The sequence below is a fragment of the Enterococcus sp. M-BR2 genome (assembly GCF_056612775.1).
The window spans coordinates 1,159,606-1,217,276 of the sequence record NZ_CM152743.1; the positions used below are offsets into that span (position 1 = coordinate 1,159,606).

At 37.6% G+C, this 57,671-nt stretch carries 48 protein-coding genes and 1 pseudogene (1 of these 49 running past the window's edge); 17 read left to right on the forward strand and 32 right to left on the reverse strand.

Annotated elements, in window-relative coordinates; all coding sequences use genetic code 11:
• From scpB to AC1F25_RS05695, 12 genes are all read right to left on the reverse strand, one after another.
• Positions 1-261, reverse strand: the start of a protein-coding gene (scpB, locus tag AC1F25_RS05640; protein ID WP_002309607.1) for an SMC-Scp complex subunit ScpB. Its footprint begins 315 nt before the window's first position; the window shows 261 of its 576 coding nt (coding positions 1-261); it begins with the start codon at positions 259-261; the stop codon falls past the left edge of the window.
• Complete coding sequence (locus AC1F25_RS05645; RefSeq protein ID WP_301178618.1) at positions 245-1,015, reverse strand: segregation/condensation protein A; 771 nt, start codon at positions 1,013-1,015, stop codon at positions 245-247. The genes scpB and AC1F25_RS05645 overlap by 17 nt, the downstream gene beginning before the upstream one ends.
• Positions 1,012-1,383: a GNAT family N-acetyltransferase gene (locus AC1F25_RS05650; RefSeq protein WP_002290158.1), complete on the reverse strand. Its 372-nt coding sequence runs from the start codon at positions 1,381-1,383 to the stop codon at positions 1,012-1,014. Before AC1F25_RS05650 ends, AC1F25_RS05645 begins: the two co-directional genes overlap by 4 nt.
• Before the next feature lie 18 nt (positions 1,384-1,401).
• Positions 1,402-2,289, reverse strand: a complete 888-nt coding sequence (gene xerD, locus AC1F25_RS05655; RefSeq protein ID WP_002309610.1) for a site-specific tyrosine recombinase XerD — start codon at positions 2,287-2,289, stop codon at positions 1,402-1,404.
• Positions 2,290-2,384: 95 nt separating this feature from the next.
• The gene (gene fur, locus AC1F25_RS05660) at positions 2,385-2,858 is read right to left on the reverse strand and encodes a ferric iron uptake transcriptional regulator (RefSeq protein ID WP_002290152.1); all 474 of its coding nucleotides are present in this window, start codon (positions 2,856-2,858) and stop codon (positions 2,385-2,387) included.
• 104 nt (positions 2,859-2,962) lie between these two features.
• Positions 2,963-3,826, reverse strand: coding sequence for a virulence factor B family protein (locus AC1F25_RS05665; protein WP_002290150.1), 864 nt, complete (start codon positions 3,824-3,826; stop codon positions 2,963-2,965).
• A gap of 282 nt (positions 3,827-4,108) precedes the next feature.
• On the reverse strand, positions 4,109-6,214 hold the full coding sequence (locus AC1F25_RS05670) for a cell division site-positioning protein MapZ family protein (RefSeq protein WP_479987283.1): 2,106 nt from the start codon (positions 6,212-6,214) through the stop codon (positions 4,109-4,111).
• Between the two features lie 216 nt (positions 6,215-6,430).
• The gene (rpoD, locus tag AC1F25_RS05675) at positions 6,431-7,540 is read right to left on the reverse strand and encodes an RNA polymerase sigma factor RpoD (protein ID WP_002290142.1); all 1,110 of its coding nucleotides are present in this window, start codon (positions 7,538-7,540) and stop codon (positions 6,431-6,433) included.
• Positions 7,541-7,563: 23 nt separating this feature from the next.
• Positions 7,564-9,405 (reverse strand): DNA primase, encoded by a 1,842-nt coding sequence (gene dnaG, locus AC1F25_RS05680; protein ID WP_002320677.1) that lies wholly within the window; start codon positions 9,403-9,405, stop codon positions 7,564-7,566.
• A 181-nt stretch (positions 9,406-9,586) separates the two neighbouring features.
• Positions 9,587-11,902, reverse strand: a complete 2,316-nt coding sequence (locus AC1F25_RS05685) for a cation-translocating P-type ATPase (protein ID WP_002344126.1) — start codon at positions 11,900-11,902, stop codon at positions 9,587-9,589.
• 187 nt (positions 11,903-12,089) lie between these two features.
• Positions 12,090-12,950: a DUF368 domain-containing protein gene (locus AC1F25_RS05690; protein ID WP_002309619.1), complete on the reverse strand. Its 861-nt coding sequence runs from the start codon at positions 12,948-12,950 to the stop codon at positions 12,090-12,092.
• 57 nt (positions 12,951-13,007) lie between these two features.
• Positions 13,008-13,640, reverse strand: a complete 633-nt coding sequence (locus tag AC1F25_RS05695) for a lysozyme family protein (RefSeq protein WP_002320675.1) — start codon at positions 13,638-13,640, stop codon at positions 13,008-13,010.
• Between the two features lie 165 nt (positions 13,641-13,805).
• Here AC1F25_RS05695 and AC1F25_RS05700 point away from each other — a divergent pair, with 165 nt between their 5' ends.
• Complete coding sequence (locus AC1F25_RS05700) at positions 13,806-14,567, forward strand: alpha/beta fold hydrolase (protein WP_002313891.1); 762 nt, start codon at positions 13,806-13,808, stop codon at positions 14,565-14,567.
• 25 nt (positions 14,568-14,592) lie between these two features.
• Positions 14,593-17,184, forward strand: a complete 2,592-nt coding sequence (mprF, locus tag AC1F25_RS05705; RefSeq protein WP_002313892.1) for a bifunctional lysylphosphatidylglycerol flippase/synthetase MprF — start codon at positions 14,593-14,595, stop codon at positions 17,182-17,184.
• A gap of 188 nt (positions 17,185-17,372) precedes the next feature.
• Here the strand turns inward: mprF and tuf are convergent, their stop codons facing one another.
• On the reverse strand, positions 17,373-18,560 hold the full coding sequence (tuf, locus tag AC1F25_RS05710; protein ID WP_002289463.1) for an elongation factor Tu: 1,188 nt from the start codon (positions 18,558-18,560) through the stop codon (positions 17,373-17,375).
• A gap of 367 nt (positions 18,561-18,927) precedes the next feature.
• On the opposite strand from tuf, the gene AC1F25_RS05715 reads away from it, so the two are divergent.
• Positions 18,928-19,284 carry a YxeA family protein gene (locus AC1F25_RS05715; protein WP_002309624.1) on the forward strand — a complete coding sequence of 119 codons (357 nt, stop codon included), beginning with the start codon at positions 18,928-18,930 and terminating at the stop codon, positions 19,282-19,284.
• Between the two features lie 196 nt (positions 19,285-19,480).
• Here AC1F25_RS05715 and AC1F25_RS05720 read toward each other — a convergent pair whose 3' ends face one another.
• On the reverse strand, positions 19,481-20,485 hold the full coding sequence (locus AC1F25_RS05720) for a nucleoid-associated protein (RefSeq protein ID WP_002290131.1): 1,005 nt from the start codon (positions 20,483-20,485) through the stop codon (positions 19,481-19,483).
• Positions 20,486-20,650: 165 nt separating this feature from the next.
• Between AC1F25_RS05720 and AC1F25_RS05725 the strand changes: the two genes are divergently transcribed.
• The 3 genes from AC1F25_RS05725 to AC1F25_RS05735 all read left to right on the forward strand — a co-directional run bounded on the left by AC1F25_RS05725 (position 20,651) and on the right by AC1F25_RS05735 (position 22,654).
• Entirely contained in the window at positions 20,651-21,502 is an 852-nt protein-coding gene (locus tag AC1F25_RS05725) for an aldo/keto reductase (protein ID WP_002309625.1), read from the forward strand.
• Between the two features lie 16 nt (positions 21,503-21,518).
• On the forward strand, positions 21,519-21,764 hold the full coding sequence (locus AC1F25_RS05730) for a hypothetical protein (RefSeq protein ID WP_002309626.1): 246 nt from the start codon (positions 21,519-21,521) through the stop codon (positions 21,762-21,764).
• A 185-nt stretch (positions 21,765-21,949) separates the two neighbouring features.
• Entirely contained in the window at positions 21,950-22,654 is a 705-nt protein-coding gene (locus AC1F25_RS05735; RefSeq protein ID WP_151668739.1) for a hypothetical protein, read from the forward strand.
• A 181-nt stretch (positions 22,655-22,835) separates the two neighbouring features.
• On the opposite strand, the gene AC1F25_RS05740 is transcribed toward AC1F25_RS05735, so the two are convergent.
• Together AC1F25_RS05740 and AC1F25_RS05745 are read right to left on the reverse strand one after the other, a co-directional pair.
• Entirely contained in the window at positions 22,836-24,203 is a 1,368-nt protein-coding gene (locus tag AC1F25_RS05740) for a phosphatidylinositol-specific phospholipase C domain-containing protein (protein WP_479994322.1), read from the reverse strand.
• Positions 24,204-24,362: 159 nt separating this feature from the next.
• Positions 24,363-26,804, reverse strand: a complete 2,442-nt coding sequence (locus AC1F25_RS05745) for a hydroxymethylglutaryl-CoA reductase, degradative (RefSeq protein WP_080491747.1) — start codon at positions 26,802-26,804, stop codon at positions 24,363-24,365.
• A gap of 184 nt (positions 26,805-26,988) precedes the next feature.
• Between AC1F25_RS05745 and AC1F25_RS05750 the strand changes: the two genes are divergently transcribed.
• Positions 26,989-28,143 (forward strand): hydroxymethylglutaryl-CoA synthase, encoded by a 1,155-nt coding sequence (locus AC1F25_RS05750; RefSeq protein ID WP_479994323.1) that lies wholly within the window; start codon positions 26,989-26,991, stop codon positions 28,141-28,143.
• Between the two features lie 22 nt (positions 28,144-28,165).
• On the opposite strand, the gene AC1F25_RS05755 is transcribed toward AC1F25_RS05750, so the two are convergent.
• A complete protein-coding gene (locus AC1F25_RS05755) occupies positions 28,166-28,918 on the reverse strand; it encodes a class I SAM-dependent methyltransferase (RefSeq protein WP_151668737.1) in 753 nt (250 codons plus the stop codon).
• 426 nt (positions 28,919-29,344) lie between these two features.
• Positions 29,345-32,011 carry a cation-translocating P-type ATPase gene (locus AC1F25_RS05760; RefSeq protein WP_002316153.1) on the reverse strand — a complete coding sequence of 889 codons (2,667 nt, stop codon included), beginning with the start codon at positions 32,009-32,011 and terminating at the stop codon, positions 29,345-29,347.
• 311 nt (positions 32,012-32,322) lie between these two features.
• On the opposite strand from AC1F25_RS05760, the gene cls reads away from it, so the two are divergent.
• Entirely contained in the window at positions 32,323-33,804 is a 1,482-nt protein-coding gene (cls, locus tag AC1F25_RS05765; RefSeq protein WP_002348259.1) for a cardiolipin synthase, read from the forward strand.
• Positions 33,805-34,008: 204 nt separating this feature from the next.
• Here cls and thiD read toward each other — a convergent pair whose 3' ends face one another.
• Positions 34,009-34,824: a bifunctional hydroxymethylpyrimidine kinase/phosphomethylpyrimidine kinase gene (thiD, locus tag AC1F25_RS05770; RefSeq protein WP_151668750.1), complete on the reverse strand. Its 816-nt coding sequence runs from the start codon at positions 34,822-34,824 to the stop codon at positions 34,009-34,011.
• A 294-nt stretch (positions 34,825-35,118) separates the two neighbouring features.
• On the opposite strand from thiD, the gene AC1F25_RS05775 reads away from it, so the two are divergent.
• Together AC1F25_RS05775 and AC1F25_RS05780 are read left to right on the forward strand one after the other, a co-directional pair.
• Positions 35,119-35,394 carry a hypothetical protein gene (locus AC1F25_RS05775; RefSeq protein ID WP_002309639.1) on the forward strand — a complete coding sequence of 92 codons (276 nt, stop codon included), beginning with the start codon at positions 35,119-35,121 and terminating at the stop codon, positions 35,392-35,394.
• 422 nt (positions 35,395-35,816) lie between these two features.
• Positions 35,817-36,272, forward strand: a complete 456-nt coding sequence (locus AC1F25_RS05780) for a Spx/MgsR family RNA polymerase-binding regulatory protein (RefSeq protein ID WP_479994324.1) — start codon at positions 35,817-35,819, stop codon at positions 36,270-36,272.
• A 160-nt stretch (positions 36,273-36,432) separates the two neighbouring features.
• Here the strand turns inward: AC1F25_RS05780 and AC1F25_RS05785 are convergent, their stop codons facing one another.
• The 4 genes from AC1F25_RS05785 to AC1F25_RS05800 all read right to left on the reverse strand — a co-directional run bounded on the left by AC1F25_RS05785 (position 36,433) and on the right by AC1F25_RS05800 (position 39,571).
• Positions 36,433-37,182, reverse strand: a complete 750-nt coding sequence (locus tag AC1F25_RS05785; RefSeq protein WP_479994325.1) for a permease prefix domain 1-containing protein — start codon at positions 37,180-37,182, stop codon at positions 36,433-36,435.
• On the reverse strand, positions 37,183-37,509 hold the full coding sequence (locus tag AC1F25_RS05790) for a PadR family transcriptional regulator (RefSeq protein ID WP_002291828.1): 327 nt from the start codon (positions 37,507-37,509) through the stop codon (positions 37,183-37,185). It abuts the gene before it with no gap.
• A 143-nt stretch (positions 37,510-37,652) separates the two neighbouring features.
• Positions 37,653-38,093 carry a universal stress protein gene (locus tag AC1F25_RS05795; RefSeq protein ID WP_002289467.1) on the reverse strand — a complete coding sequence of 147 codons (441 nt, stop codon included), beginning with the start codon at positions 38,091-38,093 and terminating at the stop codon, positions 37,653-37,655.
• Positions 38,094-38,173: 80 nt separating this feature from the next.
• The gene (locus tag AC1F25_RS05800) at positions 38,174-39,571 is read right to left on the reverse strand and encodes a glycoside hydrolase family 1 protein (RefSeq protein ID WP_002309643.1); all 1,398 of its coding nucleotides are present in this window, start codon (positions 39,569-39,571) and stop codon (positions 38,174-38,176) included.
• A gap of 152 nt (positions 39,572-39,723) precedes the next feature.
• Here AC1F25_RS05800 and celB point away from each other — a divergent pair, with 152 nt between their 5' ends.
• The 4 genes from celB (at position 39,724) to AC1F25_RS05820 (ending at position 43,946) form a co-directional block, all read left to right on the forward strand.
• On the forward strand, positions 39,724-40,995 hold the full coding sequence (gene celB, locus AC1F25_RS05805) for a PTS cellobiose transporter subunit IIC (protein WP_002309644.1): 1,272 nt from the start codon (positions 39,724-39,726) through the stop codon (positions 40,993-40,995).
• Positions 40,996-41,122: 127 nt separating this feature from the next.
• Positions 41,123-41,842 carry a GntR family transcriptional regulator gene (locus AC1F25_RS05810; protein ID WP_002309645.1) on the forward strand — a complete coding sequence of 240 codons (720 nt, stop codon included), beginning with the start codon at positions 41,123-41,125 and terminating at the stop codon, positions 41,840-41,842.
• Positions 41,843-42,313: 471 nt separating this feature from the next.
• Positions 42,314-43,288: a ring-cleaving dioxygenase gene (locus AC1F25_RS05815; protein WP_049142556.1), complete on the forward strand. Its 975-nt coding sequence runs from the start codon at positions 42,314-42,316 to the stop codon at positions 43,286-43,288.
• Positions 43,289-43,340: 52 nt separating this feature from the next.
• On the forward strand, positions 43,341-43,946 hold the full coding sequence (locus tag AC1F25_RS05820; protein ID WP_087062995.1) for an alpha/beta hydrolase: 606 nt from the start codon (positions 43,341-43,343) through the stop codon (positions 43,944-43,946).
• A 92-nt stretch (positions 43,947-44,038) separates the two neighbouring features.
• Here AC1F25_RS05820 and AC1F25_RS05825 read toward each other — a convergent pair whose 3' ends face one another.
• The 5 genes and pseudogenes from AC1F25_RS05825 to AC1F25_RS05845 all read right to left on the reverse strand — a co-directional run bounded on the left by AC1F25_RS05825 (position 44,039) and on the right by AC1F25_RS05845 (position 47,287).
• A complete protein-coding gene (locus AC1F25_RS05825; protein ID WP_002291817.1) occupies positions 44,039-44,791 on the reverse strand; it encodes a class II aldolase/adducin family protein in 753 nt (250 codons plus the stop codon).
• 13 nt (positions 44,792-44,804) lie between these two features.
• Positions 44,805-45,065, reverse strand: coding sequence for a hypothetical protein (locus AC1F25_RS05830; RefSeq protein ID WP_002309652.1), 261 nt, complete (start codon positions 45,063-45,065; stop codon positions 44,805-44,807).
• Between the two features lie 21 nt (positions 45,066-45,086).
• A pseudogene (locus tag AC1F25_RS05835) lies at positions 45,087-46,447 on the reverse strand (PTS galactitol transporter subunit IIC).
• 70 nt (positions 46,448-46,517) lie between these two features.
• A complete protein-coding gene (locus tag AC1F25_RS05840) occupies positions 46,518-46,817 on the reverse strand; it encodes a PTS sugar transporter subunit IIB (protein ID WP_002291814.1) in 300 nt (99 codons plus the stop codon).
• 11 nt (positions 46,818-46,828) lie between these two features.
• Positions 46,829-47,287: a PTS sugar transporter subunit IIA gene (locus tag AC1F25_RS05845; RefSeq protein WP_002309655.1), complete on the reverse strand. Its 459-nt coding sequence runs from the start codon at positions 47,285-47,287 to the stop codon at positions 46,829-46,831.
• A gap of 221 nt (positions 47,288-47,508) precedes the next feature.
• Here AC1F25_RS05845 and AC1F25_RS05850 point away from each other — a divergent pair, with 221 nt between their 5' ends.
• Both AC1F25_RS05850 and AC1F25_RS05855 read left to right on the forward strand, forming a co-directional pair.
• Positions 47,509-48,300: a DeoR/GlpR family DNA-binding transcription regulator gene (locus AC1F25_RS05850; RefSeq protein ID WP_002309656.1), complete on the forward strand. Its 792-nt coding sequence runs from the start codon at positions 47,509-47,511 to the stop codon at positions 48,298-48,300.
• A complete protein-coding gene (locus AC1F25_RS05855) occupies positions 48,266-49,219 on the forward strand; it encodes a 1-phosphofructokinase family hexose kinase (RefSeq protein ID WP_002309657.1) in 954 nt (317 codons plus the stop codon). Before AC1F25_RS05850 ends, AC1F25_RS05855 begins: the two co-directional genes overlap by 35 nt.
• Before the next feature lie 343 nt (positions 49,220-49,562).
• On the opposite strand, the gene AC1F25_RS05860 is transcribed toward AC1F25_RS05855, so the two are convergent.
• The 3 genes from AC1F25_RS05860 to AC1F25_RS05870 form a co-directional block, all read right to left on the reverse strand.
• Complete coding sequence (locus AC1F25_RS05860) at positions 49,563-50,585, reverse strand: LLM class flavin-dependent oxidoreductase (RefSeq protein ID WP_479994326.1); 1,023 nt, start codon at positions 50,583-50,585, stop codon at positions 49,563-49,565.
• 343 nt (positions 50,586-50,928) lie between these two features.
• Positions 50,929-52,488, reverse strand: coding sequence for a BglG family transcription antiterminator (locus AC1F25_RS05865; RefSeq protein WP_479994327.1), 1,560 nt, complete (start codon positions 52,486-52,488; stop codon positions 50,929-50,931).
• 522 nt (positions 52,489-53,010) lie between these two features.
• Entirely contained in the window at positions 53,011-53,364 is a 354-nt protein-coding gene (locus tag AC1F25_RS05870; protein WP_002309671.1) for a DUF7006 family protein, read from the reverse strand.
• A 434-nt stretch (positions 53,365-53,798) separates the two neighbouring features.
• Here AC1F25_RS05870 and AC1F25_RS05875 point away from each other — a divergent pair, with 434 nt between their 5' ends.
• Positions 53,799-55,016 (forward strand): IS110 family RNA-guided transposase, encoded by a 1,218-nt coding sequence (locus AC1F25_RS05875; protein ID WP_479994328.1) that lies wholly within the window; start codon positions 53,799-53,801, stop codon positions 55,014-55,016.
• 552 nt (positions 55,017-55,568) lie between these two features.
• Here AC1F25_RS05875 and AC1F25_RS05880 read toward each other — a convergent pair.
• Positions 55,569-57,194, reverse strand: a complete 1,626-nt coding sequence (locus AC1F25_RS05880; protein WP_479994329.1) for an acyltransferase family protein — start codon at positions 57,192-57,194, stop codon at positions 55,569-55,571.
• Positions 57,195-57,671: the final 477 nt, after the last annotated feature.

The following is a 57,671-nucleotide window of genomic DNA, read 5'->3' on the forward strand; positions in this document are numbered from 1 at the left end:
AGATAACGTGTTCGATGTTCCTTGCGCATATCGCTTGAGCAATGGCGCTAGCTCTTTTTTAGTCGTTAATACATAATGGCTTTCCGTTTCAAAAATATGCAAAGCTGAGTGCGGGTTTTGAGCGTAAGAGTCTCTTAATTCTTTCACTAAATTTGCGACTTCTGCTTCACTGAGATTCAACAGTCCGCTTAATTCTTCATTACTGATTCCTTCCTCGCCAACAATAAAAAGAAGGGCTTCAAGTTCACTTAATTTCGTCATGTTCGGTATCTCCTACTGCTAGATAAAGCATAATTGATTCATAGTTTTCTTTTTGTTGCGCAATAATCTGTCCTTTTTTCATCAACTCTAGCAAAGCCATAAAAGTAGTGACAACTTCACTTTTGGAAGGCGACTCAAAAAAAGAGTCGAAGGTACAGCCATGCGTGTTTCTTTTTATACGCTCTTCGATAAAGATCATTCGTTCTTCGATCGTTGTATCATCCGGCGTGATCGTTTTTTCCACTTTTTGAGAAAATTTCTTACGTTCCAAAATTTTCTGCATGGCACGGATCAAATCGATTTTTTTGACTTGTCCTCGCTTCAACGGCTTTTCAACATCCGCCAATCCATCGATGTTCATAGGGTCTTTTGTGTAATAAAGACTTCGTTCCTCTGCTTTTTCTGTTAATTTTTCAGCCGCATACTTATACTTACGGTATTCTAAAAGCTGAGTGACCAATTCTTCTCGAGGATCTTCTTCCCATAGTTCTTCATCATCTGTAACAAACTCTTGGATAGGGAGCAACGTCTTACTTTTGATTGCCATCAATGTAGCAGCCATCACTAGGTATTCTCCTGCAACAGCTAGCTCTAATGTTTTCATTGTATGGATATAATTCATATATTGCTCTGTGATCGTAGCAATTGGTATATCATATATATCGATTTCCATTTGCTGAATCAGATGAAGCAGCAGATCGAGAGGTCCCTCGAATACATCTAATTTAATATTGATCTCCGTCAACTCATTCACTCTTTCTTCTTTTTCTTTGCTAGCCACTTTCCAATATAAGGCTCTGTGATTTCAGTTGCACGGATGGAGACATCCGGATACTTTTCTTGTAATTCATCTAACATTTGGAAGCCCATATTCTCACCACGATAAGATGGATTCAAAGAAATGTCATGGATGATCAGCTGATCGTTCGTTGCCCAATAAACACCAATGATTCCTTGAATGTTGGTCGAACCTTCTGGCGTAAAGAAAAAAAGTTCATAATCATCTTCAGATTCGTACGTATCTATCTCCTTCAACAAAGAAGACTTACCTGTCAGCTTCTTATGGAAACTCAACAGTCCCATAGCAATTTTACGGTTTTCTTTTCGGTAATGTGTTAACATCTTCTCACCTTCCTATGACTAAGCCCTTGGAAAATGCTGCTTATAAACATCTGTCATCCTTTTTTTCGTGATATGTGTATAAATCTGTGTCGTAGAGATATCCGCGTGACCTAACAATTCTTGTACTGTCCGCAAATCTGCTCCGTTTTCTAGCAAGTGGGTGGCAAAGCTGTGCCGCAGCGTATGCGGCGTTACTTCTTTGTAAATCCCAGCCTCTCTTACTAGCTGTTTCAGATTTTTCCAGATTCCTTGCCGGGAAAGACCTTTTCCGTGATTATTGACAAATACATGCATTTCAGATGCGTCCTTTACAAGTAACGGACGTGCTTCGTCTAAGTAGCGTTCCAGCCATTGGATCGCATAATCACCTAAAGGAATAATCCGCTCTTTATCTCCTTTACCGACTGTCTGTACCAGCCCAAGAGAAAGATGAAGATCTCCCAATTTCAATCCAATCAATTCACTGACGCGCATCCCAGTAGCATACATGACTTCTAAGATTGCACGATCTCTTATCCCTAACGTTTTTGTCGTATCAGGTGCTTCAATCAGCTTTTCTACTTCTGCCAGCGTCAATGTACTTGGTAATTTCTGCGCTTTCTTTGGCGTATCGATATGCTGCATTGGATCATGATCCGTAACACGCTCTTGTCGTAAAAACTGATGGAATCTTCTGAGGCTTGAGATCATCCGCGTAACGGTTGCTGTCGCTTTTTTTTCTTCATGCAGTTTTTCCAGAAAACGGATGACTAAAAAACGATCGACATCTTGCCATGAAGCAACTTTCTGCTCTTCTAGAAAATGCAAGTATTGTTCCAAATCACGTTCATAGCTTTGACGTGTATTGGCGGATAATCCCCGTTCAATATTCAAGTAGTGGAGATAATCGTTGATTTGCTCTTTCATAATAATCCCCCTCATGCCTCTCTATCATATCAGATACCGCTTCATTCTGATAGTCTTTTTCCATAATCTGAGCAAAGAAAAAGCCGTCTAGACACTCAGACGGACTGGTTTCTTTTTTCTTTTTCATAACATTCCTGACAGATTCCATGGAACGTCAGCCGATGATCTTTTACTAAAAAATGATAACGTTCTTCTACTACTTGCTCCACTTCAAGTAAAAGATCCTCTTCTACTTCCTCGATCGTGCCGCAGTTCAAGCATAGTAAATGATGATGGAAATGTTTGGCGCCTTCTTTTCTCAAATCATAACGGGCTAATCCATCATTAAAACTTACTTTATCGACAATTTTTAATTCTGTCAAGATTTCAAGGGTTCTATAAACAGTAGCAAGTCCAATTTCTGGACTCTTTTTTTTCACTAAAAAGAAGATCTCTTCTGCAGACAAATGCTCTTTCTCATTCTCCAAAAGCACAAGCAGGGTAGCTTCTCTTTGCGGTGTCAGCTTGAACCCCGATTCATGTAGCTGCTGTTTTGTTTTTTTCATCGCCGAAATAGCATTCATGACCATTTACTCAACCCCAACAATTTATAATAATTACAATTTAGAAAAACAATAGCACTGTGTTAATTAAAATTATTATAAGCTAGTTAAGAAAAACATGCAAGGGATTCTCAATTAGATTTTTTGACTAATTTTGTCACACCATTTTCTTGTTTAATCAGTCCTTGTTTCAAAAGATTGCCTAATGCTCGCTTAAAAGCACCTTTGCTGATGCCGAAAGCTTTCATGATGTCTTCTGGATCTGATTTATCTGTAAAGTTGATTTGCTGATCTGCAGAACGTTCTAAAATGGTTAAAATCATTTGTGCATCATCTGATATTGCTTCATACGCTCTTGGTTTCAATGAAAGATTCAGTACACCATCTGGTCGGACACCGATCACACGCCCTTTTACCTGCTCGCCTAGTCGAGGTTCGTTATATCGTTCAGAAGGATGGATAAACCCAAGATAGAAATCTTCAGTCAAAACATATGTACCTGTTAATTTCAAACGGTAGGCTGTTCCTATCACATCTTTGTTTTTCATTTCTTCTGTTCCATACTTGCTTAAAGATTTGAATATTTTTTCGTCTGCTAAGCTCCCCCAAACACGGTCCTTTGCGTCAACTCTAAGGGAAATCATCAAACGATCTCCCTTTTTAGGCCACAGCTCTGTCATGGTCGGTAATTCATCAAGAGATACGACAAAGTCTTTATCTGGAAGACCGATATCGACAAATGCCCCTAAATCCTTTCGTGTAGCAGTAACGATTCCAAATGCATAGTGACCGATGCGACTTTTTGGAATTTGTGTAGTGATCCGGTTTTCATGTTTTTGATTTTGGTAGCCGAATCCTTCCACTGCCTCACCGATTTTGTGCTCGCCCTCTGATTTGCTTAAGCCAAAGGTTTGCCCATTTTTTTGGACAAAGTAATTTTTTTCATTTTCATCAATAATAATACCTGTAAATATAGTTGCTAATAAATCGTTCATTTTTTTCTCCCTCTATAGTGAAAGGTTTTCTTAATACATTTCTTTGCTATCATAACATAATGTTATCTACTTGAATAGCTGAGCCTTGCTTTGGAAAGGTGAAAAAAGGAGTATGACGACAGTTGTGTCATACTCCCCTTTTTCGAATAAACGATGTTCACCTGCCAACTCTTCGGTTTCAAGTCACACTATTCATCAAACATGAGAAGCTGTTTTTTGAAATTGTTCCTTGTGACTCAGAGTGAAACGGCAGGCTCACAACCTCTTTCGTTTTAGCTAAAACTAATTGCTCCCATTTCCTCCGAACCACCCAGTTTTACAGTTGATCGTTACGATATAAAATGGCAACGCACTTTCTCCAATGCCTTTCATCAATGCAGATTTTGTTGAAGTGGCATATAGATTGTAATAGCCTTCCCCATTTTCGATTCTGGCTTTTTCTAATCTGTATCCTCCTTCAACGATATATCCACGTTGGATACATGTAGCAATCACTTTGCTTTGGACACCTGGTGCCCACGTCCATGCTGGATTAGATGCATCGGCAATATCACTTGCTCTGGCAGATTTGATTGGCTGATTTGCTGAGTTTGAAGAGGACGGGGTCGAGGATGCCGCTTCTTGCTGTGCTGCTTGTGCGACCGCAGCTTGTTGAGCGGCTTGAGCGGCAGCTTGTTGAGCGGCTTGTTTTGCTTGTTCTTCAGCTGCTTTTTTCGCTTCTTCTGCTTTTTTCTTTTCCTCTTCTTCTTTTTTCTCTTTATCAGTGAGCATCTTATCTACTTGTTTCAACTGTTCATTCAACTGAGCAGATAGATCTGTATTTTTCACCTTTTCTACTGCTTCTTTTGCCGTCTTGTATTGGTCGCGTGTCGCTGAACCCACTACTTTTCCGTCTTTAAAGACTATAGCTGTTTTTTCTTTAGCTGTTTGCAATTCAGCATATTGATTTTTAGCTTCTGTTTGTGCTTGTTGAATCAATTTTCCAAAATCTGTGTTATCCGTTTCGATCGTTTGTATCTCTTTATCTGCTTTCAACTTGATGTCATCTGCTAGATGATCATCGACGATCACAGGAGCTACGAACCATTCATTCACTTTCTGGATATCTTGGATCTTAGATTGGATATCTTGATAAGTTGTTTCTAACTCTGAATATCCTTTTTCATTCTTAAGACTTGATAAATCATTTTTTAGTTTCGATAGATCTTGATGAATCATATCTGCACGAATAAATTGATGGTGATCATCTGTATAAAAGGCAGCAAGTTTCCCGTGAAGGTCTTCCATTTGTCGCTGTCTTTTTGCTTCTGCTGCTACTTCGGCTTCTACTTTTTGATGATGGTCATAATAAGCCCAGCCTCCCCCACCTAGTAGAAGAACTGCTGCTAAAGCGAGATAAGGCACTTTTTTTGATTTTTTCTTTTGTGTCTTATCTAGATCTTTTTTTTCTAGGTTTGATTCTTGAGGCGTTTTTACAGTATTTGGCACGATTGTTGTTGGTTCTGTTTCTGCTTCAATCAGCTCAGGCTGGTTCTCTTCTTTTTCTATTTTAGCTTCAAGAACAGTGCTATCTTCACTTGCAGATTGACTTTCAGCATCGGCTTCATTATTTATACTATCTGACTCTGTTGATTTCTTGTCTGCTTTTTCGAGCATTTCTTTTTTCTCTGCTTCCGGCAACCCATTCGATTTCTCGTCTTCTGATTGTTTTTCAGACAATGTTTCAGTTTTTTCCGGGACATCCGTTTTTAGATCATTCGTTTTTACTGATTCTTTACCTGCAGCGTTTACTCTACTAATGTCTTTTTCAGCGTCTTTTTCAGCGTCATGTTCTGGTTCTACTTTGTTTTCCTGTGCAATTTTTTCACTGATCATTTTGAGCAGCTCTTCCGCGTGCTCTTCCTTTGTATCTTCACGATGTGCTTTGATATAGGCGGATAGTATCGAATTTTCTTCCTCATTCTCGACGATTTCTTTTAGTTCAGCTACTCTTCTTTTTTGTTTTGATTCAAGGGTTTCCTCTTGATTCTTTCCTGATTTTTCCAAAGTCTCATGAACAGTCACTTTCTTCTGTTCCATTTTTTCTTTATTGGCTACTTTATCGTGAGTAGATGATACATCGTCTTCTGGTTCTGTTTTTTCGAATAATTCCATCACAGATTCGAGAGGTAGATCTTTCAATTCCGACCATTCGATTGGATCGTTTAATTCTGTATCAGGAAAGACTGCGTCTTCAGTTGATTTATCCTGCATAGTTTCATCTGCATTTATTTCTTCGATTGTTTCTTTTGTTTGCTGATCTTCTGCAGTTAGTTGATGACCGCAGTCTGGACAGATATTGTTCTCATCCATTTTTTTCGATCCGCAATTTGGACATTTTTTCATCACTTAGCGATCGGCTCCTTTACTAGGTTTACGCTACCATTTAATCTATCATATTCTATACGTCACGCCAATAGCTTATTTTTAGGATTTACTTAAAAATAATGAATAAATTTTTTCCCTATAGAAAAAAAAGCTTGAGACCGCGTAGTCCCAAGCTTTTTTTCTTTTAAAATAAACCAAACCATTTTACTGATTTCTCTTCTGATCAATAGTTCATGCTTATTCTAAGAAGTCTTTTAATTGTTTTGAACGAGAAGGATGGCGTAATTTTCTCAACGCTTTAGCCTCGATCTGACGAATACGTTCCCGAGTAACACCAAATACTTTTCCTACTTCTTCCAGTGTTCTCGTACGTCCATCGTCTAGGCCAAAACGTAAGCGAAGGACATTCTCTTCCCGATCAGTCAATGTATCTAGTACATCTTCCAATTGTTCTTTTAGTAGTTCATATGCTGCGTGTTCTGCTGGACTTGTTGCTTCTTGGTCTTCGATGAAATCACCTAAATGAGAATCATCTTCTTCACCGATTGGCGTTTCAAGAGAAACAGGTTCCTGCGCGATTTTCAAGATTTCGCGGACTTTTTCTGTCGGAAGGTCCATTTCTGCACCGATTTCTTCCGGCGTAGGTTCTCTTCCTAGGTCTTGCAACAATTGACGCTGGATACGAATCAATTTATTGATTGTTTCTACCATGTGAACTGGAATACGGATCGTACGTGCTTGGTCGGCGATTGCACGAGTAATTGCTTGACGAATCCACCATGTAGCATAAGTAGAAAACTTGAACCCTTTGCGATAGTCAAATTTTTCAACTGCCTTCATCAGCCCCATATTTCCTTCTTGGATCAAGTCAAGGAACTGCATGCCTCGCCCTACATAACGTTTAGCGATACTTACTACTAAACGAAGGTTTGCTTCTGCTAAACGCTGTTTTGCTTCTTGGTCGCCTTCTTCGATTTTCAATGCTAACGCTACTTCTTCTTCCGCAGTTAAAAGGGAGACACGGCCAATTTCTTTCAGATACATACGAACCGGGTCATTGATTTTTACACCGGTTGGCGCAGATAGATCTTCTGTTTTTGCCTGTTCAGCTTTTTTCTCAGCACTTTTCAAGCTGTGAATTGATGGATCACCATTTTCATCCACCACACTGATACCTGCGTCTTCAATCTTTTGGATCAATTTGTCCATTTCATCTGCATTCAAAGTGAATGGTGTAGCAAGCTGATTGGATAAATCATCATATACAACTTGTCGTTTGGGTTTGTTTTCTTTGATGAAAGCTGCTACTGCTGCTTCATACTTTTTTTTATCTGTTCCATTTGCCATAAAAGAAGGCCCCCCTTGAGTAGCTATTTGGCTTGTTTTAACTGTTTCGTTAAATTGATGATTTCGATCGTCAATTCAAGCTCAAGCTGTTTGTTCCCAGTACGTCTGGCTTCTTGCTGCATTTGTTTTTTTAATGTTATTTCATCAGCTAAGCCAGATTTGCTGATCACATCTAGCAAGTCTTGGATTTCCCGTGGCGAACTTTCTTCTGCCACCGGTAAATATTCGATCTCCACCACCAACCGCCTTAAATTTTCATCTTGCAAAAAGTCTAAAAACTCTGCAAGGTTGAATTCATAATGTTGTGAGACATATGCATCGAATAAAAAATAAACTTCTGCGTATGCGTCGTGGATAAACTGAAATTCTCGTTCTTTTAAAATATTGCGGACAGAAACTTCTTTAAATGCGCGGTACAACAGAATCTGCTCTGCCTTTTCTACCTGCGTCAACGGTCTCTTCTTCCGTGCAGTTTCTTGTCTCTTGGTCTGCGTATGCTGGTTTTCCTGAGGTTCTTGACGATTTTGCTGATTTGTTCTTCGGAGCTCACGCAATTGTTTTTGTATCGTCTCTCTGCTGACCCGAAACTCTGTGGACAGCTGCGATAAATACATATCTTGTTCAATTGGTGAAACGACTCGGCTAAGTTCAACTAATAATTCTTCAAGGTACTCGATTTTGTCTTTTTCATTTTCTAAATTTTTCCCTTGTTTCAAATAACGTGATTTAAAAGTAAAAACTGTTTCACGCCCATGAGCCACTAATTCTTGAAAAGATGCTTCCCCATACTTACGGAGATATTCATCAGGATCAAGCTTTTCTGGAACGACTACGACCGAAAGTCCTAAACGACTATTTTGCCGAAGCAATTCAATCCCTCGATTGGTTGCTTCAAAACCTGCGTTATCTCCGTCATAACAAAAAACCAGTTCTTTCGTCAGTTTTTCCATTTGCTGGATCTGTTGAGCTGTCAGACTTGTTCCCATGGAAGCTAATCCAGTTTTGATACCAGCCTGCCATGCAGCAATCACATCCATAAAACCTTCGAACAACAAGACTTCTCCATTTTTTCGGATATCGCTTCTTGCTTTATCAAGATTAAATAACACTTGTCTTTTATTGAACAATTCTGTTTCCGGACTGTTCAAATATTTGGGCTGATCTTTTTCCTGCCCTTTTTCAGGTGCAAGCCAGCGTCCTGAAAACCCGATTGTCTGGCCTTGAGGATTACGAAGGGGAAACATCACCCTTTGGTAAAAACGGTCCGACATACGGCCATCATCATGTGCGACAAACAATCCAGAACGTTCTAACAATTCATTTGAGAATGATTCATTCTTGAAGACTTGCTGAAGAAACGAGCGTTCATTAGGTGCAAAGCCGATATTGAATTCTTCAATCAATTCTAAAGACAACCCACGACTTTGCAAATATTCTAAGGCTGGCTGTCCCGCTTTTGTATGCAACAGCATGTGATGATAGATTTCCGCTGCTTTTTCATGAGCAGCAATCAATTTTCCTGTAGCAGATTCAGGATTTTGTACAGCTAACGTTCGCTGACGCCATTGATCTTCCAACGGAATCTGTTCGAAATCTGCTACTTTTATCACTGCTTCTGGAAAACTCAGTCCTTCTAGTTCTTGAAGAAAAGTAAACACGTTTCCGCCCTTACCGCAACCAAAGCAATGAAAGATCTGCTTGTCTTCTGCAACAGAGAAGGATGGTGTGCGTTCTTCATGAAAAGGACACAGCCCTAAGTAGTTTTTACCAGACTTTTTCAATTGGACATATTGTCCAATCACCTCAACGATATTCGTTTGACTGCGTACCGTTTCGATAACTTCTTGAGGAATCCGTTGAGCCATTTTTCCACCCCCTGCTTTATTGATATCTTTTCGTTTTAACAAAAGATATTTCAGGAGAATAACCGGTAAAAAATCGCACTAACTGAAATCAGTGCGATTTTAAAGGACACAATTATACATGTTTGATTGTATCATATTTCAATTCTTTTTCAAGTATAACACATTTCTATTTAATTAAGCATCAATTTGCTACTCTTTTCAGTAGCTGATTTTGAATATCAGCCTTCCAGTACAATAATCGAAGGACAATATTTACGATCATGAACATAACGAAGTATCCTATGGTTTCTCCTAAACCTAAGTTTACTTCCAAAATTCCGTGGAACAGCATCGCAGCTACATATATCCCTACGATTGTTGTTACTGCTAAGAATATTCGCAACGGGTTGAAAGGATAACAAGCTTTTACAACTGCCATGCAGCTGATTCCAATTAGCAAGTAATACATCAACGTAGTGGTTTCACTACTTCCCCACGCGAACGTTTTTCCAAGTAGATACACTGCTATGATATTCACTACTACAAGCAAGGCATTCGGCAAAGCGTTGATAAGTGCAGTAGGCAAGTAACGGTAAGTGATTTTGCGTTTATCTTGTTCAAATGATAAAAAGAAGGAAGGATACCCTTCAATCGCCAAATCAATCAGCGTAATCTGGATAGGGATAAATGGAAATCCAATAGCTGTAACGGCACAGATAATCGATAAAATAAAAGAATAAATCGTTTTGATGAAAAAGATACCGGAGACTTTCGTCACATTGTTGACTACTCGACGTCCTTCAAACAGGACTTCTGGCAATGTCGTAAAATCAGAGTCCAACAATACTAGATTAGCAATTTGACGTGTCGCTCCGTCACCTTCTGCCATGGCGATACTGCAATCTGCTTCTCTTAATGCCAAAACATCATTCACGCCGTCACCTGTCATCGCAACCGTTCTGCCGCTATCTTTTAATTCATTTACCAGTAACTTCTTTTGCTGAGGACTCACTCGACCAAAAACGGTATATTGATGCGCGGCTTCTCGCACGTCCGATTCTTCAGTAATCTGAGAAAGGTCGATATACGCATCATAATTCGGTAATCCTGCACGTCTAGCAATATTGGAGACAGTAAATGGATTATCTCCAGAGATTACTTTCAGGTCAACGCCTTCCTCATGAAGATAAGCTAGTGTTTCTGGCGCATTTTTTCGGATTGGATCATCGATTTCAAACAGAGCAACTGGCTCAACAAACGCGGGGGTTTCTTCGTTTAATTGCTGATTTGGAGCAATCCCCAACATAAGGACGCGATAGCCATTCGCTTGAGCTGTTTTTAGACTATCTGGCAGCCGCTCTTCTTCCACCAAGCGTTCAGGTGCTCCTACGTATACGACTCCTAATTCTGGAAACTCCATCGCACCCCATTTGCGATCAGAAGAAAATGCGACTTTGTTTGTTACATCATAACGATTAGAAAGCTCAAAATACTCTCTCATCGCCCGCATGGTGATGTTGTTATCACTGCTTTCTGCAAGATACGTTCCCATAATTTCTGGAATAGCTTTTTCATACAGCGGATGTAATGCTTCTACACGCTGGATACTCATTTTCCCTTCAGTAATGGTTCCTGTTTTATCCAAACATAATGTATCGACGTGAGCAAGTGTTTCAATGGAATACATGTCTTGAACAAGAATCCGTTTTTTTGCCAGTTTTGTTACACCTGTCGTTAACGCAATACTTATCAACAATACTAATCCCTTTGGAAGCATCCCTAACAAAGCTGCTGCAGAGGCAATAACTGAAATCTTGATAGAAGCATCGCGAATGAACAGTGCCTCCAAAAATAGTATGATCCCTAAAGGAATAATCACGAAACTAGTGAACTTGGATACTTTACGAATCGAATCTACAAGTTCAGAATGAATAGCTTTGTGGGTTTTTGCCTCGCTAGTCAAGCGGACAGCATAATTATCTGCCCCTACTCGGATGACTTCAGCCATGACAGAACCACTTGTCAAAAAGCTCCCAGAAAGCAATTCAGCTCCAGCTTCTTTGACAATCAAGTCAGATTCACCTGTCAAAAGAGCTTCATTTGCTTCTGCCCGTCCTGATATGACCTGCAAATCGGCTGGTATCTGTTCTCCAGCTCCGATCTTTACCAAATCTCCTAATACCAGCTCTTTAGTAGAAATCGATTGTTCTTTACCGTCCCGAATCACTAGTACTTCTGATTGGGAAACAATCGATAATTTTCGTACAAGATTTCTTGCATGTATTTCTTGATAAATTCCAATAACGATATTTACGATAATAATTGCTAAATACGCCATGTTGGAATAAGCACCTACAAATAACAGACAAATTCCGATACCAAAGTTCAGAAAATTGAATAACGTCAATATATTATCGCTGAATATTTGCTTTGTACTTTTTGATGCATCTTCCTGGTAGTCATTTTGCTGGCCAGAAGCCATTTTCTGAACTACTTCTTGCTGTGTAAGTCCATTCATTTTCTTTTTCTCCATTTTCCGCCAACTTTCAAAAATAATCACGTGTTTAAGTCTAGCGTGTTCCAAGATTAAAAACAACTTGTTTTTATAAAATTTATAGAAAAACACACGAATGATTCTTACGAAAAAGATGCTGACCTTTTTTGTATGAATCACCCGTGTGTTGTTTTTTATTATCGAACTATCTTTACTTATATTGTTCTTCCAAACGGCTCATCCACCATCCTAGTGCTGTACCAGCTACAAAAAGAACAGGACAAGCTAGCACTCCAGCGACTCCCAATCCCGCGTAATCAGTAGGGATGATCATAATCGTTGAAGCAAAAACGACGCCTAAAATAAAATGGAATAGCTTACTGTATGCCTTTGAGAAAATATAATCCATGATTTTTGACAGGCCAAGGACACAAAGAACCCCACCAATTCCAATCGGCAAGATGACTTCAAACCGAACTTCTTTAAATCCGTCAGCCATCGCTTTGTACAATCCCATATATACCAAAAAATTAGAAGGACTCAATCCTGGGACAATCATACCTAAACCAATCAATCCGCCGGCGATCAGCCAAGTCCCAAAATTCTGATCGACTTGTCCATCAAATAATCGAGCACCGTATAATAAAAACAAATAAGCCAGAACAAAAGTAACAACCATGATGATTACATCAGAAGTATCTCGTCCTTTTTTTCCTGCTTCTTTCCATAACGCAGGAACAGTTCCGACGATACACCCAACAAAAAACCACAATATTGTTGTTTCATACGCCCCTAATAAAAAACTGACTAAAAAAGAAAGTAAAAAGATGCCTGTCACTCCGCCTAGACCAACAGGCAGGAAAAACAAAACATTTTCTTTGAAATTTTTTGTGATATGGGCTAGAAAAGAAATCAGTCGCTCATACATGCCAAAAACAGCTGCTAATGCACCCCCGCTGACCCCCGGCAAGATAAATCCTGAACCGATAAACATTCCCTTCACAAACCGCAACATCCAATCTTTGGTTGTGTACCCCACTTTTTGATTTTCCATTTTTTGCCTTTTTTCCACTATTTGCGCACTCCTTCTTTCAGCTCATTTTATTATGTTTGGATATTTCCTACTCGTTTATTTAAAGACTTTTTCGTAAGTCTCTATTATTTTTTCATTCATTTTGACAATATCAGGATAAAACATATTACCTCCATTATGATAGAGATAGCCGCCGTTGTAAAGCAAGGACTGGATCCGCCAATAGCGGTACTGTTTTCCTTCTTCATTTCCTAAAAGTGGGCTCAACACATCTTTAGAATACGCTTCTGCTAGTTCTACTGTGTTTTCTCCGCCATGATTTTTTACATAGGCAATATAATCTTTCCCAAAATTATACGCTTGGACAGCAGTCCACAGGTCACATCCTTGTTTTTTTGCTTCCATTATCATCTCCGCCAAATATTTGACCCCTTGATCAATACTGTCAGCTGGATTATCAATGACATCGGCTTCTCCATGCAAACTCTCTGAACTCTGCATGAGATCTGTGCCTTTTCCTTTTGATTCGGTCAAGATTATTGCCTTGATCAATTTTTCGTATGCTTCCATATGATAATTTTTTGCAGCTGTCGTTATTTCTATTTGATAGCTTTCCACCCGTTTTACCGAGCGATAAGTTCTTCCTCCTAAAAACAACACCGCACCAATGACCGTTAGAATGATCATGTAAAAAAGAATACGGATAATAGATAATCGTTTTCGCTTCATTTCATCACCTAGTTATTTTGACATCTTTTTTATCTTACTATTTCTTTATCTTCTTGGCTATTTCTTCCTTAAATTCTGTGTACACCTTAAGAAAAAATGAATTTTCCTGTGTTTTTTATCATCTTACGAAAATGATCGTTGTTTTTCAGTAAAAACAATTGCCCAATGACTGTTATAATCGTTATACTTTACACAGTAGGTGATTATGTGAAAAAAGAAAAGAAATATGCAAAAATGTCAGACGGGAGCAAAATTTATTATGAAAAGAGTGGTCAAGGCTTCCCACTCTTTTTACTGCATGGCAATGATGGCAGCGGCCGCTTTTTTTCAGAACAGGTTCCCGTACTTGAACGCTACTATACCGTTTATCTAGTAGACAGCAGAGGACATGGCCGTTCAACAAATGAAGCATCTATATTGAATTTTCATTTGATGGCTGAGGATCTGAATACGATTATGTTGCTAGAAAAAATCAATCAGGCAGATTTTCTTGGATTTAGTGATGGCGCAAATTTGGCATTGGTATTTGCTAGCAGCTTTCCTCAAAAAGTTCATCGACTGATTTTAAATTCTGGAAACACGCTAGTTAAAGGTGTTCGTTTTTCTGCCAGAGTCATCAGCAATTTTCATTATGCATGGGTATGGTTGCTCTCTTTATTTCGCCCAAGCCTTCGCAAAAATCTGTTAGTTATTAAACTATTGCTACATGATATCGGCCTTACAGAAAATGATTTAAAAAAAATCAACTCCCCAACATTAATTATTGTAGGAAAAAAAGATGTAATCAAGCTGAAACATTCTCTGTATATAGCTAAAACTATACCAAAAGCTTCTTTTGTACTTGTAAAAGAACAAGGACATGAATTAGCTAGAAAAGATCCTGAACGCTTCAACCGAGAAGTTCTTCAATTTCTTTCTGAAACATAATTATTAGGAATAGAAGGTGATTTATTTGTTAAAAACTACCATACAATGGCTGAAAAACCATCTAGGACTGTTCAAAACAATCTTTTTGATTTCTGTCATTGTCATTATTGTCGGTGAATTGATGTCCATCGGTAAAACTCTATCTATCCAGCAATTAGGAGAAACGTTTGCCACTATACCTATTTGGAAAAGCGGACTTATGCTGTTGATTGGTCTTGTCTCTGTGTTACCTATGATTGGTTATGATATTATTTTGAATCGGATGCTTGAACAAAAGCAGAATCCTCGTTACTTGTTTGAGACAAGCTGGCTGATCAATACAATCAACAATATTGCCGGTTTCGGCGGGTTTGTTAGTGTGGGGCTTCGCTCTGAACTATATGGACAAAAGAAAGAGAGCAGAAACGTGATCCAAGCATTATCGAAAGTTTTCTTGTTTTTGATGGCTGGACTTTCTATTTACAGTCTGCTTTCTTTTTTACTTGTAGTCTTCACACCAGTCGCTCCTTTCTTGAAGCAATATTGGATATGGCTGATTGGCGGTGGTCTGTATTTTCCTGTTGTCTTTTTATTCACTACTTTCAAAAAGAAAGGATTCCTTGGTGGTACCTCACTTAAAACGCAAGGACAGCTCTTGCTTGTTTCATTATTGGAATGGTCTGGTGTCCTGTTCAGTTTCCTTTCTGTTGGTTACCTAATGGAAATCCGAATCGATCTGTGGCAAACGATTCCGTTATTCATTGCTGCTTCAGTGATAGGGATCGTGTCTATGATTCCTGGCGAGATCGGCAGTTTCGATGTGATGATGATTATCGGATTATCTGCTATTGGTGTGCCAAGAGAAACAGTCGTTGTGTGGATCTTGCTTTATCGTCTGTTCTACTACATCATTCCGTTTTTGATTGGAATCGTCTTTTTCTTCAAAAATATCGGTTCCACTTTTGATCAGCGTTATTCAGGTATCCCTAAGCAGTTAGCAACAGAAATCGCGCATAAAATCGTGGTTGTACTTTTATACTTTTCTGGAATCATGTTGGTACTTTCTGCCACTATTCCGCAAGCTTTTACAGAGTTTCGCTGGCTTCATAGTTTGAACCCATTGAAATTCCACTTTATTATCCAGTTTCCTAGTATATTATTAGGATTTCTTTTGATTGTTATGGGGAGAGGGATCGCTGCACGCGTAAAACGAGCCTATCTGCCTACAATTTTCTTGATCGCACTCGCTTTATTTTATGTTTTATTAAGCGATTTTAGCTTCACACCGGTGATTTTCTTGTCTATTCTGTTTCTGATCATTCTTGCGTCCAAAAACGAACTGTTTCGGGAACAACTCATCTATTCGTGGGAATGGCGTACGATCGACGGAATCATTATCGGTGCATTGACATTGCTTTATATTGTTATTGGTGTATACAATCTGCCTGATTTTCCACATCGGCGTCACCATTTTATTTCCTTTTTCTTATTCCCTTCTGAAAAGATTTGGTTTTCAGGGTTGTTGGCCATTATCGCCGTTAGTTTCATGATCGTTCTATTTGTCCATTTTCTTCAAGGAGAAAAGAAACAGATTGGCGAAGCCTTTAATGAAGAAAAGGCACTGAAGATCCTCACAACTTATGGAGGAAACTCCGACAGTCAATTGATCTTCTTAAAAGACAAGCGGATGTTTGTCTACGAAAAAGACGGTGAACCAACTGTGCTTCTCCAATTCGCTTGCTTCAATAATAAATGCGTCGTAATGGGCGATCCTTCTGGTAAGAAAGAAGATTTTCCAGAAGCAATTGAAGCTTTCATCGAAGAGACAGACCGATTATGTTATTTACCTGTTTTCTACGAAACAAGCGAAGAGATCGTTATGATTTTGCATGAATTCGGCTATGACTTCATTAAAATGGGGGAAGAAGCTTATGTAGACCTGAATAGTTTTACAACATCAGGGAAAAAAATGAAGGGCACTCGGGCTGTCTTGAACCGAATTGAACGAGAAGGATTTACATTTGATGTCTTACAACCGCCATTTTCTGCTGAGCAAATGAGTATTTTCAAAAATATTTCTGATAATTGGTTGGGTTCACGAAAAGAAAAAGGTTTTTCTTTAGGCTTTTTCTCTGAAGATTATTTACAAAGAGCGCCTATTGCTGTAGTCAAAAATACTCAAGAAGAAATTGTCGCTTTTGCGACGATCATGCCTACTTACACGAACAACAAAGTAGGAACGATCGATTTGATGCGATATGATCCCAAAAAAGCACCTTCCGGCAGTATGGATTTCTTGTTCCTGCATTTGTTTGCTTATATGAAAGAAGAACATATCCAATGGTTCAATTTAGGGATGGCCCCTCTTTCAAATGTTGGTACTTCCAGAAAGAGTTTTTTACAGGAAAGAATTGCTTACTTGGTTTACGAGTTTGGCTCTCATTTTTATTCTTTCCATGGATTAAGAGAATACAAAAGCAAGTACGCTACGAACTGGGTCTCACGCTACACCCTATATTCGCGAGATAGCTGGATTGCATACGTTATGATTGCCTTGCTGATTATTGATAATGCGCCAGTTGAGCAGACACAAGGTCGAATAAGTGGTTTGAAAAAATGGATACGAAGAAAGTACTAAAAACTGCGTATTGTAAGGAAACACTCACAGTATAAATAAAAGAGACTGAACCAAAGCGTGAGGTACGGCTCCTACCCTCTCTTATTGTACAATTGTAGAACAAAAAAAGCGGTCAAAACAGGATTTCTGTTTTGACCGCTTTTTCATTTTAAACATTTTTCATTGCCAAAATATTCGAGTCGCGTTTCTTATGCTTCGATTTCTGTAACGATACCTGAACCTACTGTACGGCCACCTTCACGAATCGAGAAGGTCGTTCCGTTTTCAACAGCGATTGGGTGGATCAAGTCAACATCAATCGTCACATTGTCACCAGGCATGACCATTTCTGTATCTTCTGGTAACGTGATTGTTCCAGTAACGTCAGTTGTACGGAAGTAGAATTGTGGGCGGTAGTTGTTAAAGAATGGTGTATGACGTCCACCTTCTTCTTTGGTCAACACGTACACTTCAGCTTTGAATTTTGTATGTGGAGTAATGGAACCTGGTTTAGCAAGTACTTGTCCACGTTCGATATCGTCCCGTTGGATACCACGTAACAGTACGCCGACGTTATCTCCAGCTTCCCCGTAATCTAACGTTTTACGGAACATTTCTACACCTGTGACAACTGCTTTTTGTGTTTCAGGTTTGATCCCTACGATCTCTACTTCATCACCGACACGAACAGCACCGCGGTCAATACGACCTGAGGCAACAGTTCCTCGTCCTGTAATGGAGAAAACATCTTCCACTGGTAATAGTAATGGTTTATCTGTATCACGTTCTGGCGTTGGGATATATTCATCCACTGTATCCATCAGTTCCATAATAGCAGCTTCAGCATCGGGATCGCCTTGCAATGCTTTTAATGCGGAACCTTTGATCACAGGAGTGTCATCGCCTGGGAAACCATATTCGCTCAATAACTCGCGAACTTCCATTTCTACCAAATCAATCAATTCTTCATCATCGACTAAATCTACTTTGTTCAAGAAAACAATTAGGTATTTTACACCAACTTGACGTGACAACAAAATGTGTTCACGTGTTTGAGGCATCGGACCATCAGTTGCAGAAACGACTAAGATGGCACCATCCATTTGGGCTGCCCCTGTAATCATGTTTTTCACATAGTCCGCGTGTCCTGGTGCATCGATATGCGCATAGTGGCGTTTTTCTGTTTCATATTCTACGTGTGCGGTATTGATCGTAATTCCACGTTCACGTTCTTCTGGAGCTGCATCAATACTAGCATAGTCTTGAGGATTTGCTAGGCCTTTTTTGCCTAATACTGTAGTGATCGCAGCAGTTAAAGTAGTTTTCCCATGGTCAACGTGTCCAATTGTACCAATGTTAACGTGTGGTTTACTTCTGTCGTAATGTTCTTTTGCCATAATTTACAAACCTCCTAAATAATATAGATCACTGAAGGATTTCAGCTCTCACTTTTTTATTATAGTCTTTTTTTGAATAAATCAAAAAGAATACGTCCGGCTTACTTTTTGTAAGATTCGAACTAAGCTTATTATACGTCAAAATTGGTCAAAGTCAACTAAGAGCACTCGCCTATCTTACACACGAAAAAAGTACCTTTTATAAATAAAAAATTGTGTTTTTTGAGAAAAGCTTCAAGCTAGTCCTTACCTTTCTTTTGAAGCAATAAGAACAAAATGAGGAAAAGTTTAAAATTCAGCTGTCGCCAACAACTTTCAATAGACGAAATCTTCTATTTCGTTAATAATAAGAGGAGAGGTGAAGTACATGAAAAAATTAATTGGCGTACTTGTCGTTTTAGGCATCTTTCTCGGCGGAAGTTTTGCAGCTTATCATTATTTTTACGGCGGTGAAGCCTATTATACAAAAATCACGACGAATGGCGAAATATCAGCTATCCAAGCAGATAACGGAGAGAAATTCACGACTTATACCTACAAGCAAGCGGCTTATAATAAAGATGGAGAAAAAAAACAAGTGACGCTTCGCGAAAAAAGAGAACATCCATTAAAGATGAATGCGTATCTTAAACTCAAAGTCAATCCTCGTAAAGGTGTATTAAGCTGGGAAGAAATAAAAGCTTCTGAAGTTCCTAAAAATGCGGCAGAAAAAATCGATCAATAATCGATGGTCTTAAAATTTTATTAGATAAAAAGAGGATGGGACAGAAGCGTTTATACGTTTTTAGAGCGTGAGACAAAAGTGTTCTTTACTTTTGTCTCACGCTCTTTTTTTGTTATATTCGTCTTTTCAGATCCTTCTCATGGACCATTCATTCAACTAAACATCGGTAGTTGAACATCTAATGTTCCAGTCACTTTTATAAACGATTTAATACTTCATCCACATTTTTGATCATCACAGATATCGTACCATCTGGATTATTCACAAATTCAATCAAATCTGGGTTGCGATACACATCGACTGGTACAATCAGTTCGATTCCGTTTGATAGTTTAAATTTTTGTTTTCCAAATTTTTTCTCAGAAATTTCTTGTACTTCTTTTACAGGAGGTGCTTCTGGGACAAACCCTTGTTCCTGTACTTCTTCTTTAAAAGCCAGTTTTGCCGTAATGTTTTCCTTGAAGACTTTTTCTGCGATCATCTCATGATCCAACCGTCCTTTTTCTTCTATCGTGTCATAGACAGCTTCTTTTAAATCAGCCATGATATCAAATTCTTCTGTCTCGAATTTTTTTCCAAGATGCTTGGCTACTTTTTGGATCACTTTTACATTTTCTTCTAAAGAAGGTGCAGGAACACTTTCGATCACTCTTCCAGAAAAATAAAGCTCTTTTTTACCGGAAAACTCATATTTTTTTTCAATCAATTCATAGGTCCAATCGGACAAGTTCACCGCGAAGGCTTCATCTGCTTTTTGTGTTTTCGCGCCTAGTATTGCTCGGTTCAAAATCAAACGGTTGTCAATTCCTACTTCGTCTGCTTCAACAAAATGCGTATAAGCCTCACGATAATTGACTTTCAATAAAGATAAGTACATCACTGTATCTAATTCATACAAAACGACAAATACATCTGCACTTGGCGCCTCTTCACTTTCTTGGTAAATATCGAACCATCGCTGAACGATTGCTTCACTTGCTTCCACAAAATTTTCTTGAGCGATTTTAAGTGATTCAACGATCATGCTTTCTTCTGCCAATTGTCCAGTTTTCGTTTGGGCAGAAGAGATTTTTTGGATTTTCTTTTGAAGAAAATCACGAATATATTCTTTTGTCAGATCCAGCTCTTTTTGCGAAAAGACCGGCGAACCCGTCTCTCTGTCAATAATATGCAGGATTGCTTTTTTTAAATAGATATCCATTTCCTCATTCCCTTCTGTCTTAGTTTACGGAAAAAAAATCAAAAATACCAGAATCAAAATCATTTTCTTTTAAACAAAAATTTCAATAGTAGAAACAAAATGGATTCTTTTTTTTGGAAAATGCGCTAAACTTATAGATGAACGAATAAAAAAGGAGCTGAAAGTATGAATTCATTAACAAGCACGTATCGTCTATCAAATGGTTACGAAATTCCAGTAGTAGGATTCGGCACATGGCAAACACCTGATGGGGATGTCGCTGTTTCCTCTGTTAAAGAAGCACTGGCTGCAGGTTATCGCCATATCGATACTGCCCAAGGATACAAGAATGAAGAAAGTGTCGGCCAAGCGATTAAGGAAAGTGGCATTCCTAGAAAAGAGATCTTCCTAACAACAAAATTATGGAATGCCAATCACAGTTATGAACTTGTGATGTCTTCTTTTGAAGAATCATTAAAGAAACTTCAAACAGATTATGTAGATCTGTTCTTGATTCACTGGCCAAATCCAGTTGCTTTTCGTGATAATTGGGAACAAGCAAACGCAGATACATGGCGTGCATTTGAAGAACTGTATGAAGCAGGTAAAATCAAAGCAATCGGTGTGAGCAATTTCTTGCCCCACCATCTAGATACACTTGCTAAAACAGCAAAAATCATGCCAATGGTCAATCAGGTTTTCCTTGCACCGGGTGAATTGCAGCCAGATGTAGTTGAGTATGCAAAAAAACATGAGATGATCCTTGAAGCATATAGCCCATTAGGCACTGGTAAAATCTTCGATGTCCCTGAAATGAAACAAATCGCTGAAGCGCATGACAAGACGATCGCACAAGTCGCTTTACGTTGGTCGTTGCAACACGGATTCCTTCCTCTTCCTAAATCTGTCACACCAAGCAGAATCAAAGAAAATACTGAACTGTTTGATTTTGAATTGACAGAAGAAGAAATGAAACAAATTGATCAGTTAGATGGTGTAGTTGGCAAGGCAAAAGACCCAGATACTACCCAATTCTAAGACGAAAGGTGATTTTATGGATCCAATCGAACGCTTGAATTCTCTCTCGGAAGACGTCATTCAGACTTTTCATTCCGATTTTGTCTTTTTGATCGATGCAGAGAAGATCCAACATTTCCCTGCAAGAAACTGGACACATGATCAAATCATCGAAGAGCTGAAAAAACGGTTCAATCATTCACTAATGGTCACAACTTGGCACGAACATGAAGTCATTTATTCACCTGAGTTACCTATTTTTGCCTTGATACCGAAAAAATAAAAAGATTGGAACAGGTTATCTATCCACATAACCTGTTCCATTTTTTTATTTTTCTTTCAAAAAATGGAAAAATAAGCAAATTTTTCTGTTGTAATTTGCGTATACGCAAGTTTTTTTGCATTACTCCTTTTCATTTGGCTTTTTTTTTCTTATAATCGAAAGGGTATGAGCGAAGGAGAGAACATATGAAGAAAAAACAGAAACAAAAATTATTAAATCAATTCCGTCCTTCATTGGATGGTGTAAGAGGACAGTTATTCCGTTCTCTAGAAAATGAAAGCTTGAGACGTTATGGTTTGCCATTACAAGTCATGCTTGATCCCAAAAACCGTCAAATCTTAACGATCGGATTAGCTGGAAAAACAAATGAAGATACACGAATCAATGTGCCTATCGATGATAATTTCAATACTGTATTAAAGCGGATCCGTTCAGGAGAAAACGGTATTTTCGAACGATTCCGTGACAATCTTCTTATTGAGATCGTATCTTACTGGAATGATCAACGTTTGAAAAACGATGAACCAACTGCACAAGCCGTTGCAACACCAGTGACAGAAGAAACAGTCAGTGTGCCAGAAGAAAAAGTGGAAGAACCAAAAGCGGACACAACTGAAAATACACGCTCAACTGATACGAATGCCGCTTTAAGTTTTGCTGATTTTTCAAAAGCTGTTGCTGAGTATCCTAAATTTTACACAGAACAAAATGAACAAGAAGTAGTTATTTATGAAAAAAATGCTGATGAACCTCGTAAGTTAGCAACTATTTCTATGACTGCTGAAAATGAATTTGCCATCGAAAAAGCACTTGAACGAAAATACAAAGTCAAATTGGCTTTGATTCCTTTAATTGAACAATTTGCAGCGACAGCGATTGCGGAAAGATAGAAACATTCAACTGTAGAAACTGTTGAAGTTAATCCGTTGGTTGAATAAGAAACCGCTTGGTAGGTTAAACAAATGCCAAGCGGTTTCTTTATAGTCATATAGTATTTTTTATTATTTCGTTCCGTTGAATAAATAACTAATGATCAACAATTAATGAATTCGCTATGATTGATTTTCTTTATCAATCTTCTCTATGGATCACAAATCGTTGTCTTTGTATATGAGCGACTGGCGCAGTAATCAATTCTTGATTATTGTTGTATACGCCATCTCTTACTTCTAGTATTCGGTTACTATGAGCATTTTGCAAATAATACACATCTCCTAGCATATGCTCTAGCCCAGACGATAACAATCGCCATCTTGCACGATTTTGTATACTTGGCTGGTTCGTTACATCTATACCAAAAGAACTATTTTCTGCTAACACATGATCCCTGTTACGTTGACTTCGCAATATGTATGCTTTACTCGCAACATCATAATCTAAGTACCACTTTTGATTTCTACTCCCAGCGTTATGGTAAATGATTCCTCTGTTATTTCCTTGATTCCAATCCACAACTTTTGAGGTATCTGCTTCACATTGGATAGAAGTGATATATCCATCGTATTTCCCTTTGCTTTCACGGTCTTTCAATAAACGATGATTGATATCGATGATGGAATTAACGAGCCACTCACTTGGATAGTCGATAGGTACGATTCCCGTATGTTTGATATTTCTATTTATTATCCGGTAAAAAGAAAAATGATTGATTACATCTGCGTATCCCCATACACCATTCCAAAATCCATTTGCACTTAGATAATTGATATATTTGACACCATTTATTCCTCTGCTTTGGTGTGCCTTGTCGAATTGTTGCTCGACGGCCCACCGTTTATCATTTGGATTCACTGGATTCCAATAGTCTTGTATATCAAAACTTGACGGATAAGGGATTCCGACATTATTTCCCAAGAAATTACAAAAAATGACGATTTTTCCTCGTGTCTCTCTAAGAGTCGGATTAGCATTTCCATAATAAAAGTAATCTCTCCAACGACTATCTTGTAAATATCTTGTATTAAGAATATGGTTGAATGTATGGTCATTTACACTACTGTATTCTTGTTTCAATCTCATATAGACTACTTCTCCAGGATTGTCACGAAGAAAGGCCACTGTTTTATTAAGTACATCACCGAAATTCTGGTTTAGATAGTACCTGTCGTGATGCATCGTAAAAGCACCATCAATAGCACGCGCACGTATATCTAAAAAACGTATTCCATTGTCAAGCTGCTTGCGGATATCGATACTTTGTTTCTTTACGTATCCACTTGCTATACCTGAGAACGTTCCTGTTGCTGAATTATGGGTCCCTGGAATAGATAATTCTGAAAGACGTACATTATCATTTAATTCACTCATCCAATACCGATTATATGTACGTGCCGACCAATCTCCACCATTTATATGTGCATAAGACATTGGTGTTTTATATCCTAGTAAAAATAAACCGAAACAAATACACAATAGTACAGTAAATTTTTTCTTATTCATAAGTTCTCCATTCTTTTCTATTTTGTGCGCACACCTAATTATAGCTAGAAATATATTTTAACAATGAACACATTTTTCTCGTAAAAGAAAAAAAGACAAGATCTACAGTAACTAAAATAACTGCAAATCTTGCTTTATTCCTCTAAAGATATTGTTCTTTTATTTTTCCCGGATTTTTTCCAATAGTTGTATAGCTGTCTGCTGATTCATCTTTTCTGCTTCACGTAATTTTTGCGCAACTTGCTCGATTTCCTCACCAACTGCCCCAATTGAGATCGCTAATGAACGAGCTTGAAGCCCCATGTGTCCTTTTTGGATTCCTTCTGTAACTAATGCTCGCAAAGCAGCAAGATTTTGAGCTAACCCTACAGCAGCCATTACTTGTGCTAGTTCCTTGGCTGAATCAACATCTAGCATAGCTAAGGATACTTTAGCTTTTGGCAAGATATTAGAAGCTCCGCCTACTGTGGCCACAGCCAAAGGTACCGTTAACTTCCCAACTAGTTTATTTTCTTTAATCTGCCAGTCTGTTAATCCTTGGTATAATCCGTTTCTTGCCGCATAGGCATGGATCGAAGCACTTACCGCACGTGTATCATTTCCTGTAGCTGCTACTACAGCTTCTATACCATTCATGATTCCTTTATTATGCGTCGCTGCACGATAAGGATCCAGCTTCGCATACTCCCCTGCTTGTTGGATTTTTTTAGCGATTTGTTCACCAATTTCTTTGCTTCTCCCTAAGCGTTCAAAGGGAATTTCACAACAGGCAGAAGCCAACGATTCTGTAGCAAAATTACTTAAAATACTGAATAGAATCTCTTCCTCAGGGAACCATCCCCGTAATTTGTCTGCTACACTCTCAAGAATCGAGTTGATCATGTTGGCACCCATTGCATCTTTTACATCCACTAAAAAATCAATAGATAGGTAGGCATGGAAACTTCCCATAAATTCCCGTGTAGAGATATCTTGAACACCGCCCCCGCGTTTCACGATGGAAGGATAGCTTTCATTTGCACAAAGAATCAGTTCTTCTTTTCGATGATTCACTGCATCGATCACTGCTTGATACTCCGATTTTCCTGATAGAACGATTTGTCCACGCATCAACCGTTGAGGTGTTTCTGCACAGATATCTCCACAGATTTTTGCGCCATTGCTTGCAGCTGCAATAACAGATGGTTCTTCTGTAGCCATCGGGATCCATTTTTTCTTGCCATTGATTTGGAAATTTTGTGCAATGCCCATTGGGATCTCCACTTCGCTCACTTGGTTTTCAATCATGTGATCTGAGAGCTCTTCAGAAAGTGTTTGTTCCTCAAAAATCAGTGCATTTTCCTGTGTCAATACACCTTTTTCGACTAATTGACTGCGCCGTTCAGATGGCGTGAGCTGATAGAACTTTTTTTTTTGCAAATCCTCACGTGTTTGCTCCGTATTCGCTTCTAACAAGACTGCCAAGCCTAAACCTCCACCAATACATAATGAAGCAACACCGTATCTCTTCTGCTCACGAAGCAATCCGTAAGCTAACGTGGTCAAAATCCGTGCACCGCTTGCCCCAATTGGATGTCCTAATGCGATTGCTCCTCCATAGATATTGACCTTTTCTTCATCTAACTGTAGTTCTCTATTGACCACAATAGATGAAGCCGCAAATGCTTCATTGATTTCAAAAAGATCGATCATTGGTAAAGCTATTCCTGCTTTATCTGTCAATTTTTGAATGGCTGTGATTGGAGCGATTCCCATGATGCTTGGATCAATACCAACTTCCGCTACTTCTTTGATGGTTGCCAAATAAGGCAGATTATTATTCTCTGCGTATTCTTTGGATGCAAGGATCACCACTGAGGCACCGTCATTCAATGGAGAAGCATTGCCTGCTGTTACTGTTCCTTCTTCCGAGAATACTGTACGTAATGTACCCAATTTTTCCAATGTACTATTTCCACGAACTGCTTCATCCTCAGATAACACGTCTTCAGCAGAAATCTTGACCGGAATGATCTCCTCAGAAAATACGCCAGCTTCAACAGCTTGAGCTGCTTTCAACTGGGATGCCAAGGCATAACGATCCTGCTCTTCTCTGCTCACAGAAAATTGAGTTGCCACATTCTCTGCGGTTAATCCCATATGTGTATTTGAAAATGCGTCAGTCAATCCGTCATTGACCATACTGGAAATTGGTTCGCCATATTCATTTGTTTCTGACTGATAGGGTTTCAGCATAGGTGCTTGTGACATACTCTCTGTTCCGCCGGCTACCACAAGCTCTGCTTCACCTAATTGGATCAGCTGGCGTGCTAAAATCACTGCTTTCATACCAGATCCACAAACTTCATTGATTGTCATTGCAGGGACATCCACTGGGATACCGCTGTTCAAAGCAATTTGTCTAGCAACATTTTGACCATTACCAGCCTGCAGGACATTTCCAAATATTACTTGATCTATTTTATCTTTTTTCAGTTTTGTTTTATCTAATAATTCTTTGGTCACAAGTGTGCCTAATTCAACTGCAGTAAATGAACTTAAACTTCCGCGATACTTTCCTATTGGCGTTCTTGCAGCATCTATCATTACGACTTCTTTCAAGTAAGCCACCTCCTACAAAAATATACCATTCTTTGCTATAAAAACAAATAGCTCTTGTTCCAGTTGTTTTTTTATAAGATTAAATTTTAACAATCCTTAAATATTCGCTTTTTTATATTTCTTTTAATCTTTTTATGATACTTTAGTAAAGTAAGTTTTTTATCATGAGTAAAGAGGTGTTGAAATGAAAATAGGGATTGATCGTCTTTCCTTTTTTATTCCTAATTTATATTTAGATATGACAGATTTAGCAGAAAGCCGTGGAGATGACCCTGCAAAATATCATATCGGTATTGGTCAAGACCAAATGGCAGTCAATCGTGCGAATGAAGATATCATTACACTAGGGGCAAATGCTGCCAGCAAGATCGTGACAGAAAAAGACCGTGAGCGAATCGACATGGTCATCGTCGGAACAGAATCCGGAATTGACCATTCAAAAGCGAGTGCGGTAATTATCCACCATTTACTAAAAATCCAATCTTTTGCTCGTTCTTTTGAAGTAAAAGAAGCTTGCTACGGTGGCACCGCAGCTTTGCACATGGCAAAAGAATATGTCAAAAATCATCCAGAACGAAAAGTACTAGTCATAGCAAGTGATATTGCTCGTTACGGCTTGGCAAGCGGGGGTGAAGTGACGCAAGGTGTCGGTGCTGTTGCGATGATGATCACTCAAAATCCGCGTATTTTATCGATCGAAGACGACAGCGTATTTCTGACAGAAGATATCTATGATTTCTGGCGTCCAGATTACAGTGAATTTCCTGTTGTCGATGGACCTTTGTCTAATTCTACGTATATTGAATCGTTCCAAAAAGTTTGGAATCGACATAAAGAATTATCGGGTCGAGGACTCGAAGATTATCAAGCGATTGCTTTCCATATCCCATATACTAAGATGGGAAAAAAAGCATTGCAAAGCGTATTAGACCAAACAGATGAAGGAAATCAAGAACGGCTACTGGCTCGCTATGAAGAAAGCATTCGTTACAGCCGACGAATCGGTAATCTTTACACTGGTTCATTATACCTTGGACTAACTTCTCTACTGGAAAATTCGAAATCATTGCAGCCAGGAGACCGCATTGGTTTATTCAGCTACGGTTCTGGTGCAGTAAGTGAATTTTTTACAGGTTATCTGGAGGAAAACTATCAAGAATATCTCTTCGCACAATCTCATCAAGAGATGCTGGATTCTCGAAAACGAATCTCTGTTGACGAATATGAAATGATTTTCAGCGAATTGCTTCCTGAACATGGAGAAAGCGCAGAATATACATCAGACGTACCTTTCTCGATTACAAAAATTGAAAATGATATTCGTTATTACAAAATATAATAAACGCATAAAAAAGATCCCTTCACGAAATGTGGGGGAATTTTTTTTTGTCATTGGACCAGAGAAGCAATCGATAGGTCAACCTAGTCGTACTGATGATTTCTTGTTTTTCACTGAATAGTTTGCGAATATATCTAGTCACAACAGGATCTTTTGCGTAATCTTCATAGTACATCTTCATCCACTCTTCAGTAATTGATTCCTGTGCAAAATAAGTAAAATCGTTTTTCTTTACTTTGATTCCTTTATCAATTAAATATGATTCAAATTGATCCATGATAAATGGGGTTGTATTAGGATCTTCTTCTATCATTCCTAGTTGCTTTTCGATAGGATAAAAAACATCATCGATTGATTCCACTACTCTCATTATCACGCACCATTTGCTTGCCTTTTTCATCAGTTTTTCTAATTGATTGGGATGTGTCAAAGCTGGGTTCGCTGCTGTAAAAACCACTTCATATGTCTCACTGGATTGGATAAATTCTTCTAATGATCGTTTGATAAAGGAAACATTTGACAAGTCAATTTTCTCTGCTTCTTTTTTTGCATTTGCTAGCATTCCTGAAGAAAAATCGATCAAATCGTAGTGATTAACTTCTTTTGCTAAAGAAATAAATCTGCCAGATCCTCCGGCAACATCTGCTACTATTTCAGCAGGCAGGACTTTCTCCGACTTCAGATATTCTCTTACATCTTCTTCAATAGTTGTTTGTGATTCTTGCTGGATTTCATAATATTCTTCCGCAAAATCATCCCATTCTTTTTCATTCATTTGAATCCCTCTTACTTTTTGATTTTTGTTAGATTTTTTCACTTTTCGGAATAAATTATTCTCCTCTTTCATCTATTATATCTCTTTTGATGAATAAAAAAATGTTTTACTTTCCGTCTATTATAAATAAAAAAGGACTGTGACAAACGTCGTGTCACAGTCCCTTATTCCGAATAAACGGTGTTCAAAAGCTTGCATCTGCGGTAATAATCTCAACCAAACGTAAAACATGAGGAGCTATTTTTATTTGTCTGTTCTTATTACTTGATGCAGGACAGCTTTTTCACAACCTCTGATACACGGTGTTCCTGAAGTAACTTCTTCAGAAATAAGCCGAAATGCCACAAAAATTTGAGAAGCAATTTTCGTACATTCCTTCTTATTTCTTGAAGCTGACCACTTCTGTCACTACCTCCTTGATTCGTTTTATTTATTTCCTTGTACTCGTACAATGATCAATTTCGTGATTTCCATCAAGATGATTGTCACAAGAGCGATTCCCATACATGTAAAGACTTCTGTCAATCCAAATGCTGATGGGATAGAGAAGACTTCTTTCAGTCCTGGGATCATTGTTAAGCAGTAAAGCGCGCTACATACAACTACAGCTAGTAAGACACTTCTGTTAGAGAAGAACCCTGCTTGGATAGCTGTTTGTGTATTTGAACGTGCTGGGAATGTTTGCAGTGTCCGACACCAAATCAATGTTGAAAATGACATAGCTACACCGAATTCAGGTGAATGCTGCATGCCAAGCCATTGAGCGAAGATAACAGCAATCCCAATCAGTACACCACGATACGTTACAGAAATCAATGTTTTGTCCGTAAAGATTCCTGAATTTGGATCTCTTGGCGGACGGTTCATCGTAGCGGGTTCTGCTTTTTCTGTACCTAATGCAATCGCTGGCAGTGAGTCATTGACTAAATTGATGAACAGCAGTTGTAATGCTGTAAATGGATTGGACCAGTCAGCAACTAAGGCAAAGATGATTGCAATGATCGCACCTAAGTTTCCGGCAAATAGATAAGAAATAGCTTTCTTGATATTATCAAACACGTTACGTCCTACTTCTACTGCGCTGACAATAGAAGCAAAGTTATCATCCGTCAATACCATCGCTGCTGCATCTTTTGCCACATCTGTACCAGTTCCCATAGCAATCCCGATGTCTGCTTGTTTCAATGCTGGTGCATCATTTACGCCATCACCTGTCATAGCGGAGATATGACCTTTATTTTGCCAAGCACGAACGATACGGATTTTATTTTCAGGAGAAACACGTGCATAAACGGTCACTTTTTCTAAAACTTCGTTTAGTTGATCTTCTGTTAATTCATCTAATTCCGTTCCAGTCAGAGCTAAGTTTCCTTCTTCAAAAATCCCGATTTGTTTTGCGATAGCAACAGCTGTTGTTTTGTGGTCACCAGTGATCATGATCGTTTTGATTCCTGCACTTCTTGCTTCTGTCACCGCTTGAGTGACTTCAGCACGTGGAGGATCGATCATAGCAAGCAAACCAACCAGGATCAAATCATCTTCATCTTCAAATGATAAATCAAAATTATCAAGTGGACGGTAAGCAAAAGCTAGTACACGTAATGCGCGTGTTGAAAAAGCTTCATTTTGCTCTTGGAATTTTTTCATCAATTCATCCGTCATCGGAACAACTTCGCCATTCAGTAATACTTTTTTACTGCGTTGGAAGACGATATCTGGTCCACCTTTGACAAATAAGTAATTTTCGTTATCGATCGTGTGTCCAGTAGACATCAATTTTCGATCTGAGTCAAAAGGAAGTTCTGCTTGTCTTGGGTAGTTGTTTCGAATTTCCTGATAAGGCTGGTTTAGTTTTTCACTAAAATCGATAAACGCTACTTCCGTGGGATCGCCCAATTTAGTACCGTCTTCACTGATCGATGCATCATTCGCTAAGACACTGATTTCAATCAAACGGCGTTCGTCAGCTGTCCACTTTGAAGGATCGTTTGTGAAATCTCCAGTATCGCCATTCCCTAAAAAGTAGTCAACAACTGTCATTTTGTTTTGTGTCAATGTACCAGTTTTATCTGTACAGATGATACTTGTCGAGCCAAGTGTCTCAACTGCTGGAAGTTTTCGGATAATGGCATGACGTTTCGCCATTTTATTCGTTCCCAAAGATAACACGATTGTTACAATAGACTGTAATGCTTCTGGAATAGCAGCTACGGCTACGGCTACGGCAAACATCACTGCACTCACGATATCTGCAGTCATATCTCCTGTACCTTCTCCAAGATAAATACGGAACAATTGGATACCTAAAATCAATAGAGATAATGCCAAAATAGCCAGACTTAGTTTTTTACTGAATTTATCCAGACCTCGTTGTAACGGAGTGACTTGCTCAGTTGTTGATTCCAAAAGACCAGCAACTTGTCCGATTTCCGTATTGTTCCCAGTTGAAGTCACTAAGAATTTACCGCGTCCGTAAGTTACGATTGTTCCACTGAATACCATATTCGTACGATCACCGATTGGAACAGTACTTGTGATATCCATTACTTCTTTTTCTGCGGAAGTCGACTCTCCTGTCAGCATGCCTTCATCTACTTTTAATGAACCTGCATCCAGTAATCGTCCATCAGCAGGTACATAATCGCCTGCGTCTAACAACACGATATCCCCTACGACAAGTTCGTTTGCCGGAATCGTTTTTTCTTTACCGTCACGAATCACTCGAGCATCAGGTGCTGAAAGATTTTTCAATGCCTCTAAAGAACTTTCTGCTTTTTTTGTTTGGACAACACTGATGATAGAATTCAACATCAACACTGCAAAAATAACTAAGAATTCGATGTAGTCTCCCATGACCATCTGAATAAGTGCGACAATCAGCAATACGATAACCATTGCATCTTTGAAGGTTTCTAAGAACAATTTCCAAGTTGGCTTCTTCGGCTTTTCTTTTAGCTGGTTCAAGCCATCTCTTTCTAATTTTTCCTTCGCTTGCGTGGTGCTCAATCCATCGGTTGAGCTCTGCGTTTGCTGCATCAACGAATCGATCGTTTCTTTATAGACCGCTTGTTGTGCTTGTTCCTTGTTTTCCAAATTTCATCCCCCATTTTTTGATCTCGGTCCTAGTCCTGTCTGAAAAAAAAGAGACCTAAGACAAATGCGCATTTGTCTTAGGTCTCACCATTTCATACAATACCAGAAAACCATTTGGTTAACTTACTGTTGATATTATCGCAACAAAATGTTGCCGGTTACTCCCCTAAGGAGATATTCAACTGTACTAATATCCTACCTTATTAAGCTACAAAAAGCAACTACTTTAGCCCGATTTACCTACATTTTCATGAAAAGAGTGAAAAGTATATTCACCTTGGTAGGCTTCTTTCTTCTATCATGCTATACTAATGTTATTGTATGTAAGGAGGAACATTTTTGTGGTATCTAGTATTATATCCGCCCTTTATCTATTGAATGCACTTATTGCTTTAGTGGCGATCTTGATTAAACCCCGAGATGTAGCAGCTATTTGGGCATGGCTCTTAGTATTGTTTGCCCTTCCTGGGGTGGGTTTTGTATTATATTTATTTTTCGGACGTGGATTAACGGATAAGAAAAAATTCTATCTCCGACAAAGTGACTTGAAAGAATTAGAAAACTTTCAGTCTTTTAGAGGAGATACCATTGAACATTACGATCCTGACATGGGCGACAAAGACAAACAACAATTTGTCGACTTCTTCTCTTCATTAAATCGTATGCCGCTGACAAGAATGAATTCTGTCACTCTTCTCACAGACGGACAAAAGAAATTAGATTCACTGCTTCAAGATCTAAAAAAAGCCAAACATTCGATCCATATCGAATATTACGCATTTGTGACAGATAATATCGGTCAGCAAGTCTTACGCGTTTTAGAAGAAAAAGCCGCAGAAGGCGTAGAAGTTCGTATATTATATGATGCATTTGGCTCCCATGGCACAAAAGCAAAAGATTTCAATCGTCTAATCAAAAATGGTGGACATGTCCATACATTTGTTACCTCGCAAAAAGCATTGCTTCGTTTCCGATTGAATTACCATGATCACCGAAAAATCGTTGTGATCGATGGAAAGATCAGTTACACCGGTGGTTTCAATATTGCCAATCAATATGTAAATACGACAAAAAAATTCGGTTATTGGCGTGATACGCATATACGAATTTTCGGTGCTGCTTCTTCTTTGCTTCAACTTCGTTTTTTAACAGACTGGAACGTTTCAGTGTCTGAAGAAAAAAAGGTCGGCTATCATTTGAATTATTTCTTTAAAAAAGCCGATCGAGATGAATCCAAACTTGCTGATACGTCCATCCAGCTTGTCTCAAGCGGACCAAATAACGAACGAGAACAAATCAAGCTTTCGTTTATCAAATTGATTACTTCTGCTAAAAAACGTGTTTGGATACAGACACCTTACCTCGTTCCTGATGAAAGTGTCATTGCTGCTTTGAAAATCGCAACTGCTTCTGGTGTCGATGTGAAAATCATGATCCCCAATAAACCGGATCATCCTTTTATTTATCGAGCAACACAATATTATGCTCGTCAGCTCATCAAGGAAAATGTACAGATCCTTGTCTATGAGAATGGCTTCCTCCATGCAAAAACATTAATAATGGATGATGAAATCTGCATGGTAGGTTCAGCAAATCAAGATATTCGTAGCTACCGATTGAATTTTGAAACAAGTGCTGTCATTTACGATCCTGAGTTTTTAGAAGAGCTTGCTACTCAGTTCAAAGAAGATGAGACACATTGTTCACCAATGACAACTGAAACAGTGAAGGAAATGTCTAACTGGCTGTTATTCAAACAACAAATTTCTCGATTGTTTTCTCCAATCTTATAATTTTTCCATTCAAGTAGAGAAAAATATACTAAGGTTAAAGGGACTGTGACAAAAATCTTGTCACAGTCCCTTCTTCCGAATAAACGGTGTTCAAAAGCCAGTTTCTCGGTATTAAGCCAAATTTATGCAAAAATGTAGAAAGCCATTTTCACAAAATTTTTCTTAATACTCGAAACTAAGCGACTTTTTCACAACCTCTTTTTTTTACTCTAATTCACCGGCTGCCCAATGATTGATTGGTCCATATTTATGCCCTACGTTTATTTCTTCACGAATCGCACGGTTTACATAGTCTTTTGCCAATCGGATTGCTTGTTCTACTGTTTTTCCTTTAGCTAATTCGGCTGCAATACATGCAGATAACGAATCGCCAGTTCCATTGATCCGGTCAGTAGAATAAAATGGCGCATTCAGCCAAAATGATTTTCCTGATTCAAGCAATACGTAGTCGTTGACTGTTTCTTGCTGCGCATCTTTTGCATGATGTCCTTTGATCATGACGTTTTTCGCACCCATATCTTGCAGTTCTTTTGCTGCTTGTACAAAATCTTCTTCAGTTGCTAATGTCCGTCCAGTCAGCTTTTCTGCTTCGTAAAAATTAGGTGTCAGTACTTCTGCCAAAGGGACAAGTTTTTCTTTCAAGCTTTGTAAAGCAGATTCTTCTAGTAAAAGATTTCCATGTTTCGTTACGATCACGGGATCCACGACTAATGGACCAAAATCATATTTTTGATAATTTTTTACAACTGTCTCAATCAAATTTGAATCTGCTAGCATACCTGTTTTAGCTGCACGTATTTGAAAGTCCTCTGCAATCAGTTCAAATTCTTTATCGATAAAATCGGTTGGCAAGGTCACACTTGCTCCGATTCCGTAAGAATTTCCTGCAACACATGCGGTCATGACAGAAACACCGTAAACACTTCTTGTAAAGAATGTATGCATATCTGCTTGCATCCCTGCGCTTCCATCGCTATCTGATCCTGCGATCGTCATTGCTTGTACATACTGTTCTTCCATCAAATCAATCCCTCCATTTTTATAAAAAAATTTTTTCATGATGCTGTTACTGTTTCTATCATATGTTTTTCAAAGTATCCCTCAGTAAATATACCACTACCTTTTCTTGGTAATCAAATTTATTTGAAAAAACATTTGTAATAAATCAGAAAATAGTTGTCATTTATTTGGACTAGTTATTCTAATAACAAATACCCGCTATTCGATTTATATATATTTCAGTATCCTTCTTGTTTTCATATAACCAATGGCGCTATGGTTTCCATATGATAAAAAATAAAGTCAGGTGAAAAAATGAAACTTGAGGATAAAAAAGTCATTTTGAAGAAAATCAAACGTCTCCCAGACCAAATAGAAAACTATACGATCTGTTCTTTCAAAAAAGACAGGAGTATAAAAGCTTATACGCAAAACACAGAAAAAGGAATAATCTATTTCCTACATGAAGAAGGTTACGATACCCAAACCTTTATGTTTACTGAAAAAAAAGAATTTCATAAACAGATGAAAAAACTGATTGAAAAAGAATTTCCAAGAAGTCATAAACTCTATGTGAATCAGCAATTTTAACTTTTAACTATACGCTCTTAACTAAATAGGTTCTGTAATAAAATAAAACTTTATAACAACTATAACAAAACAGAATGCAAAACAACAGTTCTATAAGTTATAATCATAGTTGTTAGATGATTCATCTAGTAAAAACACCAGATTTCAAATTTCACACAATTGAAACTAGATCAATCATCAACCTTCTTCAAATTGTTAGAACCCTTTCCCGAGGAGCTGCAGCATAAGCAAGAAAAACAAACAGGAAGCCAAATGGCTGAGACATTCCTTCTATTAGTCTAGTTGTTTCTCGTCGCAAATTTAAGACTTTAGAAAGTTATTTCTATTGATGTTTGGGTTGTTTCACGCTTGTGCTCAGCTCCTTACCTATTATTTATCTCAACAGATCGAACAAATTAATGGAAAATTTAAGGAGTTTTGTTATGCTTACGATCTATTCTTCTCGTACACATAGTTACCATCTGATGGCAAATTGGCTGAAAGACCATCAAATGCCTTACAGAGAACGAATTTTCACGCCTAAACAGCCTTTAACCAGAAAAGAAATCTTTTATTTATTATCATTAACAGAAAACGGATTTGACGATCTATTAGCTAAACGCTCGATTGATTATAAAAATTTAAAAGATCAAATCGACCAATGTACGACCTCAGAACTTGTCGATTTAATCGTCTCACATTTTACTTTGTTGCAACGTCCTATCATTACTGACGGAAAAAAATTATTAGTCGCGTTCAATGAAGATAGTATGCGTCTTTTTATCCCTGTTCAATGGCGCAGAAGCCAGCTCAAATCTGTCTATAACGATTTCACGTGGGTAAGCGATTTAGACAATTCTATGGAGTTAGATGATGAATTTTTAAATTATTCTATATAAAAATGACTGTGACAAAAAAGTGTCACAGTCATTTTTTCGAATAACTAGTGTTCCAGAAGTAGCTTCTACGAAAAATAAGCCAAAATTTCTTGAAGCTAATTCTTGTAGCTAACTACTTCTGTCACAACCTCTGACTCACGGTGTTCAAATTTGCGCACACTTACCACGAATAAGTGCTTTGAGTGAACTGACGATAAGAATGACGGACAAGACTGCCATAAATAATCAAAAAGACACCCGTTCCTACGGTAACAAAAAATCCAGAGGCACCGATACTACCATCCATATACCACAAAATCGAAGCAAAAAGTGGGAAAAGTGAAAAAATACATAATCCGATTCCTGCAATCAACGAGAAGCCAAAACTTCGCTGATACGCTTCTTCTTTTTCTTTTGCTTCTGCTAATACTTTTTCAGGTATTTTTCTATTATACAAAAAGTGATTTAAGCGGGTGATTTTCATACCAGAAGCGATGAAAAAACCGACAGCTAATGCTATACCGAAAATCAGACAAGAAACACCCATGAATGCATAGCCTGTTGAACAAAAGAACAGAAATCCTGCAAAGGATAAACAAGTGAATAGGACACCTGACGCTACTTGAAGACCTGATGCTCTGTATTCTTTCCAGTAGTTTTCCGCTTCACTTAAATAAATCAAAGCTGAATTTGATTCTGTCTCGGGACTTGGATTTTCTTTTTTGACATCTAATTCTTCTAATAATTCATCGATTGAACCAAATGTCGAGATGACTGTACCAATGGCCTCTTGTTCATTTTTCCCTTCTCCCATTAATTCATGATAATGATCTTCCATATTTGCCAACAGATCAGCTTTCAGCTTTTCTATCTCGGTACTTCGGGGTACTCCGATAAAAAGACTTTCTAAATAATTACGGATTGTATCCATTTACTTTCCCTCCAAAAATTGATCGACCACGTCTTTCGTCGTCAGCCACTCTTGCTTTTTTTCTTCTAAAAGATTACGTCCTATTTCAGTGATTTTATAATAGGTCCGTTTTTTCCCATGGGTCACTTCACCAGGGTACGAAACAATCAATTGATTCTTTTCTAAACGGGCAAAAACGGAGTAAAGTGTCGTCTCTTTGATTACATAGGAATCATTTGTCCTCTCACGGATCGTTTTAGAAATTTCGTATCCATAAGAATCGTTTTTGTTAAGGATCGATAAAATAATCGCATCATTGTATCCGCGTATTCCATCACTTGAAATCATGTTCTTTCCTCCATATTACTCCATCTGTCGTTGTAATCAGCATAGCATGATTACTTCATCAGGTAAAGTAATTTTTTGCAAAAAATAAAAAGGAACAGAAAGCAAAAGAAGCGTTATGCTTTTTTGCTTTCTGTTCCCTTAATTTATTTTACAACCATGACGTTACATGATGCGTGGTTGACTACATAGGAAGTAGTGGAGCCTACTAGTGCACGTTCTACCGCATTCAGACCTGTCGCCCCCATGACAATCAGATCGATTGGTTCTTTCGATTCATGGAAATTAGCGATCAGTGTCTTTGGATAACCGTAAAGAACATATGTCTCGATATCTGTCAGGCCTTTTTCGATTGCCAAGTTTCGATGTTCTTTCATCTGATTTTCCGCAACCTCATCCAATTCTTCCTGCAGGCTTGTTGTAACAAATGCAAAATCACCAAAGTAATTGCCTGTTACTTCATTGACATACAGGATGTGCAACGTTGCTTGATTTCGTTTGGCAATCGTGATTGCCTCAAGAAATGCTTTTTCTGCCTTTTCAGAACCATCAATTGCTACTAAAATATTGCGATAAGTGTCTACCATTGTAAACGCCTCCTTCACTGTTAGTGTAGCACGATTACAGTGTTAGGACAAACATTTTGTGAACGTTTTATCAAAAAATATCAGGCATCAAATCCGTTTTTTTCAGAGACCTTTTTAAACCAGCGACCTGATTTTTTAATCGTGCGTTTGCCGTCTTGTTCCAAGTCAACAGCGATAAAGCCATAGCGATTTTTGTAAGCATTTGTCCATGACCAGTTGTCCATACATGTCCACATGTGGTAACCCACACAATTCGTTCCTTCTTGGATTGCTTGATGGACATATTTCAAATGATCCGTCACAAATTCGATCCGATAATCATCTTCAATCATGCCTTCGCTGTTAACAAAACGTTCTTCTCCTTCGACTCCCATCCCATTTTCAGAAATATAGCATTTGATATTACCATAGTTTTCTCTTGTATTCGTTAAAATATCATAGATGCCTTTTTCGTAAATTTCCCATCCACGATATGGATTCATTTTTTTATTGGGCATGTCGTAATTATCAAAATAATCATCTGGCATGGGGCTTTGTTCGTGATTGATCGGTGTTTCTTTTGCTTTGATCCGACGAGGCTGATAATAATTGATTCCTAACAGGTCAATTGTGTTTTCTCTGATGAGTTCTAAGTCTCCTTCATGAATGTCAGGTATTATCCCCAATGTTTTGACAATCTCGATCAACTCTTGTGGAAACTCGCCTTTCACTGCAGGGTCAAGGAATGATCGGTTGAAGAATGCGTCAGCGATCTTCGCCGCTTTTACATCTTCTGGGTTCGTTTCATCTCTCGGATAACTTGGTGTCAGATTCAAGATGATTCCGATCTCACCATCATGACAACCTTCATGGTAGGCTTTGATTGCCTTTGCACTTGCTAAATTCTCATGATAGCCTACTTGGACCGCTTCTTTCATATTGATATGATTTGGATAGTGGAATTGATACAAGTAGCCTCCTTCTACAGGCACGATTGGCTCGTTATGAGTAAACCATTTTTTGACTAGGTCTCCAAACAATTCAAAACACGCGGCTGCATAAGAAACATAAGCGTCAACCGTTTCTCTTGATAACCATCCGCCTTTTTCTTGCAAGGACAGTGGCATATCAAAATGGTAAAGATTTACAAAAGGCTCGATACCATTGTTCAGCAATTCAGTAAAATAATCTCGATAAAAAGAAACAGCTTTTTGATTGATTTCACCTGTCCCTTCTGGAATCAAACGACTCCATTGGATAGATGTACGAAATGTGTTATGGCCAGTTTCTTTCATTAACTGAACATCTTCTTTGTATTTTGTGTAAACTTGCGAAGTTTTTTCAGGTCCTACTTGATTAAAGAATTTTTCAGGCTCTAATGTATACCAATGATCCCAAATATTTTCTCCTTTCCCGTCATTACTTACTCTTCCTTCTGTTTGCGGTCCGCTAGCAGCAGAACCCCACCAAAAATTTTCTGGAAATGTGTAGGTTTTCATTTTGTACTTCCTCTCTTTTCTTCTTGATATCGTAATCATAACGAACCTAAAAAAATAAATCAATACTTTTTATAAAAATGACTAGACATTTAAAATATTCGGCGTTATACTTTGTATGTAATCGATTGCAAATAAATTTGAGGTGAATAAAAATGAACGGTTTTATGGACAAGCTTTCTGAGAAAATCATGCCCTTAGCTAATTTATTAGGGCAAAATCGTTACCTTACAGTTTTACGGGATGCGTTTATGCTTTCCTTTCCTTTAACAATGTTCGGTTCGATTGTTGTCGTTATCAATAACTTGCCTTTTTTCAGTGACGCAACAAAGGGAACTTTATCGAACTTATTCGGTAATGGGCAAAATGCAACAATGAGCATCATGTCGGTTTTTGTTACTTTTGGTATCGGCTATTATTTATCAAAATCTTATGACGTTGAAGGTATTTTCGGTGGTGCCGTGTCTTTTGCCAGCTTCTTGATTCTTACGCCTTTTGCAATGAAAACCGTTGGTGGTGAAGATGTAACTGGTGTTCTTTCACTTGATCGTCTTGGCGCAAAAGGAATGTTCATTGGAATGATCGCTGCTTTCTTGGCTGGAGAAATCTACTGCAGAATCACGAAACGCGGTTGGCAGATCAAAATGCCTGATGGAGTTCCACCTGCAGTAACAAAATCATTTGCCGCTTTGATCCCTGCTGTAGTCACACTAACTGTTTTCTTAGTAATCAACGCTGTGATGACTGGTATTTTCAATGCTAACTTACATGATGTCGTTTATGAAGTGATCCAAAAACCATTAACTGGTTTGGGAAGTAGTTTACCTGCAACATTGATTGCTTTGTTCTTTGTCCAATTCTTATGGTTCTTCGGACTTCACGGGCAAATCATCGTCAACTCTGTAATGGACCCGATTTGGAATACACTGATGCTTGATAACTTAGAAGCTTATCAACATGGAAAAGAATTACCGCACATCATCACAAAACCATTCATGGAAACCTTCACTGTTGGTATTGGTGGCTCTGGAATGACTTTAGCTGTCGTTTTATTGATGGCCTTTGTTCTTAAAAAGAAACAGTATCGTGATGTTGGTCGATTAGCTTTAGCACCTGGTATTTTCAATGTAAATGAACCAGCGATTTTTGGTCTACCAATCGTATTGAATGCAACAATCCTTATTCCTTGGGTCGTAGCGCCTCTAATCGTAACGACGTTCAATTATTTGGTAATGGCTGCTGGACTTGTCCCTGCACCAACTGGCGTCTCAGTTCCATGGACTGTGCCAATCATTGCAAGCGGTGTCTTAGCAACAAATTCATGGCTTGGTGGTATGCTGCAAGTCATCGACTTTATCATCGTTGCCTTTATCTGGTACCCGTTCTTGAAAGTATTAGATAAACAACCAGATTTAGATATTGCTTAATGGATCATTAAGGGGATGTGACAAGAAACTTGTCATATCCTCTTTTTTCGAATAAACAATGTTCCAGATGCTACTTCGAGTTGTCGGAAGCATAATCTTTCGTTATACTCTAGAAGAGGTGAATAACGTGCCAAAATACGAAGAAATCGCAAATATTTTAAGGGAACGAATCCGTTCAAAAGAGTATCCTCCCGATAGTTTTTTGCCTAATCAAGTGGACTTGGTAAAAGAATTTGGTGCGAGCCGGATGACAATCAAAAAAGCCATCAATATCTTAGCGATGGAAGGACTTGTCTATTCGCAGCGAGGATCAGGAACGAAAATTTTGAATCATCCATTCATGCAAAAAGACACATCGCCCGCTAACGAGTATGAAGGTTTGAGCCTCCAAATGAAACGCAGAAATCGTTCTTTGAAGAGTCAAATCATTCATTTTGATGTTGAATTCCCTAATCAATATATCCAAGAACGATTGATGATCGATGCCGAGCAACCTGTCTACAATATTCACCGGTTAAGGATCTTAGATGGCGAGCCATATGTTTTAGAGCATACCTTTATGCCAGTCCATCTTGTGCCGGGTTTAAAAAAAGAACATTTGTTAGCCTCTATCTATGATCATCTTCATCAAGAATTGAATGTCCATTTTGCAGGGGCTTATCGTGCTATTTCTGCAGATAAAAGTGATGAATATGATCAGCAATATTTGAACTGTGCAGAAAACGATCCTGTACTGGAAGTTCAGCAAGTCGTCTATCTCAAAGATGGCCAGCCTATTGAATATTCTTCCAGCCGAAACCGTTTTGATGTTCGGAACTATTCTGTGCTGGATGTGCGTTCAACTTAACCAAAGAGGTTGTGAAAAAGTCGCTTAGTTTCGAGTAGTAAGAAAAATTTTGTGAAAATGGCTTTCCTCATTTTTGCATAAATTTGACTTACTACCGAGAAACTGGCTTTTGAACACCGTGAATCAGAGGTTGTGAAAAAGTCGCTTAGTTTTGAGTCGATTGATTGTCACAGATACAATCTTTTGAATAACATTTACCAAGTACTTTCAGAAGCTCGTTTCCATCTAATCATAAAAAGACTTATGACCACCCGTAATGATTCTAAAGTTAGTTTTTTAAAGCTAGTTTGTTTGAAATCGATACAGCTAGTCGTAAGTTTTTTTATTTTATTGATCCGTTCCTCCTCTTTTCATTCTTGATTCCTTCCTGATACTTTAGAAGACAAATTAATTGCAAAATAAAGATGCACCCTCTATACTATGTCTAAATCAATTACTTACTTTTTGTAAGTCAACAGGAGGAAATTTATCATGGATACACAAATCAGAGGAATTCACCACGTTACAGCAATGACATCTAGCGCAACAAAAATCTACCGCTTTTTTACAGATATTTTAGGAATGCGCTTAATCAAAAAAACCGTTAACCAAGATGACATCGAAACTTACCATCTTTACTTTACAGATGATACTGGTGCACCAGGAACAGATATGACTTTCTTTGATTTCCCAAATCAGCCAAAAGGAAAAAAAGGAACAGATACGATCTCTCGTGCTTCTTTCCGTGTGCCAAGTGACGCTGCATTAGACTTTTGGTTGGAACGATTTGAAAAATATGATGTCGCTCATTCAGCAATCAATGAACGTTTCGGCAAAAAATATATCGAGTTTGAAGATTTTGATAATCAATATTATCAATTGATCTCTGACGAAAACAATCAAGGTGTAGCAGCTGGCGTTCCTTGGAAAAACAGCAATGTACCGACAGAATTTGCAATCACAGGACTTGGACCTGTCTTTGTCCGTGTCAGTCAATTAGAGCATATCCGCTTGATTCTTGAAAAAATCTTAGGATTCAAAGAAACAGACCATTCAGGAGATTTCTACTTATTTGAAATCGGTGAAGGCGGAAATGGTGCAAGCATCATTATTGAACATCGGACAGACTTGCCAAAAGCAATCGAAGGATTTGGAAATATCCATCACTTAGCATTGCGTGTAGCAGACAAAGAAGCATTGGAATACTGGATTCAAGTAATCAATAAGATTGAATTGCCAAATTCTGGTTTCGTCGATCGTTTCTATTTCCAATCTGAGTACTTCCTAGCCGCTCATCACGTACTGTTTGAACTAGCAACTGACGGTCCTGGATTCCTTGAAGATGAACCAGCAGAATCCGCTGGAGAAAAACTATCTCTTCCTCCATTCTTAGAAGAACGTCGTGAAGCCATTGAAGCCTATGTCCGTCCTTTCGATACAAGTGACGCAAATAAAAAACGTGAATAATCTCTTCATGCCACTTCATTTGCATCTATAGAAACAGAAAAGAGGGAACAAAATGTCCTACATTTTTGAAAAAGGAACAAGTGGCAAGCATTTGATCTTACTTCATGGCACAGGTGGCGATGAACATTCTTTACTGGATATCGCTCACTTTCTTGCACCAAACAGTACGTTGCTTTCTTTTCGTGGCACGGTCCAAGAAGATGGGATGAATCGTTTTTTCAAGCGTAATGGATTGAATCAATTCGACCTGGACAGTTTGGAAAAAGAAACAGATAAGCTCCATGAAAAAATCAAAGATATCAGCGAAACAGAACAGATACCGTTAAGCGATTGGCTGCTTGTCGGCTATTCAAATGGCGCAAACATCGCTGCTCATTTATTATTGGAGCGTGAGACCATGCTAAATAAAGGGTTGTTTTTCCATCCAATGTCTCTAGGTGTCCATCAAAGCCGTTCCACATTAGAGGATAAAACCGTCTGGCTTTCTTATGGTGATAACGATCCAATCGTTTCCCCTGCTTCCTTTAAAGAATTGGCCGATCAATTCGAAACACGCCAAGCAAATGTGACGATTCAGCTAACTGTAACAGGTCATCAGTTGACGATGGACGAAATCGAGCAAGCGAGGGAATGGACAGAGCATCTTCTAACTAAATAAAAGAAAAGAACTACGACTTATATGACACAACCTGAAGCAGACATCAATCTGGATCATAGTGTGTGAAAGTCGTAGTTTTTTTGCCAGATAGGTTAGTCTCCGCTAGCTGTAATAACAGATTTATTATAAATAGCCGTTTTATGTTTCAAATCTTCCAATCTACCGATTTTCTCACCTTTCGAATAAAACCCATCAGTAATCCCTAGTGCTTGGAAAATCGTCTGTTTATAAGCGATTTCTGCATTCCATTCGACTGTATCAAGGATTTGCAGTGCTTTATGGATAGCTTCGATTCCTGATTCTCCACCTGTGTTGATCAATACGCCATGTGAATTGAGTAATAACATATGGGGCAACTCTAAATCATGTGTTTTTACATAATCGCTTGTCAATTCAGCAAGTTCTTCAGAGCAATTAGGCTCAAAGTCCATGACAGGAATCTCTTTTACTTTAGCTGTGGCTTCTGTCAAATTAGGCATAGGCAACCCAGTAGTCGCCCAGAACATTGCATTAGGCGCATGTGCATGCAAGACAGCTTTGATTGCTGGATTAGTCTCGTACATCGCTTCATGCATATTGATTTCACGAGTTAAATGACCGACTCCATCAACGATTCTACGCGTTCTTGGTTCTACTACTAGAACTTGTGCAGGAGAAATCTCTCCAAGATAGGCTTCTGACATCATGGTCGGTGTCATGATAATGTAGTCTTTTCCTTGATCATCAGTGGTTTTAAAGGAAAAATTCCCTCCTGCGACATTTGTATTTTTCCTTTCGAAAATCACTCTTACGATACGTGCCATGTCCTGTCGTTCTCTCTCAAATAACATACGTCCATCTGACATAATGACCCCTCCATTATCTTTTTATAAAACTTTTTTCTCTCAATATTTCTTTGGTAGCTTCTTTTATTTTCATTGATTCTTCTATTTTCTGTTTTCTTTTTTCATCGTACTCTCTGAATAAAACGTGATTTCCATATTTATAGATCACTAGTGCGAAAAAAATGACCAATAGATTGATGATGATATTCTGAGTAAAGAGTCCATATAGAAATAGCAGAAGTGTACCACAAAGAACGACTGTCCATTTTATTTTTTCTATCTCTTCTCTTTTCATTGCTTTCCCACCATTTCGATGCTATTTTTGCAGTTCAGCATAACGTTCGCTCGGGACTTTCGCTTTTATCATATATTTATAAAGTAGAACAAACAATCCTAGAAAAATTACGCATCCTACAATAGCGAGAATATTTCTATTAAATGCCTCCGCAAATAAAACCCTGAACTCCGGCCCTTCTATTGATGACCATGTGATCAACTGTCCTTTCTTGATTCCCTCAACTGCTCCGCTTTTTTCTGCTAAATCACTGAGTATTGGCGCAAGATAAGTGGCACCGTACAAATAAATAGGCATCGTGAGGATTCCCAGGATCAGCATACGAGCCAAGTTTCCTCCTGTTAGAAGCAATCCGCCGACCGCAATCGAATAGTTGATGATCCCTGCTAATGGTAATACTTGGTTTCCTGGCAAAATAATAGCATAACCGATAAACACAGGAACAAGTAAAATAGCAGTAACCCAAATCTCTGAACGACCAGCTAATATCGGCCAGTCCAATCCAATATATACTTCACGATCCTTAAATCGCTTTTTCATAAATTCTGACATCGCGTCTGCTAAAGGAGACAAAGATTGCATGAACATTTTAGAGATCATCGGGAACAGACTTAATGCAGTCGCAGTCTGTACTGCCAGATTAAGAGAACCTGAGACACCGTACGCAGCAGTAAAGCCAAGTCCCAAGCCAATAATGAATCCCATTACAGAGTTTTCAGAGAAGATCCCAATTTTCTTCTTCAATGCATTCGTATCCGCTCGTTTATTCAATGCAGGTATTTTATCCATGATCATATTGAAAGGGAGCAACAAGACAGCGGCAGATGTCATAAAATGAGTCACTGTTACTAATGGAATCCCTGTGAGATCCTGTATATGCTTCTGAAACATATCACCAAGCTTTAATTCCAATATAACTTGAACCATTGCTGTAAGAAAGCCTGCAGCCAAACTACCAGAAACATAATAAACTAAATAAGCAGTTAAAGCTTTCCCCCAAACATTCCACATATCAACATTTAACGTCTTCGTCCAATTAAAAAGTAAGAGTACAAAATTGACCCCAATCGTTACTGCAAAGAATATAAAAGCGTAACTCCACGACCATGTGATGCTTGCTGCACCCGTCCACCCTAGATCGAGCGCCGGCAAACTGATTCCCGTATTTTTAGCCAATGCTTCAGATGCTGGACTTACTGCGTTAGACATATAGCCAATGACCATAGACATCCCGCTAAAAGCGATCCCTAAAGTCAATGCAGACATGAATGCTTTTTTAAATTTCATCCCTGCCATAATCCAAGTATCAAAATAATCAAAGGAACAAAAATAGCTGATCCTAAATTCAAAACATAATTGATCACGGTTTGGAAGACTTCCATAAATAAACCTTCTTTCTTTTGAAATATAGTAGAAAAACTACGAGACAATTTTTTATCCAACAATCCTCCTTTACTGTATTAACTCTTTGATACTGTCATAAATAGGTTCTACGCCCATTCCAGTTAAAAATGGAATTCCTGGAAATACTTCAATACCTAAATCTTTTGCTTGTTCAAGTACTTCATCATCAGGCTGTGCGACATACACATAGATTCCAGCAGTAGGAAGCTCATTTTGGATTGATTTGTAATCAACTGCTTCTACAGGAAATGTAATGCCATCATCTTCTAACATACTTTGGATCTTACTCGCGATTGTCTGACTCGTTGCTACGCCACTTCCACATGCGACAATTAACCGGTTCTTCATTTTTCTTCCTCCTAAATATAATTTGTAATAAGTTCGTATATTTTTTGCGGTGTTTCTTGTTTCTTATAATTTTCTACGAATGTTTCATCCATGAATAAATTCATAAACGCTTGAAGTAATCCTACTTGTTCTTTTGGTTCTTTGATTCCTAAAAAAAATAGATTTTCTACAGTCATTTCCTGATTATCCCCCATTTGATAAAAATAAATTGGGTTCTTCAGCTGCATAACAAAAACGAATGGCTTTTCGACATATTCACATTCCGAATGTGGCAGTGCAATATTTAAATACTTAGTAATCAATCCTGTAGGAAATTTTCTTTCTCTTGCAATTAGCCCATTCAAATAATTCTCATTGACGTACCCCATTTTTTCTAATCGTTGGGCAGCTATTAAAAAAGCTTCTTCTTTATTTTTTACGTCTACCGCTAATTGAATCAGACTAGGAACAAACATCTCTTTATATTCCATTTCTTCACCCTCTTTTTGATTAAGTTTGTTAATTTCGTGTTCTGCTAAGTTCATCTTTGTTTACAAGAATATTATATTTCTGTTAGTTAGTTTTGTCAACGCTTTCAAAAGAAATTTATTTTGTTAAATTTGATCTACTTGAAAATAAAATCGTTTATCTATATAATTAAGAAGAACAAAGTCGAACAAAACTTGACTTTTATGTTAAAGGAGTAATTTATATGTTGAAAAAAGAAAGACAAGAACGAATCATTACGTTATTAGAGAAAGATTTTTATTTAACTAATTCAGAAATCGCTAACAAATTAGGCGTATCAGAAATGACCATACGCCGAGATGTCACTGAATTAGCAAAAAAAAATAAAGTAAAAAAGCTGTATGGCGGCGTTGAACGAAAGGAACCTTATAATCGAGAACTATCGACTCAAGAAAAGATTGATACGAATGTAGCCGAAAAAAAATATATTGGTCAAGTCATGAACAGTATAATTCCGGATAATTCTACTATTTATGTAGGCGCCGGTACAACAATCCTGTATGCACTTCCTTTCATTCAAAAGAAAAATCTATTTGTAATTACAAATAGTTTGATTGCTTTCAACTATTTGAAGAATCATACTAGTTATCGGATTTTACTTACTGGTGGCGAATTTTCTCCTATTACAGAAGAGTTCATTGGGGAAGTTGCAGAAAGATCTTTTGAAAGTTTGAATGTCGATATCTCTTTCGCTGCAACAAATGGAATATTTGAAAACAATGTCACAACTGCTCAATTTATTGAGGGAAATATTCAAAATGCAGCGCTCAATGCAGCCAAAATCAAATGTATTGTTGCAGATTATTCAAAATTAAATAAATCAGATGTCTATACTTTTAGAAAATTAACCGATTTTGATTATCTAATAACCGATAATCATTTATCAGAACAAGATTTCCATCATTATTCAAAATACTTAACCATATTAAAGGAGCCAAAAAATGATACTGACAATCACGATGAACCCATCCATTGATTCCATTTATTTTACAAAACACTTTGAATTAGGTACGATGACACGCTTTGCTTCTCCGGTACGGTATGTAGGCGGCAAGGGAATCAATTGCGGACGAGCTTCTGCTTTACTAGGTTCATCAGTTATTTTAACGGGGTTTTTGGGCGGTTATTTTGGCGGTATGATTCAAGATATGCTGCAAAATGAAAATTTGTTTGATTTGCATTTTTTACCTATTGCAGAAGAATCAAGAGGTGCCGTCACCATCATGCATGATGGTGAAACGCAGACAGAGCTAGTGGAAGCTGGTCCTGAAATAGCAGATACTACTATCAAAAAATTAATGAATGATATCAAACAAATCAGCACAAATAATTACCTTTCAGTCATTACAATAAATGGTTCTGTCAACAATCAAGACCCCTTTTTGTATGCTAAATTATTACAATATATCAAAGAACAAATAGATCCTTCCATCTATATATTAATGGATATATCTGGACAACATCTCCGTGAAGTCTTAGCAAGTAAGTATAAACCGATGTTTATCAAACCTAATATCCATGAGTTTTCAGATATCATCCATCAAAAAATTACTAAAAAAAGCGATATAAAATACCATTTAAAAACAAATCCTTTATTTAAAGATATCGATGTTATCATGATTTCTTGCGGCTCGTATGGTGCAGTAGTCAAAGTAAAAGAAGAATTTTGGAATGTTGAGATCCCTAAGATTCCTGTCATTAATACAACAGGCTCTGGGGATGCCACTGTTGGAGGTTTTGCTCATTCATTAGAACAGAATTATCCTTTAAAAGAATGTGTAAGGTACGCAATGGCTTGCGGCATGTCAAATGCACAGCAATCAGAAGTCGGGAAAGTTATTCCAGCTGATGTAAAAAATCTAGCAAAAAGTATTAAAATCACAGAAATGAAATAAATAGTACAAAGTAAATAATTGTTTATATGAAATGAGACAAAAAAGAGCGTGAGACAAAAGTAAAAAACACTAATGATACCCTACAGATATCAACCGATTCTATCTACTAAACGGAGTATATCGAATATTTTCTAAATGATGAATAAACAAACAATTTTTTCATTTATCTTATTTTCATTGCTCAATGGAATATCCAAAATAAGTACCCCTATCTATATATTTATTCACAAAAAAACTCCAAAAGTCAGATTTTCAAGTCTAGCTTTTGGAGTTTGCTTTAAACTGATTATTAGAAGTGTTTATTTTTTCACTCAAGTATCCTGCACTTACAGAAATATCCTTTTTACCGCCAACCTAATTCTGGAGCGATATCTTTTACGATTGTTTCAAGCAAGTGCATGTTGTATTCTACCCCCAAAGTATTAGGAATCGTGACAAGTACTGTGTCTGCTTCTTTGATTGCTTCATCTTCAGCTAGCTCCTTGATTAATTGATCAGGTTCACCTACAAAAGTTTTTCCAAAAATCGTCGGGTTCCGATGATAAGCAAGATAGCCGACAGCATCTTGTTGCGGACTACCGTCTTGTCCAAATAAGCGTCGATCCAAATCAGTGGTGATTGGCTGGATCGAGCGAGTGACCAATGTTCTTGGTTCAAAATCATGACTTGTTTGCTTCCACGCTTCTTTATACGCACGTAATTGGTTTGCTTGTTGGATATGGAACGGCTCATGGGATTCGTAATTGACTAATGTAGATGATTGCAGATTCATTCCATGTTGTGCTGCCCAGATTGCCGTTTGCTGTGAACCAGCTCCCCACCAGATTCTTTGTCGTAATCCTTCTGAATAAGGTTCGATCCGTAATTTTCCTGATCCTTGTGGGAACATTGGTTGAGGATTTGGTTCTGCAAATGATTTTCCTTCAAGTAATTCCAAGAATTCAAGGGTGCGTTCCCGTGTTACCTCTTTGATTTCTTCTTCACTGTAATCATAACCAAAGTATTTCCAGCCATCTAGGACTTGTTCAGGTGAACCACGCCCCACTCCTAGTTGCACTCTTCCTTGCGTGATGATATCTGTCAATCCGGCATTTTCTGCCATATAATAAGGGTTTTCATAGCGCATATCGATAAGTCCTGTACCGATTTCGATCTTATTCGTCTTTGCGCCGATTGCAGCTAACAAAGGAAACGGCGACCCAATCTGAGGGGCAAAATGATGTACGCGGAAAAACGCTCCGTCTACTCCAATTTTTTCTGCTTCCACTGCTAAATCGATTGATTGCAAATAAGCATCTTGAGCTGTTTTCACGAGTGATCCTTGCTCCATCCAATGTCCAAAGCTTAAAAAGCCGATTTTTTTCAAGGTAGTGACCTCCTCCAACCCTACAAAAATGGAAGGTTTTTTATTTTTAATATGAACTGATTCTACTACTTTTTTTCTTAAAAGACGAATAATTGTTCTCGCATCATATTCAAGAAACCTATTGGCTTACTATACCCCTACTTCCTTCATCATCTGCCATGTCTTAATCTCTTTTAATAGTCTTTCCCATCGTTGTTTTTTGACTCAAAATGATTGTTTCTAACCTGTATTTAAGGATGTGACACAACTTTGACCACATCCTCTTTTTTTTGTATTTAGTTTTCTACTTCTAAATAAATAGATAGAATTATTATAGATATAAAGGCAGTTTTTTAATATCTGCTTATTCATAACTAGACAACAAGGTTAAAATCTCTAGTGGATGATTGGATTGCATCAACTGTGCCATTTGTTCTGGTTGCTTTTCTAAATAGTGAATAACAGAAAAAATTTTTTTGAACTCTGCATGTTTCAAATCCTTTCTCTTTATTGCTAACAGCAGTACGATACGTATCTGTTCCCCATGCCATAGGATCGGTTCTTTCATTGTTGCAATAGAAATCATCGAATGTTTTACATACAGCGGATTACCGTGAGGAATCGTTACAAATGGTGCCACTCTAGTACTGGCGTGACGGTCTCGTTCCAAGACAGAATCGACGAATTCCGGCTCCACATAATGATGTTCTACTAAGACATTCCCCATAAAATTTAAAATATCTACTGGATCAGCCCATTCAAGATGAGGAAAGATCAAAAATGGATGAGTAAAGCTTGCTAGATCAAACGTTTTTTTCTTCTTGATAGGTACATGTTCCAGCATATATTTTGTCAGATAAGCCAGGTCAGTTTCTGTGATCATTGGTGAAATCTCGATTACTGGAATATTTGCATGTTTAAACGGTAATGTAGCTAAAATAAAATCAACAGGTGGAAAGTCTTCCCTCTCTAGTTCTGGCTTATATTCAATTAAATCTATAATCGTTAATTCCGGAAGTTCTCTGTTCAGCCGTGCTTCAAGAAAAGTAGCCATAGCTTTTGAATATTCACTAACTAAAACGGCTTGGTATCTTTTACTTTTCTGATGTTTGTGTCGCTCGATCGCCGCTTGGAAATGGATCGTTAAATAAGCTGTCTCATCTTGCGGAACATAAAAATTTTCTTTCTCAAAATAATCTTCTAGAATCAACTGTAAAACTAAAAAAAGTTGTGTGTACGTACTAAATACATTTTTCGTCAGTGGATTAGAAATCTGCAAGCCGTAATGGAGTCGAAAATAGGTCGAAGATAAATGAGACCTTAAGTTTTGTTTCAGTAACTGATCTTCTTTCAATGAATAACCTAAAAACTGCTCCACTTGTACAATCAAATGATCAGCAAGTGTACTAGATTCCTTTTGAAATCGTGTGGCTGCTTGTGAATTTGTAAAAAGATTGGCGATACGTAAAGCCAGATAATTGATTTCATCAGGAGAAAATTCAATTGGGTAAATAGTAGCTAACTTTGCTAAGATCTGACTACTTAACTGCTGTGCTTGGGTATGCTCAACGACTTCATTTTCGTCTTTACTTAATTTCACTTTCTGGTACTGTTTCATTCGCTCAAGCATAAAATAGATATGAATCTCTACACTAGTCAGTCCTCCTGGTTGTTCTAGATGATTTTCATAGAAAACTTCTTTTAATGTATGTTGGATGACTTTTAACGTATCTTTGGCAAAAAATTCTTTCAACGAAGGACTTTGTGGATCTTCTTTCTGCATATTGCGTAGCGTCTTAACAAGGAGCTGTCTTTTTTCTTGTTCATCGCCTTTAAGAAAAGTGCCAAGTTTTGTTTTGGATACTAGCTGTAAATGATGGTACTCAAAAAAGCTTTTCAGCTCTGTCAATTTATGATTTGTCAAATTAAGCTAGAATAAAAATAAAAACATCTTTTCATTTTGAGTTATTAACGGAGATGTAAATGATTAACAATATGTAATTTAATTTTTTATTCCTGCATTAAGATAATTTGATTGTTAATTAAAACAAACGTAAATTCGTTATTTTAATTCCTATTTATTGTGAACATATCCAATTTTTAACACATAGATATTTGTATAAACATTCTATGAATGCGCTTGTATTTAATTTAGAAAGTGTTACTATCTATTTAGGCAAATTTTTGCTAATATTTTGTTTTTTCATTTACCATCTGTAGAAATCATTTAATGATTTCTATCTTCTCCTTCCAACTTTTTTGATGATGCATCATAAATTAACAGTGCATTATCCATCTTTTCCATATTAAAAGAACTAAGAGTCAAGACATCATCTTGATTCTTAGTTCTTTTATTTCTTCTAGAAAATAATTGTTAGCAATATAGTTTATATTTTTAAATACTAAACCAGTAGCTTCTAGTTGCTTTCCTGCTTAATAGTCCATATTACTCAACGTAAAAAATAATTGATTGTGGACATTGCTCATCCACTTTATATCCACAACTTTCTTTATAATAGGTATGATAATCACTCTCTATCATATTAATTAACTCTTTTCCCCCGCAAAATTCTTCAATATCTAAATTAATAAATTCCTCCAAAAGGGAAAGCTTAGAGTCAATCGAAAGCATTTTAGGTAATATAGTCCAAAAATCATTATCATCATTTTTACGTAGTGTATAATATGTTTGCTTTTCTAGATTTAATACATAATTATATGCATCATAATCTCCCTTTTTTTCAAAAAAATTTTTCATATTTAAAAATCTACTCACAAATTTTTTCTTGAAATTATTCATTTTCTCACCTCTATTTATTCTTTTACTTGTCCACAGCATAACTGTTGAATAGAGTAACTAAATTCAAAAGCTATTATAGTATAAAAATACACTTTTTGTTGTTCAAATTTTTCATCTAATCTGTGCAGTAATTTTGAACTCTATATTTTTTGATATTTAATGCTTAAGCAATCATTTAAAACATACTAAGATTAGAGGGGAACATCATTGACGAATGATGTTCTCCTCTATTTTCTATTTTTAGATTATAGTGAAGAGTGAAAGAAAGTTCGAACAAAGCCTTGAGGACTACGAGTTCCTATCAAAAACCGAACTTCTTTACTGTCATTTTAGAATCAGGTTTACGTATGTTGGGGCCATGAGCCCGTGTATAGGAAATTGGAATCGAAATGAAGCAGTAAAGTTCTTTCAAAACTTAAAAAGGAGGAAAACAAATGCCTTACATTCTTGCATTAGATGTTTCAATGGGACACAGCTACAGTGTCCTATACAAAGACGACACCTGCTTATTTGAAGACGAGATCGAACACACTCAAAGAGGATTTCATGCATTACTCGAAGAGATCCAGCACTTGCCTGAACGTCCATTGATTGTTTTTGAAGCAACGGGGATTTATTCCAGACCAGTCGAAAAGTTCTTTCAAGATCATCACTTTTCTTACTGTTTGTTAAACCCGTTAGAAGCGAAAAAGCAGATGGAAGAAAACACCTTACGCAGTTGGAAAACAGATAAATCGGATGCCCACCGGCTCGCACAGACTCATCTTAAAAATCAACGTCAGCCAAAAGAAGTACAAAGCAATTTTTACTTAGAGATGCGCGATTTAGCCCGTTTTTATCAAGAAATTGAGAAGAAAATCACTCGTCTGCGCATGGATTTACACAACTGCCTTCAATTGACTTTTCCAGAGCTTGAACAGTTCTTTTCAAACAGGCTGACCCCTTACGCATTGACATTGATCCGTCTTTTTCCCCATCCAGATTTTGTATTGGCATCTACTCGGACAAAAATAAAAAATAAACTGATCAACGAAACACGGAAAAAAATCTCCGCGAATCGTGCCGAGCAAAAGGCAGATCAAATCATCCACTATGCACAGTGTGCCTATCCAGCTGTTGAAAAAGACAGTATCCACTGTCAAAAAACGATCTATTACTCCGAACTTCTCCAAGATTTACTCGAACAAAAAGAAGCACTGGCGACACAAATGATCAAAAAAGCCGAAGGCTCTCCTTGCTTTTTGTTGTACCAAACGTTCCCTGGGATTGGCGCACTCACAGCCGCTTTATTGCTCGGTGAATTAGGAGATATCACACGATTTAAAACCCATAAACAATTGAATGCTTTTGTCGGAATCGACATCCGACGGTATCATTCAGGTAAGTATACTGGCCAAAACCGCATCAATAAGCGTGGTAATCCCAAAGCACGGAAAATTATTTTCTTCACCATTCGAAATATGATTCGCCAGCAACGCGCAGCTCCTAATCATATTGTCGATTATTACTACAAATTAAAAAAGCAACCTATCCCTAAGAAAGAGAAGGTTGCCACAGTTGCTTGTATGAACAAGCTTCTGAAATGTATGCACGCTATGGTTAGGGCACATACAGAGTACGACTATGCGTACGCGGTCTCAGTGGACCATTAACTAAACCACTTACAGTATACCACTTCTTTGCCCAGATCGAAAATTTTTTTACGAACGGGGCTTTATTTGGTGTGCCTTGATTTTGTCGCTTTCGTTACGAGCTATTTTTCTTGCACCTTTTACTTGACTAATCGTAGGAAAAAGGCTGTGACACGTCTTTTGTCACAGTCCCTTCTAACATTATATTACTATTATTTATTCACTGCATCTTCTTAAGAATAAAACATACTTGATCGTTTGTTTCTTTACTAACAGCCTTCTTTACTTGGTTCCTACGATCCTTAATTTTATCTAAGCTGATTGCTTGTAACCATAAAACTTCGATCAGAACATACATCCTAGTATTGTCGTCTCGCTCATGTTCTGTATAACAAAGAGGATAAATCCAAAGCGATTTCTTTCCAAGAAGCTCTCAGTTAACGACCTCGATCATCTCTTTTTTACCACGAATATTAAAAATTTCCTCCTCTTAAACACCGTTTATCATATGAAGTATTTTTTATTTAAATTGATTCATAGGAAAAAGTAAGGTTAACACATGTAATCACTACCTTATTGAATAACTGAAGCAATATACTTTGCATAAGCTGTACGTCCACTTTCATTCAAATGGGTTTCATCATCATAAAAAAACTCAGGATGGTTTTTACTTTCACTATACCAATCGATCATCGTTATATTAGAATACTGATTTGGCAATTTAGCTAATGTGGCATTTATCGTATCTTGCCAGCCAGTCGGAGCTTTTATATTTACCCAGTACACTTTTTTATCTTTGAGCAAAGACATGGTTTGTTCTATAGCATCATCTGTTAACACACCATTGGTTCCTAACCCGATCACTATTTGTCGGTAAGAAACTAAATCTTTATGCTCCTTTAAGATTTCTGGTAACGCAGTGATTTGTCTTGACTCTTTTGCGTCTACCAATGCTTCTTTTGGAAAAGTCTCTTTCAGTTCCTGATACGCCCCCAGCATAACAGAATCTCCGATAAATAATATTTTTTTCTCTTGTGACAACTGATTTTCTCCTGCACTTGCTTTACTAGAATTTTCTTTTAATAAACTTTGCAACTGATTTTGGTCAGCAGTCAACCGATTGGCTGGAGCACGTAATACCAGTACAGAAACTCCGATCATCATTAGTGCCATAGCTGTCCAAATTTTGGGTGATCTCATCTTCTGCACTCCTTTTCTAAAGAAAGTAATCATGAGTAATGTACACAAAAACACAGTGAATAAACTTGCGATATCCAAATATTTCAAATGATAATGTTTGAATAGATTTGTCAGAGCAATCAATACTGGAAAATGCACCAAATAAAGCTCATAACTGATTTTTCCTACAAAAGAAAGTTTTGTACTAGCGATTTTGGTTTTTTTTGCAATATTTACATCATCGACACTGGCTAACAATAAAGCAAAACAAATACTGATCAGTAGTTCATTTAGTGTATAAGGAAAAATCGGGAACAGAATCAGACAAAGACTAGCTAGTAATAAAAGCCAGATTTTACTAAAAGTGTTTTGTTCAAAGAAACGGCCAATAGTTATTCGATTAAAATACCCCCAAACTCCTAATAAAAATGGAAAAAGTTTAGCCACCGTATGATAATATGCCTTAGCTGAAGGTAAAAACAAACTAAAAAGAATAGAAACAAAAATCAATGTATAGATTAAGTAAAACACTTGTTTTCTCCTCATACGTTTAATGACAATAAACAAAAATGGCCAAATCAAATAAAATTGTAGCTCAACGGAAAGCGACCAATAATGTTTAAATAAAGAAGCATTAAAGTAAGAGTCGAAATAAGATACGCCTTGATTCAGCTGCCACCAATTGTTATAGCCAAAAATCAAACTAGGTAGCTCACTACGAATATTTCCTATCAATCGAATGTTGCTGATCCCCAGTATGAAAATGGATACGACCAAAGAAAACAGTAAAAATGGATAAATACTTTTGATACGCTTATAGTAAAAATGTAGAAAACTGAATTGTCTGTTTTTTTCATCTCTTATCGTATTTTTAGCCATTAAAAAACCAGAAACCACAAAAAAGATCGTTACTCCTTGCAATCCGCCTGGTAGCTTACTATTTGGCAAATGATAAAATATCACTGCTAAAACAGCTATGCCTCTAAAACAATCGATTTCCTTTGAATATATTTTTTTCATGTATCATCAACTTCCTTCTCTTCATGGCATTTTTTAATCAAACATATTCTTCCGTATCTATTTTTTCATTTTTCTATTCATTTCACCTTGTTTTGTAAATTAACAGTTAAAAGTATCTAAAATGTATCTTTTCCCTATCAATACTCGTTGAACACAAAAAACATGAACATAAAATATCCGATTAATTATTTGTGCGACAAAAAAAGGTGGTGACAAAGATATGTCACCACCTCAGACTGTAGACAAAGAAAAAAATTTCTTTGTTCTACAGTTTTTTTGTTTATTCTCACTTACCTAGCACCACGTATAACATACTATAGCAATCATCATCCCGCTTCTTTGTCTTTTGAAATACTACGTTATTTCTTTTTATTAACGAAAAATAAGAGCACTAAACAGACCAAAATAGTTATGACCCTCAACGCGGGAGTAAACAGCAAGGCTATCATTAAATTAGCAAGTTCTCTGACGATTGAG

Bases quoted from the DNA above. Each gene is read 5' to 3' on its own strand.
- AC1F25_RS05735 (WP_151668739.1), top strand. From the start codon at position 21,950: ATGAAGAAAAAACAGAAACAAAAATTATTAAATCAATTCCGTCCTTCA.
- thiD (WP_151668750.1), bottom strand. From the start codon at position 34,824: ATGGAAGAACAGTATGTACAAGCAATGACGATCGCAGGATCAGATAGC.
- AC1F25_RS05790 (WP_002291828.1), bottom strand. From the start codon at position 37,509: ATGATTTCAAGTGATGGAATACGCGGATACAATGATGCGATTATTTTA.
- AC1F25_RS05830 (WP_002309652.1), bottom strand. From the start codon at position 45,065: ATGAAAAGAGAAGAGATAGAAAAAATAAAATGGACAGTCGTTCTTTGT.
- xerD (WP_002309610.1), bottom strand. From the start codon at position 2,289: ATGAAAGAGCAAATCAACGATTATCTCCACTACTTGAATATTGAACGG.
- AC1F25_RS05650 (WP_002290158.1), bottom strand. From the start codon at position 1,383: ATGTTAACACATTACCGAAAAGAAAACCGTAAAATTGCTATGGGACTG.
- AC1F25_RS05725 (WP_002309625.1), top strand. From the start codon at position 20,651: ATGAATTCATTAACAAGCACGTATCGTCTATCAAATGGTTACGAAATT.
- AC1F25_RS05875 (WP_479994328.1), top strand. From the start codon at position 53,799: ATGCCTTACATTCTTGCATTAGATGTTTCAATGGGACACAGCTACAGT.
- AC1F25_RS05775 (WP_002309639.1), top strand. From the start codon at position 35,119: ATGAAACTTGAGGATAAAAAAGTCATTTTGAAGAAAATCAAACGTCTC.
- tuf (WP_002289463.1), bottom strand. From the start codon at position 18,560: ATGGCAAAAGAACATTACGACAGAAGTAAACCACACGTTAACATTGGT.
- rpoD (WP_002290142.1), bottom strand. From the start codon at position 7,540: ATGGCAAATGGAACAGATAAAAAAAAGTATGAAGCAGCAGTAGCAGCT.
- AC1F25_RS05815 (WP_049142556.1), top strand. From the start codon at position 42,314: ATGGATACACAAATCAGAGGAATTCACCACGTTACAGCAATGACATCT.
- fur (WP_002290152.1), bottom strand. From the start codon at position 2,858: ATGGTCATGAATGCTATTTCGGCGATGAAAAAAACAAAACAGCAGCTA.
- AC1F25_RS05795 (WP_002289467.1), bottom strand. From the start codon at position 38,093: ATGGTAGACACTTATCGCAATATTTTAGTAGCAATTGATGGTTCTGAA.
- AC1F25_RS05780 (WP_479994324.1), top strand. From the start codon at position 35,817: ATGCTTACGATCTATTCTTCTCGTACACATAGTTACCATCTGATGGCA.
- AC1F25_RS05700 (WP_002313891.1), top strand. From the start codon at position 13,806: ATGACTGTTATAATCGTTATACTTTACACAGTAGGTGATTATGTGAAA.
- AC1F25_RS05855 (WP_002309657.1), top strand. From the start codon at position 48,266: ATGATACTGACAATCACGATGAACCCATCCATTGATTCCATTTATTTT.
- AC1F25_RS05740 (WP_479994322.1), bottom strand. From the start codon at position 24,203: ATGAATAAGAAAAAATTTACTGTACTATTGTGTATTTGTTTCGGTTTA.
- AC1F25_RS05840 (WP_002291814.1), bottom strand. From the start codon at position 46,817: ATGAAGAACCGGTTAATTGTCGCATGTGGAAGTGGCGTAGCAACGAGT.
- celB (WP_002309644.1), top strand. From the start codon at position 39,724: ATGAACGGTTTTATGGACAAGCTTTCTGAGAAAATCATGCCCTTAGCT.
- AC1F25_RS05730 (WP_002309626.1), top strand. From the start codon at position 21,519: ATGGATCCAATCGAACGCTTGAATTCTCTCTCGGAAGACGTCATTCAG.
- AC1F25_RS05870 (WP_002309671.1), bottom strand. From the start codon at position 53,364: ATGAATAATTTCAAGAAAAAATTTGTGAGTAGATTTTTAAATATGAAA.
- dnaG (WP_002320677.1), bottom strand. From the start codon at position 9,405: ATGGCTCAACGGATTCCTCAAGAAGTTATCGAAACGGTACGCAGTCAA.
- AC1F25_RS05755 (WP_151668737.1), bottom strand. From the start codon at position 28,918: ATGAATGAAAAAGAATGGGATGATTTTGCGGAAGAATATTATGAAATC.
- AC1F25_RS05720 (WP_002290131.1), bottom strand. From the start codon at position 20,485: ATGGATATCTATTTAAAAAAAGCAATCCTGCATATTATTGACAGAGAG.
- AC1F25_RS05665 (WP_002290150.1), bottom strand. From the start codon at position 3,826: ATGAACGATTTATTAGCAACTATATTTACAGGTATTATTATTGATGAA.
- AC1F25_RS05880 (WP_479994329.1), bottom strand. From the start codon at position 57,194: ATGAAAAAAATATATTCAAAGGAAATCGATTGTTTTAGAGGCATAGCT.
- AC1F25_RS05820 (WP_087062995.1), top strand. From the start codon at position 43,341: ATGTCCTACATTTTTGAAAAAGGAACAAGTGGCAAGCATTTGATCTTA.
- cls (WP_002348259.1), top strand. From the start codon at position 32,323: ATGTTATTGTATGTAAGGAGGAACATTTTTGTGGTATCTAGTATTATA.
- AC1F25_RS05695 (WP_002320675.1), bottom strand. From the start codon at position 13,640: ATGAAGCGAAAACGATTATCTATTATCCGTATTCTTTTTTACATGATC.
- AC1F25_RS05845 (WP_002309655.1), bottom strand. From the start codon at position 47,287: ATGGAATATAAAGAGATGTTTGTTCCTAGTCTGATTCAATTAGCGGTA.
- AC1F25_RS05800 (WP_002309643.1), bottom strand. From the start codon at position 39,571: ATGAAAACCTACACATTTCCAGAAAATTTTTGGTGGGGTTCTGCTGCT.
- AC1F25_RS05685 (WP_002344126.1), bottom strand. From the start codon at position 11,902: ATGAATGGACTTACACAGCAAGAAGTAGTTCAGAAAATGGCTTCTGGC.
- AC1F25_RS05715 (WP_002309624.1), top strand. From the start codon at position 18,928: ATGAAAAAATTAATTGGCGTACTTGTCGTTTTAGGCATCTTTCTCGGC.
- AC1F25_RS05850 (WP_002309656.1), top strand. From the start codon at position 47,509: ATGTTGAAAAAAGAAAGACAAGAACGAATCATTACGTTATTAGAGAAA.
- AC1F25_RS05750 (WP_479994323.1), top strand. From the start codon at position 26,989: ATGAAAATAGGGATTGATCGTCTTTCCTTTTTTATTCCTAATTTATAT.
- AC1F25_RS05825 (WP_002291817.1), bottom strand. From the start codon at position 44,791: ATGTCAGATGGACGTATGTTATTTGAGAGAGAACGACAGGACATGGCA.
- AC1F25_RS05785 (WP_479994325.1), bottom strand. From the start codon at position 37,182: ATGGATACAATCCGTAATTATTTAGAAAGTCTTTTTATCGGAGTACCC.